General features: G+C 59.8%; 51 protein-coding genes and 2 pseudogenes (1 of these 53 cut by a window edge). 26 read left to right on the top strand and 27 right to left on the bottom strand.

Annotation, left to right across the window (positions count from 1 at the left end):
- The 3 genes and pseudogenes from AC1DWM_RS16125 to AC1DWM_RS16115 form a co-directional block, all read right to left on the bottom strand.
- A protein-coding gene (locus AC1DWM_RS16125) for a protein-disulfide reductase DsbD (protein WP_477795630.1) crosses the window boundary here: on the bottom strand, positions 1-1,027 show its 5' portion. Its footprint begins 719 nt before the window's first position; the window shows 1,027 of its 1,746 coding nt (coding positions 1-1,027); it begins with the start codon at positions 1,025-1,027; its stop codon lies off the left edge, out of view.
- A 163-nt stretch (positions 1,028-1,190) separates the two neighbouring features.
- Positions 1,191-1,697: pseudogene (locus tag AC1DWM_RS16120) on the bottom strand (methyl-accepting chemotaxis protein); the annotation flags it as partial.
- A gap of 1,492 nt (positions 1,698-3,189) precedes the next feature.
- Positions 3,190-4,860 carry a response regulator gene (locus tag AC1DWM_RS16115; RefSeq protein WP_223515195.1) on the bottom strand — a complete coding sequence of 557 codons (1,671 nt, stop codon included), beginning with the start codon at positions 4,858-4,860 and terminating at the stop codon, positions 3,190-3,192.
- A gap of 324 nt (positions 4,861-5,184) precedes the next feature.
- Between AC1DWM_RS16115 and AC1DWM_RS16110 the strand changes: the two genes are divergently transcribed.
- From AC1DWM_RS16110 to AC1DWM_RS16065, 10 genes are all read left to right on the top strand, one after another.
- The gene (locus AC1DWM_RS16110; protein ID WP_477795629.1) at positions 5,185-6,336 is read left to right on the top strand and encodes a DUF2515 family protein; all 1,152 of its coding nucleotides are present in this window, start codon (positions 5,185-5,187) and stop codon (positions 6,334-6,336) included.
- Positions 6,333-7,061, top strand: a complete 729-nt coding sequence (locus AC1DWM_RS16105) for a hypothetical protein (protein WP_477795628.1) — start codon at positions 6,333-6,335, stop codon at positions 7,059-7,061. Before AC1DWM_RS16110 ends, AC1DWM_RS16105 begins: the two co-directional genes overlap by 4 nt.
- On the top strand, positions 7,040-7,546 hold the full coding sequence (locus AC1DWM_RS16100) for an Hcp family type VI secretion system effector (RefSeq protein ID WP_477795627.1): 507 nt from the start codon (positions 7,040-7,042) through the stop codon (positions 7,544-7,546). Before AC1DWM_RS16105 ends, AC1DWM_RS16100 begins: the two co-directional genes overlap by 22 nt.
- Positions 7,543-8,019 (top strand): hypothetical protein, encoded by a 477-nt coding sequence (locus AC1DWM_RS16095; protein WP_477795626.1) that lies wholly within the window; start codon positions 7,543-7,545, stop codon positions 8,017-8,019. Before AC1DWM_RS16100 ends, AC1DWM_RS16095 begins: the two co-directional genes overlap by 4 nt.
- A 152-nt stretch (positions 8,020-8,171) precedes the next feature.
- Entirely contained in the window at positions 8,172-9,239 is a 1,068-nt protein-coding gene (locus tag AC1DWM_RS16090) for a DUF2333 family protein (RefSeq protein WP_223515198.1), read from the top strand.
- Between the two features lie 3 nt (positions 9,240-9,242).
- Positions 9,243-9,800, top strand: coding sequence for an NUDIX hydrolase (locus AC1DWM_RS16085; protein ID WP_477795625.1), 558 nt, complete (start codon positions 9,243-9,245; stop codon positions 9,798-9,800).
- A gap of 177 nt (positions 9,801-9,977) precedes the next feature.
- Complete coding sequence (locus tag AC1DWM_RS16080; RefSeq protein ID WP_007947660.1) at positions 9,978-10,349, top strand: translation initiation factor Sui1; 372 nt, start codon at positions 9,978-9,980, stop codon at positions 10,347-10,349.
- A gap of 219 nt (positions 10,350-10,568) precedes the next feature.
- Positions 10,569-12,482: an arginine decarboxylase gene (gene speA / locus AC1DWM_RS16075; protein ID WP_223515205.1), complete on the top strand. Its 1,914-nt coding sequence runs from the start codon at positions 10,569-10,571 to the stop codon at positions 12,480-12,482.
- A 233-nt stretch (positions 12,483-12,715) separates the two neighbouring features.
- The gene (locus AC1DWM_RS16070; RefSeq protein WP_477795624.1) at positions 12,716-14,038 is read left to right on the top strand and encodes a contractile injection system protein, VgrG/Pvc8 family; all 1,323 of its coding nucleotides are present in this window, start codon (positions 12,716-12,718) and stop codon (positions 14,036-14,038) included.
- Positions 14,035-14,832: a DUF4123 domain-containing protein gene (locus AC1DWM_RS16065; protein ID WP_477795623.1), complete on the top strand. Its 798-nt coding sequence runs from the start codon at positions 14,035-14,037 to the stop codon at positions 14,830-14,832. Before AC1DWM_RS16070 ends, AC1DWM_RS16065 begins: the two co-directional genes overlap by 4 nt.
- 25 nt (positions 14,833-14,857) lie before the next feature.
- Here AC1DWM_RS16065 and AC1DWM_RS16060 read toward each other — a convergent pair whose 3' ends face one another.
- A complete protein-coding gene (locus tag AC1DWM_RS16060) occupies positions 14,858-16,198 on the bottom strand; it encodes an MATE family efflux transporter (RefSeq protein ID WP_477795622.1) in 1,341 nt (446 codons plus the stop codon).
- A gap of 102 nt (positions 16,199-16,300) precedes the next feature.
- On the bottom strand, positions 16,301-16,594 hold the full coding sequence (locus AC1DWM_RS16055; RefSeq protein ID WP_477795621.1) for a hypothetical protein: 294 nt from the start codon (positions 16,592-16,594) through the stop codon (positions 16,301-16,303).
- Positions 16,595-16,738: 144 nt separating this feature from the next.
- Between AC1DWM_RS16055 and AC1DWM_RS16050 the strand changes: the two genes are divergently transcribed.
- From AC1DWM_RS16050 to AC1DWM_RS16035, 4 genes are read left to right on the top strand one after another with little or no spacing between them, the layout of a single operon-like run.
- The gene (locus tag AC1DWM_RS16050) at positions 16,739-17,041 is read left to right on the top strand and encodes a MazG-like family protein (RefSeq protein ID WP_223515233.1); all 303 of its coding nucleotides are present in this window, start codon (positions 16,739-16,741) and stop codon (positions 17,039-17,041) included.
- Complete coding sequence (locus AC1DWM_RS16045) at positions 17,041-17,790, top strand: methyltransferase domain-containing protein (protein WP_223515236.1); 750 nt, start codon at positions 17,041-17,043, stop codon at positions 17,788-17,790. Before AC1DWM_RS16050 ends, AC1DWM_RS16045 begins: the two co-directional genes overlap by 1 nt.
- A gap of 12 nt (positions 17,791-17,802) precedes the next feature.
- Positions 17,803-18,417 (top strand): DUF4136 domain-containing protein, encoded by a 615-nt coding sequence (locus tag AC1DWM_RS16040; protein ID WP_223515238.1) that lies wholly within the window; start codon positions 17,803-17,805, stop codon positions 18,415-18,417.
- A 53-nt stretch (positions 18,418-18,470) separates the two neighbouring features.
- Positions 18,471-19,037, top strand: coding sequence for a DUF4136 domain-containing protein (locus AC1DWM_RS16035; protein ID WP_223515240.1), 567 nt, complete (start codon positions 18,471-18,473; stop codon positions 19,035-19,037).
- Positions 19,038-19,173: 136 nt separating this feature from the next.
- Here AC1DWM_RS16035 and AC1DWM_RS16030 read toward each other — a convergent pair whose 3' ends face one another.
- On the bottom strand, positions 19,174-20,028 hold the full coding sequence (locus AC1DWM_RS16030; protein WP_477795620.1) for a MaoC family dehydratase: 855 nt from the start codon (positions 20,026-20,028) through the stop codon (positions 19,174-19,176).
- A gap of 2 nt (positions 20,029-20,030) precedes the next feature.
- Positions 20,031-21,383 (bottom strand): 3-oxoacyl-ACP reductase, encoded by a 1,353-nt coding sequence (locus AC1DWM_RS16025; protein ID WP_223515246.1) that lies wholly within the window; start codon positions 21,381-21,383, stop codon positions 20,031-20,033.
- Between the two features lie 302 nt (positions 21,384-21,685).
- On the opposite strand from AC1DWM_RS16025, the gene AC1DWM_RS16020 reads away from it, so the two are divergent.
- Together AC1DWM_RS16020 and AC1DWM_RS16015 are read left to right on the top strand one after the other, a co-directional pair.
- On the top strand, positions 21,686-22,963 hold the full coding sequence (locus AC1DWM_RS16020; protein ID WP_452624807.1) for an acetyl-CoA C-acetyltransferase: 1,278 nt from the start codon (positions 21,686-21,688) through the stop codon (positions 22,961-22,963).
- 176 nt (positions 22,964-23,139) lie between these two features.
- On the top strand, positions 23,140-23,931 hold the full coding sequence (locus tag AC1DWM_RS16015) for an AraC family transcriptional regulator (protein ID WP_477795619.1): 792 nt from the start codon (positions 23,140-23,142) through the stop codon (positions 23,929-23,931).
- A gap of 128 nt (positions 23,932-24,059) precedes the next feature.
- On the opposite strand, the gene AC1DWM_RS16010 is transcribed toward AC1DWM_RS16015, so the two are convergent.
- Together AC1DWM_RS16010 and AC1DWM_RS16005 are read right to left on the bottom strand one after the other, a co-directional pair.
- Positions 24,060-24,788, bottom strand: coding sequence for a methyl-accepting chemotaxis protein (locus AC1DWM_RS16010; protein WP_477795664.1), 729 nt, complete (start codon positions 24,786-24,788; stop codon positions 24,060-24,062).
- 129 nt (positions 24,789-24,917) lie between these two features.
- Positions 24,918-26,006, bottom strand: a pseudogene (locus AC1DWM_RS16005) (cache domain-containing protein); the annotation flags it as partial.
- Positions 26,007-26,451: 445 nt separating this feature from the next.
- Here AC1DWM_RS16005 and AC1DWM_RS16000 point away from each other — a divergent pair.
- Entirely contained in the window at positions 26,452-27,345 is an 894-nt protein-coding gene (locus tag AC1DWM_RS16000) for a PA4780 family RIO1-like protein kinase (RefSeq protein ID WP_046032972.1), read from the top strand.
- Between the two features lie 228 nt (positions 27,346-27,573).
- Positions 27,574-28,791: an MFS transporter gene (locus tag AC1DWM_RS15995; protein ID WP_477795618.1), complete on the top strand. Its 1,218-nt coding sequence runs from the start codon at positions 27,574-27,576 to the stop codon at positions 28,789-28,791.
- Here the strand turns inward: AC1DWM_RS15995 and cueR are convergent.
- The 3 genes from cueR to AC1DWM_RS15980 form a co-directional block, all read right to left on the bottom strand.
- Complete coding sequence (gene cueR, locus AC1DWM_RS15990) at positions 28,745-29,158, bottom strand: Cu(I)-responsive transcriptional regulator (protein ID WP_223520969.1); 414 nt, start codon at positions 29,156-29,158, stop codon at positions 28,745-28,747. The two genes, AC1DWM_RS15995 and cueR, sit on opposite strands and share 47 nt — an antisense overlap.
- Positions 29,155-31,548 carry a heavy metal translocating P-type ATPase gene (locus tag AC1DWM_RS15985; RefSeq protein ID WP_477795617.1) on the bottom strand — a complete coding sequence of 798 codons (2,394 nt, stop codon included), beginning with the start codon at positions 31,546-31,548 and terminating at the stop codon, positions 29,155-29,157. The genes cueR and AC1DWM_RS15985 overlap by 4 nt, the downstream gene beginning before the upstream one ends.
- Before the next feature lie 180 nt (positions 31,549-31,728).
- Complete coding sequence (locus tag AC1DWM_RS15980) at positions 31,729-32,112, bottom strand: hypothetical protein (protein ID WP_477795616.1); 384 nt, start codon at positions 32,110-32,112, stop codon at positions 31,729-31,731.
- Between the two features lie 147 nt (positions 32,113-32,259).
- Here AC1DWM_RS15980 and AC1DWM_RS15975 point away from each other — a divergent pair, with 147 nt between their 5' ends.
- Positions 32,260-32,457, top strand: a complete 198-nt coding sequence (locus tag AC1DWM_RS15975; RefSeq protein ID WP_223520963.1) for a heavy-metal-associated domain-containing protein — start codon at positions 32,260-32,262, stop codon at positions 32,455-32,457.
- Between the two features lie 199 nt (positions 32,458-32,656).
- Positions 32,657-33,853, top strand: a complete 1,197-nt coding sequence (locus AC1DWM_RS15970; protein ID WP_223520961.1) for a multidrug effflux MFS transporter — start codon at positions 32,657-32,659, stop codon at positions 33,851-33,853.
- Positions 33,854-33,861: 8 nt separating this feature from the next.
- Here the strand turns inward: AC1DWM_RS15970 and AC1DWM_RS15965 are convergent, their stop codons facing one another.
- The 3 genes from AC1DWM_RS15965 to AC1DWM_RS15955 form a co-directional block, all read right to left on the bottom strand.
- Positions 33,862-34,032, bottom strand: coding sequence for a hypothetical protein (locus tag AC1DWM_RS15965; protein ID WP_007947681.1), 171 nt, complete (start codon positions 34,030-34,032; stop codon positions 33,862-33,864).
- A 150-nt stretch (positions 34,033-34,182) separates the two neighbouring features.
- Positions 34,183-35,196: a zinc-binding alcohol dehydrogenase family protein gene (locus AC1DWM_RS15960; protein WP_477795615.1), complete on the bottom strand. Its 1,014-nt coding sequence runs from the start codon at positions 35,194-35,196 to the stop codon at positions 34,183-34,185.
- Between the two features lie 240 nt (positions 35,197-35,436).
- Positions 35,437-35,730 (bottom strand): putative quinol monooxygenase, encoded by a 294-nt coding sequence (locus AC1DWM_RS15955; RefSeq protein WP_477795614.1) that lies wholly within the window; start codon positions 35,728-35,730, stop codon positions 35,437-35,439.
- A gap of 118 nt (positions 35,731-35,848) precedes the next feature.
- Between AC1DWM_RS15955 and AC1DWM_RS15950 the strand changes: the two genes are divergently transcribed.
- Together AC1DWM_RS15950 and AC1DWM_RS15945 are read left to right on the top strand one after the other, a co-directional pair.
- On the top strand, positions 35,849-36,778 hold the full coding sequence (locus AC1DWM_RS15950; RefSeq protein WP_223520956.1) for a LysR family transcriptional regulator: 930 nt from the start codon (positions 35,849-35,851) through the stop codon (positions 36,776-36,778).
- Positions 36,779-37,094: 316 nt separating this feature from the next.
- Entirely contained in the window at positions 37,095-37,829 is a 735-nt protein-coding gene (locus tag AC1DWM_RS15945) for an ArsR/SmtB family transcription factor (RefSeq protein WP_223520954.1), read from the top strand.
- Positions 37,830-37,962: 133 nt separating this feature from the next.
- Here AC1DWM_RS15945 and AC1DWM_RS15940 read toward each other — a convergent pair whose 3' ends face one another.
- From AC1DWM_RS15940 to AC1DWM_RS15930, 3 genes are all read right to left on the bottom strand, one after another.
- Positions 37,963-38,916: an adenosine deaminase gene (locus AC1DWM_RS15940; protein WP_223520952.1), complete on the bottom strand. Its 954-nt coding sequence runs from the start codon at positions 38,914-38,916 to the stop codon at positions 37,963-37,965.
- Between the two features lie 82 nt (positions 38,917-38,998).
- The gene (locus tag AC1DWM_RS15935; protein WP_477795613.1) at positions 38,999-39,964 is read right to left on the bottom strand and encodes a 2-oxoglutarate and iron-dependent oxygenase domain-containing protein; all 966 of its coding nucleotides are present in this window, start codon (positions 39,962-39,964) and stop codon (positions 38,999-39,001) included.
- 149 nt (positions 39,965-40,113) lie between these two features.
- Positions 40,114-41,196 carry a BMP family ABC transporter substrate-binding protein gene (locus tag AC1DWM_RS15930; RefSeq protein WP_477795612.1) on the bottom strand — a complete coding sequence of 361 codons (1,083 nt, stop codon included), beginning with the start codon at positions 41,194-41,196 and terminating at the stop codon, positions 40,114-40,116.
- A gap of 323 nt (positions 41,197-41,519) precedes the next feature.
- Here AC1DWM_RS15930 and AC1DWM_RS15925 point away from each other — a divergent pair, with 323 nt between their 5' ends.
- Positions 41,520-42,608, top strand: a complete 1,089-nt coding sequence (locus AC1DWM_RS15925) for a calcium:cation antiporter (RefSeq protein WP_223520947.1) — start codon at positions 41,520-41,522, stop codon at positions 42,606-42,608.
- Between the two features lie 96 nt (positions 42,609-42,704).
- Here AC1DWM_RS15925 and AC1DWM_RS15920 read toward each other — a convergent pair whose 3' ends face one another.
- The 3 genes from AC1DWM_RS15920 to AC1DWM_RS15910 all read right to left on the bottom strand — a co-directional run bounded on the left by AC1DWM_RS15920 (position 42,705) and on the right by AC1DWM_RS15910 (position 45,585).
- On the bottom strand, positions 42,705-44,063 hold the full coding sequence (locus AC1DWM_RS15920) for an 8-oxoguanine deaminase (protein ID WP_477795611.1): 1,359 nt from the start codon (positions 44,061-44,063) through the stop codon (positions 42,705-42,707).
- A 459-nt stretch (positions 44,064-44,522) separates the two neighbouring features.
- Positions 44,523-45,209 carry an SDR family oxidoreductase gene (locus AC1DWM_RS15915; protein ID WP_477795610.1) on the bottom strand — a complete coding sequence of 229 codons (687 nt, stop codon included), beginning with the start codon at positions 45,207-45,209 and terminating at the stop codon, positions 44,523-44,525.
- A gap of 25 nt (positions 45,210-45,234) precedes the next feature.
- Positions 45,235-45,585 (bottom strand): MerR family transcriptional regulator, encoded by a 351-nt coding sequence (locus AC1DWM_RS15910; RefSeq protein WP_007945909.1) that lies wholly within the window; start codon positions 45,583-45,585, stop codon positions 45,235-45,237.
- Between the two features lie 82 nt (positions 45,586-45,667).
- Here AC1DWM_RS15910 and AC1DWM_RS15905 point away from each other — a divergent pair, with 82 nt between their 5' ends.
- Positions 45,668-46,108: a hypothetical protein gene (locus AC1DWM_RS15905; protein ID WP_477795609.1), complete on the top strand. Its 441-nt coding sequence runs from the start codon at positions 45,668-45,670 to the stop codon at positions 46,106-46,108.
- A gap of 65 nt (positions 46,109-46,173) precedes the next feature.
- Here the strand turns inward: AC1DWM_RS15905 and AC1DWM_RS15900 are convergent, their stop codons facing one another.
- The 6 genes from AC1DWM_RS15900 to AC1DWM_RS15875 all read right to left on the bottom strand — a co-directional run bounded on the left by AC1DWM_RS15900 (position 46,174) and on the right by AC1DWM_RS15875 (position 52,677).
- The gene (locus tag AC1DWM_RS15900; protein ID WP_477795608.1) at positions 46,174-47,100 is read right to left on the bottom strand and encodes an ABC transporter permease; all 927 of its coding nucleotides are present in this window, start codon (positions 47,098-47,100) and stop codon (positions 46,174-46,176) included.
- A complete protein-coding gene (locus AC1DWM_RS15895; protein ID WP_477795607.1) occupies positions 47,100-48,206 on the bottom strand; it encodes an ABC transporter permease in 1,107 nt (368 codons plus the stop codon). The genes AC1DWM_RS15900 and AC1DWM_RS15895 overlap by 1 nt, the downstream gene beginning before the upstream one ends.
- Positions 48,207-48,217: 11 nt before the next feature.
- Positions 48,218-49,783, bottom strand: coding sequence for an ABC transporter ATP-binding protein (locus tag AC1DWM_RS15890; protein ID WP_477795606.1), 1,566 nt, complete (start codon positions 49,781-49,783; stop codon positions 48,218-48,220).
- Between the two features lie 532 nt (positions 49,784-50,315).
- Positions 50,316-50,897 (bottom strand): IMPACT family protein, encoded by a 582-nt coding sequence (locus AC1DWM_RS15885; protein WP_477795605.1) that lies wholly within the window; start codon positions 50,895-50,897, stop codon positions 50,316-50,318.
- Positions 50,898-50,904: 7 nt separating this feature from the next.
- Positions 50,905-51,555 carry a TetR/AcrR family transcriptional regulator gene (locus AC1DWM_RS15880; RefSeq protein WP_477795604.1) on the bottom strand — a complete coding sequence of 217 codons (651 nt, stop codon included), beginning with the start codon at positions 51,553-51,555 and terminating at the stop codon, positions 50,905-50,907.
- A gap of 201 nt (positions 51,556-51,756) precedes the next feature.
- Positions 51,757-52,677 carry a LysR family transcriptional regulator gene (locus AC1DWM_RS15875; protein WP_223521422.1) on the bottom strand — a complete coding sequence of 307 codons (921 nt, stop codon included), beginning with the start codon at positions 52,675-52,677 and terminating at the stop codon, positions 51,757-51,759.
- A 124-nt stretch (positions 52,678-52,801) separates the two neighbouring features.
- Here AC1DWM_RS15875 and aptA point away from each other — a divergent pair, with 124 nt between their 5' ends.
- Together aptA and AC1DWM_RS15865 are read left to right on the top strand one after the other, a co-directional pair.
- The gene (aptA, locus tag AC1DWM_RS15870; protein WP_223521420.1) at positions 52,802-54,151 is read left to right on the top strand and encodes an omega-aminotransferase AptA; all 1,350 of its coding nucleotides are present in this window, start codon (positions 52,802-52,804) and stop codon (positions 54,149-54,151) included.
- 63 nt (positions 54,152-54,214) lie between these two features.
- Positions 54,215-55,708: a CoA-acylating methylmalonate-semialdehyde dehydrogenase gene (locus AC1DWM_RS15865; RefSeq protein ID WP_477795603.1), complete on the top strand. Its 1,494-nt coding sequence runs from the start codon at positions 54,215-54,217 to the stop codon at positions 55,706-55,708.
- The last annotated feature ends 336 nt before the right edge of the window (positions 55,709-56,044 follow it).

Here is a 56,044-nt window from a genome sequence, read left to right as displayed (position 1 = left end):
CCACCAGCAACAGCGGCGCGCCCATGCCGAGGCCTAGCATGAACAGTTTCAGTCCACCGCCCAGCGCATCGCCGCTGGCACTGATGTACAGCAGCGCGCCGGCCAGGGGCGCGGAAACGCAGGGCGAAACCAACAGGCTGGACACCACGCCCAACACCGCGGCGCCCCACAGTGAACCTCCTTCAGTGCGGCCGGCGATGCGATCCAGGCGACTGCTGATGGCCTGCGGCAGCTTGAGTTCGAATACGCCGAACATCGCCAGCGCAAACAGCGCAAAAAACATCGCAAACGGCACCAGTACCCAGGCCGATTGCAGGCGTGCCTGAAGGTTGAGCTGCGCGCCGAACATCCCCATCAGCGCACCGAGCAGGGCGAAGCAGGCGGCCATCGGCAGCACGTAGGCCAAAGACAGATTGAAGCCGCGCCAACCACCGACCTGCCCACGCAGCACCACACCGGACAGGATGGGCAGCATCGGCAGCACGCAAGGGGTGAACGTCAGGCCCAAGCCGGCGAGGAGGAACAGTGCAAGCTCGCGCCAGCCAACGCTTTGCGCTGAGGTCGGGGTGCCGATGCCTTCAATGCTCAGGCGCTCGGTTTCCGGTGGATAGCACAGGCCTTTGTCGGCGCAGCCCTGATACGTCACGGCCAGTGTGAAGGCACGTTGATCGGTGCGCGGTATTTCTACGTCAACAACGCCGTGATAAACCTCGACATCGCCGAAGTACTCATCGTGCTTCTGCTCGCCCTTGGGCAGTATTGCTGCGCCCAGACTTATATCGGCCGGGTCAGCCCGAAATTGGAAACGATGGCGATAGAGGTAATACCCTTCGGTCGCGACGAAACGCAGCTTGATCAACTGCGGCGTGCTGTCTATCAGGCTCAATTGAAAGGCTTCGCGCACCGGCAGAAAGTCAGCGCTGTTGTTGATCACGCCCAGAGTGGAACTGGGCCGGGTGTCCGGCAACCCGGCGGCGGTGGCCGGCAGGGCGAGCACTAAAAGCAGCAGGCAGAGCAAACGGCGCATGACAATCTCGCGTATCGGAATTGGGGGCATGATAGCGGACAGCGGGCGGGTGTGCAGGGTGGGGCGTTGTGCGGTGATTGTTCTGGCGCTATCGCGAGAAGACTCGCTCCCACAGGGGAAAGCGTACCCTTGTGGGAGCGAGCCTGCTCGCGATAGCGATCTATCAGACGCGAAAGGCCTGAACGGCCGTACGCAGCCGCCCGCCCAGCACCAAAAGGTTCTCCCCTTGCTCACGCCCTTCACCAATGCGCAGCAAGTTATCCCCACCCAATTGGTGAATTCGCTCGCTGTGGTCACGAATCTCGCTGACCGCGCCGCTCTGCTGGGCGGTGACATCGGCAATGCGCACGGCAGTGTCGGAAATGGTCTGGATAGCCCCGACGATTCTATCCAGCGCCCCGTCGGCCGCTTGCGCCTGATTGGCCGTGGCTTCGGCATGTTCAACCTGCGCGCGCATGCCCTCCACCGATTGACGCGCGGCGGTTTGCAGGCCGGCAATCAGCGTCTGAATTTCTGCGGTGGCCCCTGCTGTGCGTTGCGCCAGCGAGCGAACCTCTTCCGCCACCACCGCAAACCCTCGACCCATTTCGCCGGCGCGAGCTGCCTCGATGGCGGCGTTCAGGGCCAGCAGGTTGGTCTGGTCGGCAATCGAGCGGATCACCGTCAGCACGCCGCCGATGGTCGCCGATTCTTCGGCAAGGTGTTCGATCATCTGCGCGTTACCCTGCACTTCACCCACTAACGCATGCAGGCCGGTAAGGCTCAGGCCGATGACTTTCTGGCCGTGCGCAACTGCCAGGCCGGCATGACGACTGGCGTCGGCTGCCTGGCTGGCATCGCCGGCGACCTGTTGAATCGTCGCCTCCAGTTCACCGAGCGAATCGCGGATCAGTGCGGTGTCGCCTGCCTGATGTTCGGCACCGCTGTGCAGGTCATTACTCAAATCGGCCAGGGTTCGGCTGCTGCCGGCGACTTGCTCGGCGTTGAGACGAATGGTCCCGACCAGATCCACCAGATAAGCGCGCAAGCGATTGAGCGACGCTTGAATGTCGTGCAATTCGCGGTTGGTATTGCCCAGTTCGATGTCCCGGCTGAAGTCGCCTTCTGCCCACGTAGACAGGGCCGGCGCCAGGTTGGTCAGGGTTCGGGCCAGGCGTCGTTGCAGGGTATCGATGAGTAAGGCGATCAGCAGGATCAGCCCGATCATCACACCCTGCATCAACCGTACTTCGCCCTGGATCTGGCCGTGCTGGGCGCGGACCACGGGCTCGAGTCCGGCAATCGCTTGCTGCACTGCGGCGATTTTCAGGTGCGTGGCGGCGCTCAGATCGGTGCGCTTCTGGATCTGATCGCGGGTGCGCGACAGTTCGGCCGGGTAGCGCGAGAGCAGGCTGTTGAGTTCACGCTTGAGGCCGACCCCCGCGTCTTCGGCGGCAGCTTTCTCGGTGTTCTCCAGGCCCATCATCGACGCGAAATCATCGGTGTTCGATTCACTCTTGGCGGTGACGCCGAGCAGCGGCAAGCTGCCCAGCAGTTCCGCCTGAGTGCGGATGTTGGCCACTTCGCGTTCGACGTCGGCGGCCAATTCGCTGCGGCCACTGCTCACCAGTTTGTCCCGTGCCAGAGACAGCCTGCCCAAGTGTTGCGAGGCGGCGAGCAGCGGCGTCAGGTAGGCCGCGTTCGCACTGGCGTATTGGCTGAGTTGGTCGAGGCTGGCGCCGAGTTCGCGTTCGGCTTGCAGCAGCAGCGCTTGCGGGTCGCCCGCGAGTTTGCCAGCGGCCAACAGATCGGTTTTGCTGAACTCATCCAGGTTCGACAGGCTCGGGCGCAAGGTGTCGGCGAGCGCCGGTGGCAGCTCACCGAGCTCCTTTTGCAAGACGTCAATGGCCTGGCTGGCGCTGCTGAGGCGCAGTGCATCGCCACTGGCGAGGTAGTCCTCGATGTTGCGCGCGACCTCATTCTGAAACTGCCGGGACAGGCCTAGATAACGCTCCATCAAAAGATAAGGGCGCTCCAGGGCCTTTTGCGACCACCACAGTGTGGCGCCAAGGGCTACACACACGGCGACTAAAAGGAGGGTGTTGAGATTGGTCAGCAACTTCAGGCGCATAGCGTGTCTACCAAGGGCAGAATGGTAAGCGCCTGAATTTATTGCGTTTGTGTTACAGCGTTATGACCGAATCGGTGGATTTCGATAAAAAAGTGGCACTTTGCCGTGATGTTCGCGCCGCCTGAACACGGTTGCGTCCGGCATCCTTGGCGCGGTACAGCGCCTCGTCCGCCTGACTGGCCATCATCAGGCCGTCGGAGTGTTCGCACAGCTCCACCACGCCGGCACTGAATGTGCACCGAAGGTCTTGAGGCTGGGCGGGATAGTGAATTTCGGCAAAGCGCTGACGAATTTCATTCAGCACTGAGTAAGCCGATTGGAGGTCGGTGTCCGGCATGACGATCGCGAACTCTTCGCCGCCATAGCGGCCGATGAAGTCGGTCTTGCGCAAGCGTTGCTTCAAGAACAGCGCCAGGCTCTTGATTACCCGGTCGCCCATGGGGTGGCCGTGGCTGTCATTGACGCGTTTGAAGTGGTCGATGTCGAGCATCGCAAAGCACAGCGGCTTGCTCTCGCGGCGGGAGCGGAAACTGCAGTCTTCAAGCAATTGCAAAATGTGCGTGTGGTTATACAGGCCGGTAAGGCTGTCGCGGACCATCCGGGCTTTCAGATTTCGTGCCCGTGCCGCGCGGTTGCGCACGGTGGTGATCAGGTGGCGCGGCTTGATCGGCTTGGTCAGGAAGTCGTCGCCGCCTTCGCTCATGGCGTCGAGTTGCTTGTCCAGATCGTCTTCGGCCGACAGGTAAATGATCGGCACGCTGACATAACGGTCGTTGTGACGGATCACCTTGGCCAGTTCAGTACCGGTGCAGGTCGGCATGTACATGTCGAGGATGATCAGGTCAGGTTGAAAGTCCGAGAGTTCGGCCATGGCCTGAATCGGATCGATCAACGTGCGCGTGACGATCCCGGCGCTGTTCAACAGGCGTTCGGTGTGCAGGGCCTGGGCGCGGGAGTCGTCGATGATCAGCACTTTATAAGGTTCGTACTGAGCGACACAGGTCAGGACTTCGATTTTCTCCAGCAGACTCGAAGCTTCCAGGGTGCCGGTGAGAAACTCCTGGCCACCGGCACGCACGGCGGCGAGGCGGGTCGGGGTGTCGGTTTCGTGCAGGCTGAAGAACAACAGCGGCAATTGATGATCAAGGCCTTCCTGGGCTTCGGCGGCCAGTCTCAAGCCGATGCCGGCACCACTGAAGTCCACGTCCATGACGATCGCCGCGGGCAAGCGCTCGACCATCGAAGAACGGAACGCCGCAACGCTGTCGAGGGCTTGAGCGCTGAGCCCAAAAAACTCCAGCTGCTTGGCCAGACGCTCGGCGCGGTCGTAATCCTGCAGCATCACGTAGATCGGCTTGCGCAGTGGCGGCAGGAAGGTTTGTTCAAGTTGATCGCCATGGCGCAGGCCGGTGCGTGACAAGCGTTGCATCAAGCGATTGAGATCGGTGATCAGCCCGCTGCTCAGGCGTCCGCGATTGGCGTCGACAGCCTCCAGCGACTGACCGATGTGGCGCGCCAGTTGCGTATGTTCCGGTTGCTCGAAACGCTCGGCAAACCGCAGCAGGCGCAGGTTGGCCTCGCTCAGCTCCGATAAGTCGGCGGTGGACCACTCACTGCGTTGCAGGCGCTGCCAGATCTCAAGAATTTGACGTGCCTGATGAATCACCCGCTGGGCAAAGTGGTGCTTGAGGCGCTCACGGCTGGGGTCTTCTGGCTCGGTCATATCCTGACTACTAGTTAGGGTAAATGCTGAGATCGACTGGTGGCTCTATGCTAGCACCTCTTTTCAGTGGGATGAGAGTCGTGCGGCAATTATCTGTAATGCAGCGTCATTCAGTTTGTGACCGGTCGGTCTTGTTTGGGGGGCTGCGTTATGCCGGCCCCCGCATTCAGGCGGTTTCAGGAGATTTCCTTTTCGCTTCAGGGCCACTTCCTTCGCTGCGGCGAGCCTCGTCTGTCAGGGAATTCTGATTTTGCGTCGGCATGATTCGCCCGGGATTTTCGGCTGTTAGGGTTCAGGGATTCCCTTGGTAGCCAACCGAAACTCATGACTCAGTGTTTTGAACAACATTCCAGCGATGACCAGCGCCTGAATCACAACAGCACCCCCGTTGCTGACTGTGAGTGTAAAGAGGAGCGGCTTTATGGCAGCAAGACCTTGGTCACTGACGTGCCGATCCTCACGTGCTCCTGCCTTTGGCGTACGTATCAGCGCGAGGCGGAGGAGATCGTCGCCCCGAAGGGCGTATTGATTGCCGACCCGGTGGCGCGCAATCGAGCGATCAACGCGGCCTATGCCCGGCTGTGGTTGCATGACCCAAGGTTTCAGTGGGCCGGTCTGGCGGCGTTTGCCTCCAAGCAGGTGGGTTGTGGGTTGCTGCATGCAACGGACAGTGTTGAACGTATTCGTGAGGAGTGGGAGGCACGGCAGCGTTTGCAAGACGGCCGCCGTGAGTCCGGGCTTTTGACTCCGGGCAGGATGTCGGAACAGGCGGATGCCTTGCGTGACTATAAAGAAGCGGATGCGCGCAATCCTGTGCCCTCAGTGGATATCCGTTTTGCCGGGGAAGACTTGTCCTTGGTACAGCAGCAGTTCCTGCATGTGCACGACATGATGGCGCTGGGGAATACCACGCTGTTTCTGGATGTTTTTCCATTGCATGAGTTTTATGCGAAGCGTGGATTGGTGGAATTGAAGAAGTGCCTGAAGGCCCGCGAGGGCATCTCTGGACATCCGAAATTTCCAGTGCTTTGGCCGGTGGACCAGAGAAAGCTCCCTTTCGGGCTGAGTTACATTGAGGTTTTGCAAGCCTTTGAGGCTATAGAGGCAGGTGATATAGCTACTAGCGTGGAACGTTTGGCTTGGCATGAGCAGAGCAACATTCTCCAGCCCACGATTTACAAGGATCGCCAATTGGTGGCGTTGCTGCGTGGCAACCATGTTTCCTACGTGACAGGTTTTCCATCCGGCGTGGCCCGGGCAATCGAGTTGACGCTCACCAGCCAGTGCCAGCGCGTAGAGGATGGTCGCACCATTGGCTTTGATAGCAACCCGCTGGCGGACTTGTCGGACATCAATCAACGAATGCCATTTGTGCTGCAGGCCGCGGCTCGCTTTGACGAGATGTTACAGGACGACAACCGGTCGGCAATGGAGCAATCCATTCGGGAAATCGCCGTGGGGGGCGGGCAGTCATGATCCTATCGTGGCGAGCGGTTCGCGGCTGGCGGCAGGCATTGATGATTATTTTGAGTGTGCTGGCCGTGATTTGGGCAATCGGACTACTTTCGGACGAACCAGAAATTGCTCTGGAAATGGGCGGTACTTATGAAGACATGCACAAGCGCTCGTCCGCTTCGTTTAGCCCCTTGATACGCGGTCATATCTGGCTCGGTCTTCCCAAGACCGATGCGCGATTGCGATTCATCGACCCGCAGTACGAATTCGTTACGCCTCAGGCGCGTTTTTTTACCATCACCTTTGACGACAACGTGAGTACAAGTATCCGCATGTCCCCTCAAGTCGAGCCGCTGCTGCTCGATGACGCCCTGAAGGTAGCTCTGAGTTTGCAAGATCAGTGGCGCGCGGGCGGATGGAGGGTGGCCGGCAGAAAACACTATCCACCCTTTGCCGATACGCCTGAATGGCGAGCGCAATTGCGAGATGTGAATAAAGGAGGAACGGTCTACTGGAAGGCTGGCAAAAAATACCAAGTCATGATGCACATGCATCGATTCAAGTACGACAAGCGCCCAACTGAAGAGCGCTATCTGATCACCCTCTCGATCGGCAAGCCGTGGACGCCTTTCGAGGAAGATGGAGATGAAGAAGCTCTTATCGAATTGGATCAATCCAATCCGGTCACCCCCTTATTTCCCACAAAAACCAAAGGAACCCCGTCATGCCAACCCCTGCATTCATGACCCTCAAAGGCGAACGACAAGGCCTGATCAGCGCGGGCGCCTTCACCGAGGCGTCAGTGGGTAACGTCTACCAACTGGGTCGTGAGGACCAGATCATGATTCAGGCACTGAGCCATGGCATTTTCGTGCCCAAAGGCTCGGGAGCGGGGCGCCGGATGCACAAGCCCTTGATCATCACCAAGACCATCGACAAATCGTCGCCCCTGATCAATATCGCCTTGTGTTCCGGCGAGTTGCTCAGCAAGTGCCGCGTCGAGTGGTATCGCACCTCGGCTCAGGGAATGCAGGAGCATTTCTACACGATGGAGCTTGATGACGCGGTGATCATCGGCGCCGAGGTGCTGTTGCCCCACTGCCAAGACGCGGGCACTGCGCACATCACCCAGTTGGAGAAGGTTCACTTCAGCTACCGACGCATTTACTGGAGACATGAAATCAGTCGAACCATGGGCTCCGACGAGTGGAACACCGAGACGTTGGCATGAGGCTGGTCCATGACTTTCATCTGACCGCGTGGGAGCGCCAGCATGCTTGTCCCGGCGAGGAAGCGATGGATCATGTGCGCCAGGCGTTGAACGATCGGCAACCCATTGAAGGCCTGAGCGAGTTGCGCGCCGGTTTGCTGATCGATATCGACAGCGAAGTGCTCGACCGGATTGAGCGGGGCGAGTGGTGGTTGGTCAGGGCTGAAGCCGACTACGGTGACTGGCCGATTGCGGAGCAGGCCTTTGACTGCAAGGTCATGGGGTTGATGAACAATCCGCCGCCCCAGCCCTCTCGAACACCCAGGATTTTCCGCCTGATCGACAGCGTCACGGGTGAGCCGCTGGTGCAGCGCAGCTACATCGCGACCGTGGACGGGGAGACTGTCCAGCGCACAACAGACGGCGAAGGCATCGCCCATCTTTTCATGCCGGCCGAGGTGCAGCAGGTTTCAATGATGGTCAGGGGCTATTAAAGCGGGCATGCACGCTTGAGTTCATTGGCAAGGGAGGCTGGTTTTTCTACGCCAAATTTCGGGATAGGTCCAACGACGGGTGCCGGCCAAAGGCTCGTTGTTGTATGGTTGTGGTCGAACCGATGAACTCAAGTGATTGAAAGGATATCGCCATGCTGGACTGGAAGAACCGCGCGGGCAGCGCACCTGAACGTGCCGCTGAACCTAAATCGGCCACCCGCAGTTACTTTGGCGGCCTGCTGTTCAGTCGGGCGCTGGCCACGCTGATCGGCCTTTATCTGCTGGTTACGATTGCCCTGGGTTGGTATTGGAGTGCAGAACCTGCGCTGTTCCCGGTCCAGCAAAATGCCCAGATCGCTGCCGAAAAAGAAGGCAAGCAGATGGTCATCGGCTACACCACGGTGGAAACCCTCAAGACCGTCGCCGGGACGTTGCTGAGCAAACCGGGTGGCTATATTTCCAACGACCGTTTCCCGCCGGGCCTATGGATGGACAACATGCCGAGCTGGGAATATGGCGTGCTGGTCCAGGTCCGCGACCTGAGCCGTGCGCTGCGTAAAGACTTCGCCCGCTCACAGTCGCAGTCGGCCGAAGACGCCGATCTGGCCAAGGCTGAACCGCGTTTCAACTTCGACAACAAAAGCTGGGTGCTGCCTTCCAGTGAGTCCGAGTATCAGGAAGGCATCAATTCCCTGAGCCGCTATCAGGCACGTCTGTCCGATCCGAACCAGAAAAGCGCGCTGTTCTATGCCCGCGCCGACAACCTGAACAACTGGCTGGGTGACGTGGGCACCCGACTGGGTTCGCTGTCACAACGCCTGTCGGCCAGTGTCGGCCGGGTCAAACTCAACACCTCGCTGAAAACCGAAGTCCTCGCGCCGGGCCAAGTGCCACAGGTCGACGAAGAAATCATCGAGACCCCGTGGATGCAGATCGACAACGTGTTCTACGAAGCCCGTGGTCAGGCCTGGGCACTGTCCCATCTGTTGCGCGCCATCGAAGTCGACTTCGCCGATGTATTGGCCAAGAAAAACGCCACGGTCAGCGTGCGTCAGATCATTCGTGAGCTGGAAGCCTCGCAAGAGCCGGTCTGGAGTCCGATGATCCTCAATGGCAGCGGCTTCGGCGTGCTGGCTAACCACTCGCTGGTCATGGCCAATTACATTTCCCGAGCCAACGCCGCAGTGATCGATCTGCGTCAATTGCTCAATCAAGGCTGATTTATGGTCGACGACGCCAAAGAGGCCGCCCATCGCGCGGCCTCGGATGCCGAACAGATCGCCTGGGTCGACGAACAGGACAACCTGCTCGGCGCCCTGGTCCGTTCCGATTTGCGTGAGCGCGGGCTGATCGGGCGCGGCACCTACATCATGCTGTTCAACTCGGCTGGTGAACTGTGCGTACACCGGCGAACCCTGAGCAAAGCCATTTATCCGGGGTATTGGGATGTGGCGGCGGGAGGCATGGTGCTCGCCAGCGAAACCTACACCGAGTCGGCCGCCCGCGAACTCGAAGAAGAGCTGGGTGTGAGCGGTGTGGAACTGACCGCCCATGATCACTTCTTCTTTGAAGACACCGGCAACCGGCTCTGGTGTTCGGCGTTTTCGGCGGTGTGGGACGGGCCATTGATCCTGCAGCCGGAAGAGGTGCTCGAAGCACGTTTTATCCCCATCGATCAGGTCATGCTGGAAATCCAGCAAAAGCCTTATTGCCCGGACTCTCTGGCCGCATTGAAGCGCTATCTGCGCGCTCAACAGGATGACGTCGCAAAAGAGCTATAAATTGGCGCCGATTGGCTCTTAGCAAGTCGGCTTTTTGCCGTTACACTGCGCGACCTTTTCAAACTGAACCAGCGTGCCCGGTTCAGTAGCGCTGCCCCTGCCTGAGTGGGGCTTCGCGGTCGATGGCCACTTCCCAAGTTGCCGCGACCAGTCTTTGTCCTCCCAAGAGGATTGCCGGTGGCCAAAAAAGCCGCATCCTTCGCCGCCCTTGGTGGCTTGGTATTTTCCACCGACGCAGGTCGTCATTGCCCGGAATGCAGTAAACCGGTGGACGCCTGTATCTGCAAACAGACCGTTATCCCGGCCGGCGACGGCATCGCTCGCGTGCGTCGCGAAAGCAAAGGTCGTGGCGGCAAGACGGTGACCACCATCACCGGCGTGCCGTTGGCCGAAGACGCGCTCAAGGACCTGGCCACCACGTTGAAGAAACGTTGCGGCACAGGCGGGGCGTTGAAAGACGGGATCATCGAAATCCAGGGCGATCATGTCGAGCTACTCTTGGGTGAGCTGATCAAACTCGGTTTCAAAGCGAAGAAGTCCGGCGGCTAGCAGCCTCTGTGAAAACCACCCTCGGCTTGATCCAGTCCTGACAACAGGTCTGGCGTCGTCTACATGGTTTTCACAGAGCCTGTTCTGACCGGTTTCTAAACTCAAACCTGAATGTGAGGTCTATCGCCCTTGCATGCAGGCTAATCGTCATTTTCATTCTTTAGACTGCGCCGGCCTGAACCCAGGCGACGCTCTATGACTTCTTTATAGGGGACTTCAATGTCCGTACGACGCACACGCAAAGACGATGGCAGCCAATGGACAGTTGCGGACAGCCGCAGTGTTTACGGGATTCGCCATTGGGGGGCCGGGTATTTCGCGATCAACGACGCCGGTCGCGTCGAAGTTCGTCCGAACGGTCCGACCAGTTCGCCTATTGATCTGTTCGAGCAAGTCGACCAACTGCGCAAAAGCGGTTTGTCCTTGCCATTGCTGGTGCGTTTCCCGGATATCTTGCAAGACCGCGTGCGTCAGCTGACTGGCGCCTTCGATGCGAACATCGAGCGTCTGGAATACCAGAGCAAGTACACCGCGCTGTACCCGATCAAGGTTAACCAGCAAGAAGCAGTGATTGAAAACATCATCGCCACTCAGGACGTTTCCATCGGTCTGGAAGCCGGCTCCAAGCCTGAGCTGCTGGCCGTGTTGGCCCTGGCGCCGAAGGGCGGCACCATCGTCTGCAACGGTTACAAGGACCGCGAGTTCATTCGTCTGGCGCTGATGGGCCAGAAGCTGGGTCACAACGTCTTTATCGTGATCGAGAAAGAATCCGAAGTCGGCCTGGTGATCGAAGAAGCGGCGTCGCTGAAGGTCAAGCCTCAAGTCGGCTTGCGCGTGCGTCTGTCGTCCCTGGCCTCGTCCAAGTGGGCGGACACCGGTGGCGAGAAATCCAAATTCGGTCTGTCGGCGGCGCAATTGCTGTCGGTGGTCGAGCGTTTCCGCGCGGCCGGCCTGGATCAGGGCATTCGCCTGCTGCACTTCCACATGGGCTCGCAAATCGCCAACCTGGCGGACTACCAGCACGGTTTCAAGGAAGCGATTCGTTACTACGGCGAACTGCGCAACCTCGGCCTGCCGGTGGATCACATCGATGTCGGCGGCGGTTTGGGCGTGGACTACGATGGTACGCATTCGCGTAACGCCAGTTCGATCAACTACGACATGGACGATTACGCCGGTGTCGTGGTCGGGATGCTCAAAGAGTTCTGCGACGCGCAGAACCTGCCGCACCCGAACATTTTCTCCGAAAGCGGCCGCTCCCTGACCGCTCACCACGCCATGCTGGTGGTGCAAGTCACCGACGTCGAGAAACACAACGACGACGTGCCGAAGATCGACAACAAGGAAGAGCTGCCGGAAACCGTGCAATGGCTGGTTGACCTGCTGGGCCCGACCGACATCGAGATGGTCACCGAAACGTACTGGCGCGCGACGCACTACATGAGCGACGTGGCTTCCCAGTACGCCGATGGCAAGCTGACCCTGGCTCAAAAAGCCCTGGCCGAGCAATGCTACTTCGCCGTGTGCCGTCGCCTGCACAACTCGTTGAAAGCCCGTCAGCGTTCGCACCGTCAGGTGCTCGACGAACTCAACGACAAACTGGCCGACAAGTACATCTGCAACTTCTCGGTGTTCCAGAGCCTGCCGGACACCTGGGCCATCGGCCAGGTCCTGCCGATCCTGCCGCTGCACCGTCTCGACGAAGAGCCGCTGCGCCGTGCAGTGCTGCAAGACCTGACCTGCGACTCCGACGGCAAGATCAAGCAATACGTCGACGAGCAGAGCATCGAAACCAGCCTGCCGGTACACGCGCTGAACGACGGTGAAGACTACCTGCTGGGGATCTTTCTGGTGGGCGCCTACCAGGAAATTCTTGGCGACATGCACAACCTGTTCGGTGACACCGACTCGGTGAACATCTACCAGAACGCTGACGGCAGCGTGTACCACGCCGGTATCGAAACCCACGACACCATCGAGGACATGCTGCGCTACGTGCACTTGTCGCCGGAAGAGTTGATGACCCACTACCGCGACAAGTGCGCCAGTGCCCGCATCACCGCTGCCGAGCGCACCCAGTTCCTCGACGCGCTGCGCCTGGGCCTGACCCGTTCGTCTTACCTGTCTTCGTAAGGTAAGGCACGGCTCTCATCAGGTTGTCTGAAAATGTTCCGCACGTTGCGGAAATTTCAGAGGGCCTGGTGAGACGCGTCTTTGTTTTCCAGCGAAATGACTCACATCCACGTCTATCCATGCGATGTGGTCTTCTTTTCGCGTAGGCCGTTTCCTAAGTTGTATTTCGGCACTCTACTCGGCCAACTCTCTCGGAGAGAATCCCCGGCCGCCCCTCCTGTAGAGAATCGCCGATGTTCGATCCAGTCAACGAGCCGTCATTTCGTCTGGATATAGCGGGTCTGCCCGATCCCTTTGAGGTCTTGGCCTTTACTGGCAGTGAAGCGATCAGCGAACCCTTTGAGTTCAACGTGGATGTGCTGATCGATGATCCGACGCTGGACTTGGCAAGCCTGTTGTACCGTCCGTGCTTTTTGCATTTCGGGCCAGCGGGGAGTGGTATTCACGGGCAGTTGCATGAACTCGTCCAGACCGGACATGGCACAACATACAGACTTTGTCGTGTAAGCCTGAGGCCGAAACTCGCGTGCCTGGCGCTGCGGTCCAGCCGGCGAATGTTCAGTGACCGTTCGGTGCCGGACATCCTCGCCCAAGTGCTCAAGGAGCATGGCATTGCGGGCAAGGATCGGCGTTTCGAGTTGACCGGCGATTACCTTCCTCGGGATTTCTGCACGCAGCACCAGGAGTCGGATCTGCAATTTTTCCAGCGACTGTGTGCGCAAGAAAGACTTCATTATTACTTCGAGCACCGCTGGGGCGGTCACTGTCTGGTCATAGGTGACGGGCAGGGGCACGATCGGTGCGGCGCAGAGATGATCTTTGCGTCCGACACCGGGCAACCTGGCGTGCATCAGTTCACGCTCCATGGTCGCGCGCAGGCTGCCGAAGGCCATACGAATCTTGCGACACTGCGCAGTGGCCAGCGCGTTCCGATGACGGGTCATCCGTGTGCCGACTGGAATCGTCCTTGGTTGCTGACCCATGTCGAGCATCAGGGGGAGCAGCTGCCGGAGTTTACGTACGGCAACCAGATCCGCGCGGTGGCGGCCGCGTCGCCTTATGTGCCGGCGGGTTTGGCCACTGCTCCCAGGATGCACAGCCTGCAGCGGGCCTGGGTGGTCGAGGTCGCTGAGCCTCAACCCGAGGCGTCCCGGCCCGTCGCCGTGCAATTTGACTGGCTCTATCAGGGCGAAGGCGCGGCATCCAGCCACTGCTGGTTGTCGATAGCACCTGAATTGCGTGGCACGCTCGACCTGCCTTTGAGTGAAGGAATTGAGGTGCTGGTGAGCTTTGTCGAAGGTGATCCCGATCAACCGCTGATCACTGGGTTTCTTCCCGGTGCGCCCGATATCCAGGCGCCAGGCTCGCCCGAGCTTCAACCGGCTGCGGTGGCAGACGACAATGTGTCGGTCGAGGGATTGTTGCGCTTGTTGCACTCCAGCGAGCCGTTGGTGTTGCTGTGCCTGCTGCCCGGCGGGGGCAGTTTTACTCATTGCACGCAAAACCTTTGCATTTGCCGGGCCGCGACGCAGCTTGGCCAGAGCGGTGCGGCATGATTGCCGTCCTGGCTCCCGAAGCAACCTCGCCATGGTTGTTGCTCGATGTACCGGGTGAACCTGGGGCCGGTGCAGCACTGCGGCAGCAGTTTGCCCATGCCCGACAATTCTGGTTATTTGAGAACACCGAATGGCATCCGCTGAGGGAGAGCGGGCCGGTGTTGGTCGACCTCAACGGATGCCCTGAGCTGGCCGAGCAGTGCCACCGCGAACCCCATCTCTGGAGCGGGCTGTGGCTGGTCAGTGAGGCGTCGCCGTCGCAGTTGCTCGAACATTTGCGTCGCATGCTCACCGTCACTGTTGGCCTGCATCAACGCGCCTTGTTGAGTTACTACAATCCCCACACGGCCAGTTACTTTTTCGATGCGTGCGATGCCCAGGAGTTAAGTCGCTGGCTCGGTCCGATCAGCCAGCTGCGCTGGTTCGGCGGAACCTGGGCTGACCGGGCTATCGGCTGTCAGGGCTGGCAGCAGTTGTTCAATCCGGGGCTGGCGGTCAAACCGCTAGGCATTGAGGAAGACCTCAGTGCGCGTCAGCGTGACGCTTTGCAAACCTGCCTGCTTGAACAACACGCCTGGCGCTGGAGCCAATCCACCGCGAGCGATTACACCCGCCTGTGGTCCCATCTGCTGGAGGGATTGGCGCTGGGTTTCAGCGAGCGGCCGGTCCTCGATGGCTGGTTATGGCTACGCTTGCAGTACCCCGGCGCTATACCCGAGCAGCCTATACCGGGAATCACTCAACAGGAACGTCTCGATAGCCTGCGCAACCAGTGGCAAAACGATCAGTCCTGAACCTGCGCAAGACCCTGACCTCCCATCATCCAGCGAACCAGCCGTCGTTCTTGCGCAAGTACCAGGCGAACGCGCCGAGGGTCAGGCTGCGCAACACCATGAACAGCAAAAACGTGATCCACAACCCATGGTTGCCCTGGCCCTGCAGTGCCCAGGCGAAGGGCAGCAGGAGAACCACGGTCAGCAGCATGCCGTTGCGCATTTCCCGGGCACGAGTGGCGCCGATAAACAGCCCGTCGAGCAGGTAGCTCCACACTGCAATCAGCGGCAACGAAGCGAGGTAGGGCAGGTAGATGAACGCGGTGTCGCGCACGCTCTGGATGTCAGTCTGCATTTCGATAAACAGGTGCCCGACGAACGCAAACAACACGGCGAAACCCAGGCTCGCCAGCAATGACCAGCCGCAGGCGACCACCAGTGAGCGCCGCAACGCCACTCGATCACGCGCGCCGATGGCATGCCCGCACAAGGCTTCCACGGCATGCGCCAAACCGTCCAGTGCGTGTGCCGTCAACAGCAGGCCGTTAAGTAGAAGTGCGTTAGCGGCAACGGTGGCATCACCGAGTCGCGCGCCCTGCACGGTGATCAGGAAAAACACTGATTGCAGCGCCAGGCTTCGGATGAAAATGTCGCGATTGACCGCCAGCAATGGGCGCCAACTCTGCCACAACGCCAACGCGGCCCAGACGATATGCCCTGGGTAGGCACGCAAGGCATTGCGCGTCAGCAGCAGGCCAATCAGCGCACCGGTCCATTCGGCAATCACCGACGCCCGGGCCGCACCGACCACGCCCCATTCCAGCCCCAGGACGAACCACAGGTTCAGCGCGATGTTCACCAGATTGGTGCTCAGCAGAATCGCCAGCGGTGCCCGCGCGTTTTGGGTGCCGAGGAACCAGCCGACCAGTGCATAACTGGCCAGCGCCGCCGGTAGACCGAACAACCGCGTGTGGAAAAAATCGCGGGTCAGTTGATCCAGCTCGGCCGAAGGTTGCATGAAGTGCAACGCGACATTGCTCAAGGGAACGCCCATGGCACCGAGGACAATCGCCAGGCCCATGGCCAACAACAAACCTTGCAGCAAAATCTGCCGCAACCCCGCGCCATCCCCACGTCCGGCGGCCTGCGCCGCGAAACCGGTGGAGCCCATGCGCAGAAAACCCATGGCCCAGGCCAGGAACGTATACAAACTGGCCCCGACCGCGACGGCGCCCAACTGATGGGCGTGGGGCAGGTGGCCGATGACCGTACTGTCGACCAGCGCCACCAGCGGTACGGAAATGTTCGACAGAATCATTGGCGCTGCCAGCGCCCAGACCCGACGATGGGTCGGGCGGTCACGCCAGTCGGCAATCAGGTTGGACATGCAGGCTCCTTGGCGAAGCCGGCATTGTAGCGGGAGGCGAGCGCATAGCCAGTGTGGGAGCGAGCCGCCCGGAGCCGGCTCGCTCCCACTGGGTTTTAGGTGTTAGTGAATAATCCAGCTCAACAACCACAGCCCCAGCATCAACCAGATGATCCCCATGATGACCGACGCATTCATGAATGCCCGAATCGCCGACCACAACAGCATCAAGCCCAGAATCAGCGCGATGATGCTGATGATCGAAGCATCCATCCCCAACGCCATGGACAAGCCTTCGACAAAGTTGCCGCCGGCATTGCTCAGTAGATTGAACAAGCCACTGAGGCCGTCAACGATAAAGCGGATGACTGAGCCGAGCGCCTGGCCGAGCCATTCGAAAAAACCTTCTACCTGCATGTCGTTATCGTCCTGATGAAAGTGGTTGAGCCTTGGGCCATTGATCGCATTGGCGAGTTCCCTGCAAGCATAGTGGTTTTGCGGCGCGTGCCGCTTGCCTTCACACATCATCCCCCCGAAGCTATACGCCTTCAGGAGAGCCCGATGAACCTTGTTGAACTGACCGAACGCCTGCACGCCATCCGTGATCGCAACGACTGGCGGCAATTTCACAGCCCGAAAAACCTGGCCATGGCCGCCAGTGTGGAAATGTCCGAACTGGTGGAGATTTTCCAGTGGCTGACCGAAGACCAGTCGCGTCAGCTGCCGGCCGACAAGCTTGCCCACGCCGGGCAGGAAATCGGCGATATCGTGCTCTATTTATTGCTGCTGTGCAGCGAGTTGGGGTTGGACATGAATGAAGTCGTGCGCAGCAAACTCGCGGACAGCGAAAAGAGGTTCAGCTGATGAGCGATCGTCATTTCGATCAACTGGCGACACGCTTCGCCGAAAAAATCTACGGCGGGGCCAAAGGCGCGATCCGGCTGGCGGTGCTTCAGGCCGATCTGGCTGAAACCCTGCCGGACCGGCCGCTGCGTGTACTCGACATCGGCGCCGGTCTGGGCCACATGTCGTTGTGGCTGGCCCAGCGTGGTCATGACGTTACGCTGGCCGAGCCCGCCGAGCCGATGCTCGAAGGCGCCCGCCAACGCTTTGCCGAGGCCGGGCAGAACGCGACATTCATTCAGGCGCCGTGGCAGGAACTGCTCGGTCAGCTCACCGAACCCTACGATCTGGTGCTGTGCCATGCCGTGCTGGAATGGCTGGCCGAACCGCATGCGATTTTGCCGGTTTTGCATCAACTGACGAAAAAAGACGGTTGGTTATCCCTGGCCTTCTACAACCGCGATGCGCTGATTTACCGCAACCTGCTCAAGGGCCACTTTCGCAAGATGCGCAAGAACGACATGGCCGGCGAGAAGCAGAGCCTGACCCCGCAACAGCCACTGGATCCGCGCGAGCTGGCGGCGCAACTTGAAGGCTTGTGGCAGGTCGAAACCCAGAGTGGCGTGCGGGTTTTTCACGACTACATGCCTGTGGAATTCCAGGCCCGCGCCGAGCTGGTGGACTTGCTGGAAATGGAGCTGGCGCACCGTCGTCACCCAAGTTTTGCCGGGCTTGGGCGCTATCTGCACTGGATCTGTCGGCCGATCTGAGCGGAGCACTCAATGAAAAGGCGTTCAGGGTTACTGCTGATCTGTCTCGGGCTGGCGGCTTGTGAAGGCAGTAACCCGTATGTGGCATCGTCCAATCCGATACCGCCGGCGCCACCAGGCGCCGCCACCACCTTCGATCACAGCGCCTACCCGGCGCCACCGCGTGACTACGGGCGTTATCGCAGCTGGGCGTGGCTCGACGGTCATCTGCCACCGGGCACCACTTGGGCAGACTCGGCGCAGGTGGCCGAAGTGGTCAGCAATGCGCTCGATCAGCGCGGCTTGCGGCCGATGCGCGATAACCGTCCGGCCGACCTGTTTGTCAGTGCCAACCTGCACCTGGAAACCCGCATGCGGCAGGTGCAGGACGACTACGGTTATTACGGCGCCGGCTATGGCGGATACAACCACTACGGCAGCGGTTACGGCATGTACGGCAGCGTGCCGATCCTGCGCACCTATCAGGAACAGGTCGTGGTGGTGCAGGTGGACATGTTCGATGCGGGCACCGGTCAGCCGGTGTGGAGCGCCAGCGCTGAAACCAGCGATAAGGGCAGCCAGAGCGAGCAAGTCGATGCCATTCGCAAGGCTGTAGAAAAGGCAATGTCGGCGTATCCTCCTAGTTAGCTTCTGTAGATAAGAAGCATTCCGCACGTTTTGCCTGCAACTGGAGAACCATCATGTTCCGCCGTTTCGCTGTACTGGCTGTGGCCGCGTTGCTCAGTGCCTGCGCCGCCAACCAGGTCAATCATGACTTCGATGCCAGCCGCGATTTTGCCGCCTACCGCAGCTGGAGCTGGAAAGAACCCGCCCTGCAATATCGCCCCGATGATCCACGGATCAAGAGTGACCTGACTGAACAACGCATCCGCCAGTCCGTTGCCGATCAACTGGACCAGCGAGGCTTGCGTCCGGCCGCCGCCGGCACCAAGGGCGACTTGAACATACAAACTTATCTGATCGTCGAAGAGCGCCAGCAACAAGTCACCACCAATTATGGCGGCGGTTGGGGCAACCCCTGGAACGGTTACTGGGGCGCGCCGATGTACAACGAAACCCGAAACGTCAGCTATAAGGTGGCGACCATCCAGATCGACATGCTCGACGGCAAGGACGGCAAACTGGTGTGGCGCGGTAGCGACGAACAGCTGCTCAGCGGCTCGCCGAACCCGACGGATCGTAGCAATGCGATACATGAAACCGTTGTACGCATCCTGGCCAACTACCCACCTAAATTGGCCCACTAACCCCACATTGGCTCGCTCTCACATTTGATTTGCGCATCAACACAAATCCCCTGTGGGAGTGACGGTGCGACGATTCGACCTGCTCGCGATAGCAATCTCAAGCACTCCAAAGATTCCACTGTCAGCCATCAGGCCATCAGGCCACCGGCCGCCAATGCCCGACCACGTGCTCAAGATCCCCGGCACCCACCAACTGAAAGTCCCCATTGGATCCCGCCGCGCTCGCCAGCAATGTCACTTCACTGGGCAACCGCACCGGTTTGCGAAACTGCACGGCAATTTCGATGTTCGCCGTTGGCAGGTGATCGGCCAGCGCCGCCAGCGTGCGCGCCTTGTTCCACAACCCATGGGCAATGGCCGTCGGGAAACCGAAGAGTCTGGCGCTGGCGGCGCTCAGGTGAATCGGGTTGTAGTCGCCGGACACCTTGGCGTACTGGCGGCCAATGTCTGTCGGCGCTTTCCAGAGGGTGACTTCCATCATCTCCAGAGTGGATGCCAGCACGTCCTCGACGGGTTCCCCGTCCAGTTTGACGCCCCGGCACAGCATCTGGCTTCGCGCTTCCCAGAGCGTCCCCAATTGATCGTCCAGCGTGGTTACCAGATCGAACGTCGCACCCTTGGCATGGGGTTGAAGATTCTGCACCTGCACGCTGACGCGTACCCGGTGCACGCCGCCCATGGGCCGCAGAACTCGGATGCGGTTGCTCAGGTGAATCAACCCCAGCAGGGGAAAAGGGAATTCTTTGGCGGTGAGCAATTGCATTTGCAAGGCAAACGCGAGGATGTGCGGATAGGTTGGCGGCAGCAGTCCGTTGTCGGCAAACCCGCAGACCTTGCGATACGCCGCCAGGCGCTTGGGATCGACCTCGACCCAGCAGTGCAAACCCGTGTCGGGCAACGTGGTGCCGGTGATTTTGCGCCGCGTCGCTGCTCGCACATACAACGCCGACAGGCTCGGTTCGCGGTTGAGTGTGTGCCAATCGGTGATCATCGCTAGGCCCCCAAGACGCTTTGTCCACAGACCCGCAGCGCTTGCCCGGTAAACGCGCCGGTGCCCGGTTGCGCCAGCCAGGCCACGGCTTCGGCGACGTCTTGCGGTAAGCCGCCCTGGCCGAGTGAACTCATGCGTCGGCCCGCTTCACGCAAGCCGAACGGAATGTGCGCGGTCATCTGCGTTTCAATAAACCCCGGCGCCACCGCGTTGATGCTGATCCCGCGCTGATCCAGCAACGGCGCCCAGGCTTGTGCCAGCCCGATCAGCCCGGCCTTGCTCGCGGCGTAGTTGGTTTGCCCGCGATTGCCGGCGATGCCGCTGATGGATGCAAGCAAAATCACCCGTCCGTTGTCGTGCAGGGTGCCGCTGTCGAGCAGAGCCTTGGTCAGCACTTGCGGGGCATTGAGGTTGACCGCGAGTACCGCGTCCCAGAATTCCGGGGTCATGTTGGCCAGGGTTTTGTCGCGTGTGATCCCTGCGTTGTGCACCACGATATCGACGCCGTCGGGCAGTTGTTCGACCAACTGTGTGGCGGCGTCTTCGGCGCAAATGTCCAGGGTGATGCTGCGCCCGCCGAGGCGCGCGGCGAGGGCGTCGAGATCGGTTTTGGCCGATGGCACGTCGAGCAGAATCACCTCGGCGCCGTCACGGGCCAGCGTCTCGGCGATCGAGGCGCCAATGCCACGTGCTGCGCCGGTCACCAGCGCCTTGCGTCCTGCCAGTGGCCGCGTCCAGTCCTGAACTGGCGTGGCGCACGCCTTCAACCGAATCACTTGCCCGGATACAAACGCACTTTTAGGCGAGAGGAAAAACCTCAGCGGTCCCTCCAACTGATCTTCCGCACCGTCGCCGACATAGATCAACTGCAAGGTGCCACCGCTGCGCAGTTCCTTGGCCAGCGAACGGCTGAAACCTTCCAGTGCGCGCTGGGCGCTGGCGGCGAAGGGGTCGCTCAAGGTTTCCGGGGCACGGCCCAGAATCACCAGGTGCGCGCTGTGATCGAGGTTTTTCATCAGCGGCTGGAAGAACTCGCGCAGCTGTTTGAGCTGCCCGGTTTGCTCCAGGTTACTGGCATCGAACACCACGGCTTTGAGTTTCGGACCGTGGCCGGGAATCCAAGCGGTGGCCAATGAAGGTTCGGTGCCGTAGCTGTAAATCGCGTCGGTCAGGCGATTGGCGAACGCACTGACTTTCTCGGCCAACGGGCCACCGCCAATCAACAGCGCCCCTTCGACAGGCCGCAGCCGGCCTGCCTGCCAGCGCTCCAGGCGGACCGGCGACGGCAAACCCATGGCCCCGACCAGGCGATGGCCGATGGACGAATTGGCGAAGTCGATATAACGGTCAGACATGGAACGTGCTCCGGCAGCTGGGGTTCAAAGTGTGGACCACGATTGGCAATCAGTCGTTCGATCCACGAGATAAGGCCTACGCTTGAACATTGCAGAGTAGTTCGTAGCGGGAATGTCAGGGCGACCGCAACCCAGAATTGGAATACAGAACCTGAAATGGAATGCAGACCCCTGTGGGAGCGAGCCTGCTCGCGATGGCGGTGTGTCAGCCAACATTGATGCGACTGACATACCGCCATCGCGAGCAGGCTCGCTCCCACAGTGGACCGCGTTCAGATTTTATTTTTCACAAGGAGCTTTTCATGACTCAGCTGCGCCGCGTCGCGATTATCGGCGGTAACCGTATTCCTTTCGCCCGTTCCAACGGGGCGTATGCCACCGCCAGTAACCAGGCGATGCTCACCGCAGCGCTCGAAGGCTTGATCGAACGCTACAACCTGCACGGCCTGCGCATGGGCGAAGTGGTCGCGGGGGCGGTGCTCAAATTGTCGCGGGACATGAACCTGACGCGCGAGTGCGTGCTCGGGTCGCGGCTGTCGCCCGAAACGCCGGCCTATGACATCCAGCAGGCGTGCGGCACCGGGCTGGAAGCGGCGTTGCTGGTGGCGAACAAGATCGCCCTGGGGCAGATCGATTGCGGCATTGCCGGCGGTGTCGATACCACCTCGGATGCGCCGATCAGTGTCAGTGAGGGCCTGCGCAGGATCTTGCTGCAAGCCAATCGCGCCAAGACCACCGGGGACAAACTGAAAACGTTCCTGCAATTGCGGCCCCGACACCTGATCCCGGAATTTCCGCGCAACGGCGAACCCCGCACCGGTTTGTCCATGGGCGAACATTGCGAGCTGATGGCGCAGACCTGGAACATCCCCCGCGAAGCTCAGGATCAACTGGCGCTGGAAAGCCATCGCCATCTGGCCGCGTCCTACGCCGAAGGCTGGCACAACGACCTGATGACGCCATTCCTCGGCCTGACCCGCGACAACAACCTGCGCCCGGACCTGACCCTGGAGCAGCTCGCCAAGCTGAAACCGGCCTTCGAGAAAAGCGCCAAGGGCACGATGACGGCGGGCAACTCCACGCCACTCACCGACGGTGCGTCGCTGGTGTTGCTGGGCAGTGAAGAATGGGCCAAGGAGCGTGGCCTGCCGATCCTCGCGTACCTGCGTGACGGCGAAGCGGCAGCGGTGGATTTCGTCAATGGTGCCGAAGGCCTGTTGATGGCGCCGGTGTACGCGGTGCCGCGATTGCTGGCGCGCAATGGCCTGACCTTGCAGGACTTCGACTACTACGAAATCCACGAAGCCTTCGCCGCGCAGGTGCTCTGCACATTGAAGGCGTGGGAAGACCCTGACTATTGCAAAACCCGTCTCGGACTTGATGCGCCGCTGGGCTCCATTGACCGCAGCCGTCTTAACGTCAAAGGCAGTTCACTGGCGGCCGGACATCCGTTTGCGGCGACTGGCGGACGTATTGTCGCCAACCTGGCGAAGTTGCTGGACGCGGCGGGCAAGGGCCGGGGTTTGATCTCGATCTGCGCCGCCGGCGGTCAAGGCGTCACCGCCATAATCGAGCGCTGAAGAAACACCGTAACCTGTAGGAGTGAGCCTGCTCGCGAACATTAACGTGTCTGATACACCGCTATCGCGAGCAGGCTCACTCCTACAAGGATTCTCTGCATCAAATGGATTTGTATGGATCCGTGACTTAGCCTAACGTCGGCCTGATCAGTCACCTTGCGACATAAGGCAATTCAATGTCGACTAACGGACACCTTTCCCTCGAGCGGATCATTCCGACGTTGTCAGCGTTACCGCGTCCACTATTCGCCCGGGTAGAAAGCCTGAACGCTGGATCCTGGACGCCGCCGCACCGCCACGATTGGGTACAGTTTTCCTACGCCATCAGCGGCGTCCTCGGCGTGCACACTGCCGAGGGCAGTTTCTTTGCGCCGCCGCAGTGGGGCATCTGGATTCCGGCGGACCTGGAGCATCAGGTCGTGACCTCGATGCGTGCCGAAATGCGCAGCCTGTATGTGCGTCGCGAAGATTGTGAGTGGGCGGACGGGCGCTGCCGGGTACTGGAAGTCACACCGCTGGCGCGGGAGCTGATCAAGAGTTTTTGCTTGCTGCCAGTGGAATATCCGCAGGGCGACAGCCAGGAAGCGCGGTTGGTGAGTGTGTTGCTGGATCAGTTGGCGAACTTGCCCGAGGTGGGGTTTTCCCTGCCGTTGCCACGGCATGAGCGGCTGCTGGGATTGTGCAACGAGTTGATTGAACGTCCCGAGCAGAACGTGACATTGCAGCTATGGGCGGAGCGCTTGGGTACGTCGGAAAAGACCCTGATGCGCCTGTTTCAGCGCGAGACCGGGTTGAGCTTTCGCGGTTGGCGACAGCGGATGCGGTTGTTGTCTTCGTTGAGTCTTCTGGAGGAGGGCGACAGCGTGACCAATGCCGCGCTGGCGTGTGGCTATGACTCGACGTCGGCGTTTATTGCTGCGTTCAAAAGCCTGTTCGGGTTTACCCCCGGCGAACTCTTCAAGCAATAACACCACCTGACCCTTGTGGGAGCGAGCCTGCTCGCGAAGAGGCCGTCACATTCAATATCTATGTTGAATGTAAGTCCGCTTTCGCGAGCAGGCTCGCTCCCACAGTGGATGTGCGGTGTTTCTGAAGGTCAGGTTCTAAAGCGTCGAACCAACCCGTCCAGTTCGCTCGAAAGCCCGGCCAGGCTTTGTGAATCCAGGCGCGCCGAGTTGGCCAGTTCCGCGACCAATTGCGCATCTCCATGGATCTGGCTGATGTGCCGGTTGATGTCTTCGGCCACGGAATGCTGTTCTTCTGCCGCCGTCGCAATTTGCGTGTTCATATCGCGGATCACGTCCACCGACTCGCGAATCAACCCAAAGCTGTTGCGTGCTTCGCCGATTCGGCTCACCGACTGCTGCGACACTTCCAGGCTCGCATGCATCTGTTGAGTCACCTGGCTGGTGCGCTTGGCAAGGTTGCCGAGAAGACCGTCTATCTCTGCCGTGGAGTCAGCGGTGCGTTTGGCCAGTGCCCGCACTTCGTCGGCCACGACCGCAAACCCGCGCCCTTGCTCACCGGCCCGTGCCGCTTCAATGGCCGCGTTCAGCGCCAGCAGGTTGGTCTGCTCGGCGATCGAGCGAATGGTCCCCAGAATCGACTGGATGTCGTTGCTGTCGCGCTCGAGTTGCTGCATCGATTGCGCCGACTGTTCGATTTCCTGGCTCAAGCGATCAACGCTGCTCACCGCCGCATCAATTTGCTGTTGACCTTCACGAGCCTGACGCTGGCCGTTATCGGCAGAGTCCGCCGCCTGGCTGCAAGAACGCGCGACTTCGTTGGCGGTGGCGACCATTTCGTGGAACGCCGTGGACACCATGTCCACCGCTTCACGCTGGCGCCCGGCGGCTTCGGCCATATCGCTGGAGACCTGGGTCGAGCTCTTGGAGGTGGCTAGGATGTTGGTCGCAGCGCCTCCGATGCTTTGAATCAGGTTTCGAATCGCCGTCAAGAACTGGTTGAACCAACTGGCCAATTGCGCGGTTTCGTCGCTGCCACGGATTTCCAGGTTCTTGGTCAGATCGCCTTCGCCTTGAGCGATGCCTTCCAGACCGCTGGCCACGCTGCGGATCGGGCGCACGATGACGCTGGCGAAACTCGCGCCGAGGATGGCGAAGAACATGGCCAGCACGGCCGCGATGAGTGCGATCAGCCAGGTCAGTTGGGTGGCCGAGCTCATCACGTCGTTTTGCTTGATCAGGCCGATGAAGGTCCAGCCCAGTTGCTCAGACGGCCAGACGTTGGCCATGTAGCGTTCGCCGTTCAGCTCGACTTCCACCAGGCCTTTGCCAGCCTTGGCCAATTGCGCGTAACCCTCACCGAGGCTGCTTAGTGGCTTGAAGTTGTGCTCCGGTTGTTTCGGGTCCACCAGGACCATGCCGGTGTTTTCCAGCAGCATCAGGTAGCCGGTTTCACCGAGCTTGATCTGTTTGACGATTTCGGTGAGCCCCTTGAGCGTCACGTCGATGCTGACCACGCCGCCATTGCTGCCCAACTGGTTGTCAATGGTGCGCACGGTACTGACATAAGTCGCGTCGTCCTGGGCCCAGTAGTAGGCCTCGGTGCGGAACGGCTTTCCCGGTTTGGCTTGGGCCGCTTTGTACCAAGGACGCTGGCGCGGGTCGTAATTGCTCAGCTTTGCATCGTCCGGCCAGGACACATAGCCACCGGCCGCAGTGCCGAGAATGGCATAGGCGTAGGAGGGGTGACTTTTGCCCAGGTCCTGGAGGAGGCTGAAGACTTTTTTATCCATCTCGCCTTGCGGAATGCTCTCGGCGTTGGCGCTCATGTAGGTCTTGAGGCTGTCGTCGGAGTTCTTGATCAGGGGCTGGTTGGCCAGGTAGTCGACGTTTTGGCTGATGCCGTCGAAAAACAGTTGCATGGCATTGCTGACCTGACGAATTTCGCGGCCGCTGCCGTCGACGAAACTCTCTTTGGCATCACTGCGCAAATTCAGCACAACGAGGGTGGCGACCAGCACCACGGGCAAGCTGGCGATGATTGCAAACGCCCAGGTCAACTTCTGTTTGATGTTCATCCACGCTCCAGATTTTCTTGTAGGCCCACGCAGTGCTGATGACTCGCGGAATATTGGCAGCTGAAAACGTTGTTTTTCATCTCGGGTCCGTGAGTGCGCCGTCGTTTTCTCTAGGAAAGTTTGTCGGACAATTGCCTTTGTCTTTGAGGACTTCGGCCGCAGGAGGGGGAAATTGAGCCGGGATTGGAAAAATCCTACTGAAAGGTATGAATAAAGATTTCAGTTTCTGTCGTAAATACCCTCAGAACCTTTCGCCTACGTGTGTCGTTGTCTCAGCTATGATCTCGGGCGGTCATTGACGACCGGCGGCGGATGAGTGATTAATCCGCCACATTGCGTGCATCGCGACGTTCATAGGTCGGCAACCCCTCCCCCGAACGACTGGATTGCCGTATAACGAATGACTTTCGCGTGTTTGGTAATAAAGGACCCACAATAAAAGCTGATGAAGACTCCAAAACGCATTGAACCCCTGATCGAGGACGGTCTGGTTGACGAGGTGCTGCGCCCACTCATGAGTGGTAAAGAAGCAGCTGTTTATGTGGTGCGCTGCGGCAACGAGTTACGTTGCGCGAAGGTCTACAAGGAGGCGAATAAACGCAGTTTCCGTCAGGCGGCCGAGTATCAGGAAGGCCGCAAGGTGCGCAACAGCCGACAGGCTCGTGCGATGGCCAAGGGCTCCAAGTTTGGCAAGAAAGAAACCGAAGACGCGTGGCAGAACGCCGAAGTGGCGGCTTTGTTCCGTCTGGCCGGTGCCGGTGTCCGGGTACCCAAGCCGTATGACTTCCTCGAAGGCGTACTGCTCATGGAACTGGTGGCCGATGAATACGGCGATGCCGCGCCGCGTCTGAACGACGTGGTGCTGGAGCCGGACCAGGCGCGCGAATATCACGCGTTCCTGATTTCGCAGATCGTGCTGATGTTGTGTACCGGTCTGGTTCACGGTGACTTGTCCGAGTTCAATGTGCTGTTGACCCCGGACGGTCCGGTCATCATCGACTTGCCTCAGGCAGTGGATGCGGCGGGTAACAACCACGCGTTCAACATGCTGGAGCGCGACGTGGGCAACATGGCGTCTTACTTCGGGCGATTTGCGCCGGAGTTGAAAAAGACCAAATACGCCAAGGAAATGTGGGCGTTGTACGAAGCCGGCACCTTGCACCCGGCCAGTGTCTTGACCGGGGAATTCGACGAGCCGGAAGAGTTGGCCGACGTCGGCGGGATCATGCGCGAAATCGAGGCTGCGCGGTTGGACGAAGAGCGTAAGCAAGCGATCCGCGCTGCTGACGACGCGCCACCAAGCAAAGCCGAAGAGCCGCCTCCGCCCTGGATGCAGTGATGTGCTAAACAAAAAACCGGCTTCGGCCGGGTTTTTTGTAGAGGCCGGCCCTGAATTGTCCAAACACTGATGACTACTGTAGGAGTGAGCCTGCTCGCGATAGCGGACTGCCAGGCGACGATGATGTTGAATGTGATGGCCTCCTCGCGAGCAGGCTCACTCCTACACTGGATTTCCGATGTAGCTGAGTTTTGAGTTTCCCGGACTTCCCACACTCAAGGATTGAATGTGAATACCTCCACCCGCAACGCCCGACTGATCATCGCCGCCCGTCTGATTTCTGACTTTGGCGCTTTCCTCAACATGGTCGCCCTGGCCACTTACGTTTATCTGCTCAGCAACAGTGCCATGAGTGTCGGCATCTTCCTCGCCAGTCGCGTCGGCGGAGGGATTTTCGCCAGTCTGATCGGCACCACGTTCTACCGCCGCTGGGTCGGATGTATGCCGCTGATCGTCTTCGACCTGTTGCGAGCAGGATTGCTCGGCTTGCTGCTGGTGCTGCCGGTTGATCAACAGGCGCTGCTGCTCCCCGTCATCGCGTTCGGTCTGGGCTTTGGTAACTCGATGTTTGCCATTGGCCTGAACAGTCAGCTGCCGCACTTGATCGATGGCGAACACCTGCTCAAGACCAATGCCTGGATCACCTCTGCTTCATCGGCCGCGATGGTCGGTGGCAGTCTGGTTGCCGGAGTGCTGGTGGCGGCATTTGGTTTTGAGATGGTGTTTGCGCTAAACGTGGTGACGTATCTGTTGGCCGCGTTGCTCATCTTGCCGCTGCGCTTTTCCATGCTGGCGGCCCGAGACGAATTCCCCCGCGATCAGGGCGAATGGTCGGCCCTGCGCCAAGGGTTGCGTAGCGCACCGGTGGTGGCCGCGATGCTCGCCGTTACCATGGCCGACACCCTTGGCAGTGCCGCGCACAACGTGGGTTTGCCAATAGTTTCCAAGCTACTGACCCCCGAGTCGGCCAGCACCACGCTGGGCCTGATGCTGGCGGTCTGGGCTAGCGGAAAATTGATCGGTGCGCGAATCGCCAGTCGCCTGAAAGGCTCGGACAACGTCAATCTGGAGCGGCGATTTTTCTTCGGGGTGCTGCTGATGTCCTGCGGCTTCATCCTGATGTTTCAGCAGCAGACCCTTTACGGATTGCTGCTGTTCTCGTTGCCGGCCGGGTTGGGCGACGGTTTCTCGGAAGTCGGCCTGATGTCACGTCTGCAACGTGAGCCGGATAACCTGCGGCTACCCATTTTCAGCTTCCTCACCCTGCTGCAAATGACCGGCTTCGGCGTCGGCATGTTGATCGCCGCGCCGTTTTACTCGTGGTGGACACCGGGCTCCGTGGTGCTGCTGTTCCACGGCATTCCCCTCACCGCGTTGCTGGTGGTGAAGGGCCTGGCAATCAGGAGCGAACAGGTTCGGCGCAGCAGCCCGACGCCAGGTTCTTGAGGATCGGGCAGTCGGGGCGATGGTCGCCCTGGCAGTGCTCGACCAGGTCTTGCAGGGTGTCGCGCAGTTGGCCGAGTTCGCGGATCTTCTGGTTCAGTTCGTCGATGTGCTGACGGGCCAGAGCCTTCACATCAGCGCTGGCGCGTTGGCGGTCCTGCCAGAGGGTCAGCAGTTTGCCGACCTCTTCCAGTGAAAACCCCAGGTCCCGGGAACGCTTGATGAAGGCCAGTGTATGCAGGTCATCGTCGCCATAAACGCGGTAGCCGCTGTCGGTGCGATGGGCGGCCTTGAGCAGACCGATGGACTCGTAGTAACGGATCATCTTCGCGCTCAGGCCGCTTTGGCGGGCTGCTTGACCGATGTTCATCGATTGTCCTCCAGGTCCTTGGGCTTCCAGGTTTTCAACAGTAACGCATTGCTCACCACACTGACGCTCGACAACGCCATGGCCGCACCGGCCAGCACCGGGTTGAGGAAGCCGAACGCGGCCAGCGGAATGCCGATCAGGTTATAGACGAAGGCCCAGAACAGGTTCTGCCGGATCTTCGCGTAGGTCTTGCGGCTGATCTCCAGCGCCGCCGGTACCAGTCGTGGATCGCCACGCATCAGGGTGATCCCGGCCGCGTGCATCGCCACGTCGGTGCCGCCGCCCATGGCGATGCCGATGTCCGCCGCAGCCAGGGCCGGGGCGTCGTTGATGCCGTCGCCGACCATCGCCACCACGCCGGTCTTTTTCAGGTCGGCAACGGTGGCGGCTTTGTCGGCGGGCAGCACTTCGGCATGCACATCGGTGATGCCCAGCGCCTCGGCGACGACTTTGGCGCTGCCACGGTTGTCACCGGTCAGCAGGTGGCTGCTGATGTTCCGCGCGCTGAGCTGTTGCACGGCTTGCAGGGCGCCGGGCTTGAGGGTGTCGCCAAAGGCGAAGAGGCCGAGCACTTTCGATTCGGGGCTTTGCTCGATCAGCCAGGACAGCGTCCGGCCTTCGGTTTCCCAGGCTGTTGCCGAGTCGGCCAACGACCCCGCATTTAAACCACTTTCTTCCAATAGACGACGATTGCCTAATGCCAGTCGAAGACCCTCAAGCGTGCCGGCAATGCCACGCCCTGTCAGCGATTGACTGTCGCTGACATCGGCCACGGTCAATCCGCGCTCGGTGCAAGCGTCCAGCACCGCCTTGGCCAGCGGATGTTCGCTACCCCGCTGCAGCGCGCCGGCGATTTGCAGCAGGGCGGCTTCGTCACCGTCGATTGCCGTCAAATGAGCAATGCGCGGTGCGCCCGACGTCAGCGTGCCAGTCTTGTCGAACACCACTGCACTGACTTCATGGGCGCGTTCCAGCGCTTCGGCGTCTTTGATCAGAATCCCGTAACGTGCCGCCACGCCAGTCCCGGCCATAATGGCTGTCGGAGTCGCCAGCCCCAAGGCGCACGGGCAAGCAATCACCAACACGGCGACGGCATTGATCAAGGCGGTTTCAATCGGTGCACCGTACAACCACCAACCGATGAAGGTCGCAAACGCGATCAACAGGACAGTGGGCACGAAGACCTGGCTGACTTTATCCACCAGTTTCTGGATCGGTGCTTTGGCAGCCTGGGCATCTTCAACCAGACGAATGATTCGTGCCAACACGGTTTCCGCGCCCAAGGCCTGGGTGCGAACCAACAATCGGCCTTCACCGTTGATCGCGCCCCCGGTGACCTTGTCCCCCGGTTGCTTGGGCACCGGCAGGCTTTCACCGCTGATCAGCGCTTCGTCGGCGTGGCTTTGGCCTTCGACCACTTCGCCGTCCACCGGGAAGCGTTCGCCGGGTTTGACCATGACCAGATCATTGAGACGCAATGCGCTGATGGCGACGTCTTGTTCGCGACCATCGATCACCTGAATTGCTCGCTCCGGACGCAGGGCTTCCAGGGCTCGAATGGCACTGGCGGTCTGGCGTTTGGCGCGGCTTTCCAGGTACTTGCCCAGCAGTACCAACGCAATCACGACTGCCGAAGCCTCGAAATACAGGTGCGGCATGTGCCCGGCGGCGGTGGCCCATTCGTAAACACTCAGGCCGTAACCGGCGCTGGTGCCCAGGGCGACCAGCAAATCCATGTTCCCGGCCCCGGCGCGCACGGCTTTCCAGGCGGCGACATAAAAGCGCGCACCGAAGATGAATTGCACCGGCGTTGCCAACAAAAATTGCACCCAGGCAGGAAGCATCCAGTGCACGCCGAACGGTTGCAGCAGCATCGGCAGCACCAGCGGCAAAGCGAGAATAAGGGCCATGATCAACGCCCAGCGCTCACGATGCAGGCGCTGTTGTTGAGTGTCGGTTAGCGGGTGTTCGACTTCCCAGACGCTGGCGGAGTAACCCGCTTTGGTCACGGCAGCGATCAAGCTTTGCGGATCGATGTGGCCGAGCAGTTCGAGGTGGGCGCGTTCGTTGGCCAGGTTGACGCTGACGCTCTTGACCCCCGGCACCTTGGCCAGCGCACGCTCGACCCGGCCGACGCACGAAGCGCAGGTCATGCCGTCGATGCTCAGTTCCAGATTGTGCCGGGGCACGCTGTAACCGGCCTGCTCAACAGCGTCCATCAACGCGTTCAAGCTGTCCCTGGGCGCCTGGACGCGGGCCTGTTCGGTGGCCAGGTTGACGCTGACGGCTGAGGCGCCGATGACTTTGCTCAAGGCTCGCTCGACACGCCCGGCGCAACTGGCGCAGGTCATGCCAGCAATCGGCAGATCGAACGTGGTGGATTCGGACATCGGTCGCACTCCCTGTAGTAGATGCCTACAGGATCAACCTTGCCATGCTGGCAAGGTCAAGCACCAATCTAAAACTGTAGGAGTGAGACCGGCTTGCCGGCGATAGCGGAGTGTCATTCAATATCTGTTTAGCTGACACACCGCTTTCGCGAGCAGGCTCGCTCCCACATTGGTTTTGCGTCAGTAGTCGAGGACGGCGGGCTTGAGGTACATCCCTTCCTGCGACATCGCAATCCGGTACTTCAACACATCCCCTGCCTTGAGCACGATGTTCTGCGCGCCCGGTACGAGCATGCCCGGGTTGCAACCCGGCACTTGGCCCGGCAACAGTTTGAGGCGCAAGGACACATTGCCCGGCGGCAGGTTGAACGACGTGCTTTGTTCCTGGAACAGTCGTGCAGCCAGTTCATCCTGGATGTACACACCGATCTCGCAGGAGGTTGAAACTTCCAGGCGCTCGCGGGAAATGATCAGTACGCCATAGTTCTCCCCGGCGGCGTGAACCGAAGGTATCGCGGCAAAGAGGCTGAGGAAGCCAAACAGGCTGAGAGCTGACCAGCGCATGGCTGAATCTCCTGAATTCGAGTCATTGATGCCCGCAGCTTGGCCGAGCGTGACGCCGATTGCCAGCCCGGCAGTTTGATCAAGAACTTGACCTTGCCATGGTGGCAAGCTCGAGACTGCCCGCAACCTCATGAAAGGAGCCACACCATGCAAGTGTTCAACGTTCAAGGCATGTCCTGCGGTCACTGTGTCAAAGCCATTACTCAGGCGCTGCAAGCCAAAGATCCGGCGGCCAGCGTGCGGGTCGATCTGGCCGCCAGGGAAGTCGGGGTTGAAAGCGCGTTGACAGTCGAGCAAGTGATCGCCGCGATCACCGAAGAAGGCTACGAAGCCAAAATCGCCTGACCCCGCACAATCCCCCTGTGCGGAGTGTCATTCAAAATTGCTGTCGACTGACACACCGCTATCGCGAGCAGGCTCACTCCTACATGGATTCTGCATTCACTCGGTGAGTTTTTAATAGTTAGCGAGCTATCGGAATGTTCAAGACGTTCATGCACGGCTAGACTGTTGGCCTGACGACTCATGTCCAACTGGATGCCTGATGAACTTCCGTACCATTTTGATTCTTGGCGCCCTGAGCGCTTTCGGTCCGCTGGCGATCGATTTCTATCTGCCGGCCTTCCCGGCGATGGCGCTCGCCTTTGGCACTGATGAAAAACACGTGCAACTGACACTGGCGGCGTATTTCCTCGGTTTGTCGATTGGTCAACTGTTCTACGGCCCGGTTGCCGATCGTTTCGGGCGGCGTATTCCGTTGCTGACCGGCGTCGGTTTATTCACCCTTGCTTCGCTGGCCTGCGCGTATGCGCCAAACCTTGAATGGTTGATCGGCGCACGTTTTGTCCAAGCGTTAGGCGGTTGCGCGGGGATGGTGATTTCCCGTGCGGTGGTCAGCGATAAATGCGATGCCGTGGGTTCTGCGAAGGTCTATTCGCAACTCATGCTGGTCATGGGGCTGGCGCCGATTCTCGCGCCGATGCTCGGCGGCTTGTTGGTCAACACCACGGGTTGGCAGTCGATTTTTCTGGCGTTGACCGGTTTCAGTGCCTTGGCCGCATTGGCCGTGTCGCTCGGGTTGCCGGAAAGTCTGCCCGCGCATGTACCGCGTCAGCCGTTGTCGGGCGCTTTCAGGCAGTACGGTCGCCTGTTGTCGGATCGGGTCTATCTCGGCCACGCCCTGACGGGTGGCATCGCCATCGCCGGGATGTTTGCCTACATCGCCGGCTCACCGTTCGTGTTCATCAAGCTCTACGGTGTACCGGCCGAGCACTTCGGCTGGCTGTTCGGCACCAATGCGGCGGGGTTCATTCTGGTGGCGCAAGTCAACGCACGATTGCTCGCCAAGCGTGGCCCGGCGTTCTTGCTGGCACGTGCCGTGTGGGTTTACCTGGCCGCAGGCCTGACACTGCTCGCCGTCAGTGCGCTACGCCCCGAGCAACTATGGCCGTTGCTGATTCCGCTGTTTATTTGTATCTCCAGTCTCGGCTGCATCCTCCCCAACGCGTCAGCATGTGCCATGAACGGGCAGGGCGCTCGCGCCGGCAGTGCATCGGCGATGCTCGGCTGCCTGCAATTCACCGTCGCGGCCGGTGCCGCTTCGCTGGTCGGTGTTTTACACGATGGCAGCGCCATGCCGATGGCGATGGTCATCAGCTTGTGCGGAGTGTTGGTGGTGAGCATGGCGATGCTCACCCGGCGCTTGCAAACTGCCCGGACGTTGGCGCAAGCCCGGGTCTGAGGGCGGGCTCAGCCAGCAGCGCGCTGCTGGTGACCGGGAATTTGATGGGGGGCGTACAGACGTGCTTCGAGGGTTCGGGTAAAGGCCAGTGCTTCGGCTTCGCTGCGGAATGTCACGGCAAGTTGGTCCAGACGGACTTGCCATTGTGATTTAGCCACTTCTTTTATCAGGATCTTCATTGCTGATCTCTCCTCTCGTAAACGCTGCTACGTAAAGAATATTCCGCAGAGGATTCGATTGTAGACCCGAATTCGATCGCTATTATGACGGAGGTCAACTCTCGGACTGACGGTGTCGTCCCCGTCAGGACGACACTGTTTCATCTTGTTTCAGAACCCTTCCAGCACAATTTTGCCCTTGGCTTTGCCACTCTCCAGTAGCGTATGCGCACGGCGCAGGTTGGCCGCGTTGATGGTGCCGAAGTGCTCGCCGACCGTGGTTTTCAGTGTGCCGGCGTCGATCAGCCCGGCGATGCGGTTGAGCAAATGGTGTTGCTCAATCATGTCTGCGGTTTCGAACAGCGAGCGGGTGTACATGAACTCCCAGTGCAGTGACAGGCTCTTGCGTTTGAGCTTGGTCACGTCCAGCGACTTGGGATCATCGATCAACGCCAGTTTGCCTTGCGGTGCCAGCGCCTCGACCAATTGGTCCAGGTGATGATCGGTTTGGGTCAGGCTGGCGACATGGGTCACGTAATCCACACCGGCACGCTTGAGCTCCTCGCTCAGCGGTTGGCTGTGATCGATCACCAGGTCGGCGCCCAGTTCACGTACCCAACTCTGGGTTTGCGGACGGGAGGCGGTGCCGATGACGTTCAGCCCGGTGAGCTGACTGGCCAATTGCGTGAGGATTGAACCCACACCACCGGCCGCGCCGACGATCAGCAGGCGCTGGCCTTCATCGGTGTTGCCTTCGCGCACTTGCAGGCGTTCAAAGAGCAACTCCCAGGCGGTAATAGCGGTCAGCGGCAGCGCGGCGGCTTCGGCGAAACCGAGGGTTTTGGGCATGTGGCCAACGATCCGCTCATCCACCACATGGCGTTCGCTGTTACCCCCTGCGCGGGCGATGGAGCCTGCGTAAAAGACCTTGTCGCCGACCTTGAACAAGGTCACTTCGCTACCGACGGCCTTGACCACACCGGCCACGTCCCAACCCAGCACTTTGGCCACGCCCTCTTCAGGCTGGACGTTCTGGCGAACCTTGGTGTCCACCGGGTTGACCGAGATGGCTTTGACGTCCACCAACAGGTCGCGCGGACCGGCAACCGGTTCTGGCAGCTCGATGTCTTGCAGGGATTGTTCGTCGCTGATCGGTAACGAACTGTAGTAAGCAATGGCTTTCATCTAAGGAACTCCGAAAGGTAATAAAAGAAGAGGTCAGGGCTAATGCCGATCAGTCAAGAAAACCACCCAATCCGTAGCAGCTGGCGAAGCCTGCGTCCGGCTGCGTAGCAGTCGTAAATCCTGTACGCGCGGATTTCCTGAAACACCGCATCGTCTGATTTCACGACTGCTACGCAGCCGGACGCAGGCTTCGCCAGCTGCTACAGAGTGCGGCTTGGCTCAACGGATCGGCATTAGGAGTCAGGCCACGGTACGCAGGCGCTTGAGGTCGAAATGTTCGAGAAAGTCGCCGGCCTTGGCCCGGAAATTCTGGATGTGGGCGCTGGCGTCATGCGCTTGCAGGGCTTCGTCGCTGCTCCACTGCTCGATCATGTAAAAGGCCTGCGGGTTGGCGAGGTCCTGGTGCAGATCGTATTGGCGGCAACCGGCCTCGGCGCGGGTCGGTTCGACCAAGGCACGCAGGTGCTGTTCAAGAGCGTCTTGCTGGCCGGCTTTGGCGATGAGGGTGGCAATGGCGGTAAAAGGCTGGGACATGGACGACTCCGGGAGCGTGATGAATTTGATGGGGCAGATGATTGGCTATTTCGCAGCAAGATAAAACCCGCTAAAAGAGCAGTCTCTTTCAATATTTTTTTGATAATCGAGGCTGAAGATGCTGCGTTTCGATGACTTGCAGCTGTTCGTCCGGGCTGCGGACCTGGGGAGCCTGTCGGCGGCGGCGCGGGTGATGGACATGTCGGCTGCGGTGGCCAGTGCGGCCTTGAAGCGCATCGAACAGCAACTCGGCGCGCGTTTGCTCGCACGCTCCACCCGCAGCCTGCGCCTGACGGCCGAAGGCGAGGGCTTTCTGGAATATGCCCGGGCAGCCCTGAGCAATCTGGATGAAGGGCGCCGATTGCTGGCCAGTGGTCAGGATCAGGTCAGCGGGATTCTGCAGCTTTCGGCACCGTCGGACTTTGGCCGCAACCTGTTGCTGCCGTGGCTGGACGAGTTTCAGCGTGAGCATCCGAAACTGACCGTCCGGCTTCTGCTGGGTGACCGCATTGCCGACCTGTTCCGCCAACCGGTCGACATCGCCCTGCGCTATGGCGAACCGGAAGACTCAAGCCTGGTAGCGCTGCCCATCGCCCCGCAGAACCACCGGGTACTGTGCGCCGCGCCGAGTTACCTCGCCAGACAGGGCGAGCCACGGCAGCTGGAACAACTGGCTCAGCACAATTGTTTATTGTTCATGCTCGGCGGCCGGGTCCACGATCACTGGAGCTTCCATGACGGCAAGCGCGAAGTCGGCCTGACCGTCAGCGGAGACCGATTCAGTGACGATGCCGATGTGGTGCGGTTGTGGGCCGTTGCAGGCGCAGGGATCGCTTACAAGTCCTGGCTCGATGTTGCCGCCGATGTGCTCGCCGGGCGGCTGAAAGTGCTGATGCCAGAACTGCTCTGTGAGCGCGCACCTCTGAATTTGCTGTGCGCCCATCGCGCACAATTGAGTAAGCCTGTGAACCTGTTACGGGAAATGCTTGCCAGCCGATGCGCTCATTTAAGCAGCCAATTTCCGACGATATCGGGCATCGATCATTAGTCGCAGGTAAATAGCGAAATTTCTGTCAGCAACTATCAGCACCCACGGTTTCTCAAGGGCAGGATCCGGCGGTCAACCCGCTTATACTAGCGCCCGCCTCATGTACGCACCGTCGATCTCGCGATGGCGAGTCCGCGTTCCAGTCGGCATGGCCCTCGCTCAATCACCCGACCTTCGCCCTGGCTGCGAAGCCTTGGCATAGGGGCGTGGAGGGCTTTGCCCGACTTATGGCGGTTTCCGCGGCTTGGCCGACAACACATTACTGGTCAAGATGTCTCTGAGCAGCAGACGAAACGATTCAACAGGGAGTGAATACATGGAACATGCACCTTGCATCAGCCAGATCGCCACGTTGCTGGCTGACCCAAAGCGCAGCGCAATGATGTGGGCCTTGATGGACGGCACGGCGCGGCAAACCGAAGAGCTGGCATTGTTGGCCGGCCTGTCACCCTCTTCGGCCAGCGCACACCTGGGACGATTGTCCGCAGGCGGTCTGTTGAGAGTTGAAATCCGTGGGCGAAAGCGATTTTTCCGCTTGGCGGCCCCCGAAGTCGGCGCGGCTATCGAAGCATTGGCCAGTGCGACCCTGGCCAGTACACCCCGAGAGGTCCCGGATGTTTTCAAGCGCCCCAACCCCATCGCCAAACCTCAGACGGCGCCTTCGTCACTGCTGCGAGCCAGACTGTGCGACGACCATCTGGGGGGCACCCTGGCCGCCGACCTTTACCAGCGGTTGCTGGATGCAGGCTGGATCGAACAGATTGATCAGCGGGTCATGATTACCCACAAGGGTTCCACCCAATTGGCGACACGAGGCGTGTTCATCCAGGCGCTGGCACATCGCAACAGCCGGGTGGCCTGTGCCTGTCCCGACTGGAGCGAAAGACGCCCGCACATGGGCGGCTCACTGGGCGCGGCGCTGTTGCAACTGTTCATGCAGTCAGGCTGGTTGAGCCTGCCCAACGAATCCCGCGCCTTGCAGATCACTGCCGCTGGGCAGCGTGAAATCCATCGCTTCGCCAAGGAAACCGAGCTGGAAATGGCGCTTTAGGGATGAAGCAACATCCAATTGACAATGTGGGAGCGAGCCTGCTCGCGATGACGGAGTGTCAGTCGACATTGATAGTGTCTGACACACAGCTATCGCGAGCAGGCTTGCTCCCACAGTGGGGATGCGGTGTGGCTTATGGCTTGACCAATCTGGCATCCAGGCTGTTTTGCGCCAGGCGCTTGGCCTGATCCTGGGTCATGCCCAAATCGGTGTACAGCGCATGGAAGTTCTCGGTCACATACCCGCCGAAGTACGCCGGGTCATCGGAGTTCACGGTCACTTTCACGCCACGCTCCAGCATGTCGAGGATGTTGTGCTGGGACATGTGATCGAACACGCAGAGTTTGGTGTTCGACAATGGGCACACGGTCAGCGGGATCTGCTCGTCGATGATCCGCTGCATCAAGCGCTCGTCTTCGATGGCGCGCACGCCATGGTCGATGCGCTGGATTTTCAGCAGGTCGAGGGCTTCCCAAATGTATTCGGGCGGGCCTTCTTCACCGGCGTGAGCGACGGTCAGGAAGCCTTCGTGACGAGCACGGTCAAACACTCGCTGGAACTTGCTCGGCGGGTGTCCCATTTCCGAACTGTCCAGGCCCACGGCGACAAACGCATCGCGGAACGGCAGCGCCTGATCGAGGGTTTTCTGTGCTTCTTCTTCGCTCAAGTGGCGCAGGAAGCTCAGAATCAAACCGCTGGTAATGCCCAGTTGCTGCTCGCCGTCTTTCAGCGCGGCGGCGATGCCATTGAGCACCACTTCGAAGGGTACGCCACGGTCAGTGTGGGTTTGCGGATCAAAGAACGGTTCAGTGTGAATCACGTTCTGTGCCTTGCAACGCAGCAGGTACGCCCAGGTCAGGTCGTAGAAGTCCTGCGAAGTGCGCAACACGTCAGCGCCCTGGTAATACAGGTCGAGAAATTCTTGCAGGTTGTTGAAGGCGTACGCTTTACGCAGGGTTTCGACGTCGCTCCACGGCAGGGCGATCTTGTTGCGTTCAGCCAGGGCGAACAGCAGCTCAGGCTCCAGCGAGCCTTCGAGGTGCAAATGCAGTTCTGCCTTGGGCAGGGCGTTCAGCCAGTCGTACATGGTCTTTTCTCATCAGGTGCAGATGGCGAGCATTCTACAGATGCCCGTGGAAACATTTAGCAAAACCTGACCAGCCGGTTGATCACACCGTTTCCGGTTCCCGTCGATAGGCGTAGGTATCGGCGAAGCGCGAGAGCAGGAACTCGGCGCAGGTGGTGGCCGGGTATTTCGCAGGGTGCAGGTCATCCTGACAACCGGGCAGGCATTCGATGGGCGTATCCGGGTGTGGCTCGGCGAAGAACGGCATCGAATAACGGTCCACGCCCAACGGGCTGATTACCCGGTGTGGCGTCGACAGATACCGGTCGTTGCTCCAGCGCGCCATCATGTCACCGAGGTTGACCACAAACGTGCCGTCGATCGGCGGTGCGTCGATCCATTCGCCCTTCACGTTGCGAACTTGCAGGCCACCGGCAGCGTCCTGGTACAACAGGGTGATGCAGCCGTAATCGGTGTGAGCGCCGGCGCCTTGTTGTTCGGCGGAACTGGCGGTGAGGCGTGGTGGGTAATGGATCATCCGTAGCACGCTGACCGGCTCGTTGAAGCGTTTATCGAAAAAATCGCGTTCGATGCCCAGTGCCAGCGTCATCGCGCGCAACAGGGTTTGGGCGAGGGCCTGCATGTCGACGTAGTGCTGTTCCATCAGCGCTTCCCAGCCAGGCAGCGAGGGATGGCGGTTAGGGCCGCGCAAAGGTTTTTCCGCCAGAACTTCCGGGTGATCGGCCGGCAGGTGCAGGCCCATGTCGAAGGTTTCCTTCAGATCGCTGGGTTTGCTCGGGTCGAGTTGCTCGGTGGCGATGGCGCCGTAACCGCGATGATGTCGACTCTGGGTGATGTCGATCTTGAGTTTTTCTGGGGTGGGTTGGGCGAAGAAGTGTTGGGCGTGATCGAGCAGGGCGTCGATGCGTTCCGCGCAAATCGGGTGACCCTTGATGTAGAAGAAACCCCATTCGCGGCAGGCGTGATCGATTTGGCTGGCGACGGATTGCCAGGCGGTTTGGTCATCGCTGTAGAGCGGGCTGATGTCGATGATCGGGAGTTGGTTCATGCACAATTCTCAAGAACGCTGAAAATTCATTGTAGGAGTGAGCCTGCTCGCGATGAGGCCGTCACATTCAACATCCATGTTGACTGATAGTCCGCTATCGCCGGCAAGCCGGTCTCACTCCTACAGGGTTTTGTGTTGGTTTTGGGGAGCTACTTCGGAATATCGGCCTTCATGCCTTCAACGTAGTAGTTCATCGACGCCAGTTCCACATTGCTGGCCGTCGCGCCCAGCGCAATTTTCTCGACACCTGCCTGATCCTTGATCGGCCCGGTGAATGGGTGGAACGCGCCGCTCTTGATGTCCGCAATGATCTGCTCGGCTTCGGCTTTCACCGACGCTGGAACCAGTTCACTGATCGGCAGTTCAACCGTACCTTCCCTCAACCCGCCCCAGTAATCCTGTGATTTCCATGTGTGTTCGAGCTCGCTTTGGGTCGCTTGAATATAGTGTGGACCCCAGTCGTTGACGATGGAGGTCAATACCGCTTTCGGCCCGAAGTGCGCCATGTCCGACGCGTAGCCGACGGCATACACGCCACGACGTTCTGCCGCCTGGATTGGCGCCGGGCTGTCGGTGTGCTGGAACACCACGTCCACGCCCTGATCGATCAGCGCGTTGGCGGCGTCGGCTTCCTTGCCCGGATCGAACCACGAGTTGACCCACACCACCTTGATCTCGGTGCCGGGGTTGTACTTGTTCAGGGCCAGTTGAATGGCGTTGATGTCGCGGATCACTTCCGGGATCGGGAAGGAGGCGACGTAGCCGATCTTTTTGGTCTTGGTCATCTTCGCCGCGAGGAAGCCGCCGACGTAGCGACCTTCATAGGTGCGCGCCAAATAGGTGCCGAGGTTCTTGTCCTGCTTGTAGCCAGTGGCGTGTTCGAAGGTGACTTTGGGAAATTGCTTCGCCACTTTCAGGGTCGGGTTCATGTAGCCGAACGACGTGGTGAAGATCAGGTCGTAGTTGTCCTTGGCCATGTTGCGGATCACCCGCTCGGCGTCGGCGCCTTCGGCGACGTTCTCCACATAGTTGGTGGTGATCCGGTCGCCGAATTTTTCAGCCAACGCCTTACGCCCCTGTTCATGCTGATACGTCCAGCCGTGGTCACCGATCGGACCGATGTAGACGAAGCCGACTTTCAGCGGGCCGGCGGCGCTGGCGGTCAGGCTGGCGCTCAGACCGATGGCTGCGGCGACGGCGATTAGCAGCTTCTTCAGCGGACGTTTATGCATGAATTCGAACTCCATGTTGTTGTGAGGTTGGCAGGGGTAATGCAAATTGCTGACCAAAAAGACAACAAAAGTCGAAATCGCGTAACGGCCATCGCGGGCAAGCCTTGCTCCTACAGGTTAGTGTCGGTCGCGGGATTGGGGGCACCACAAATACTGTAGGAGCAAGGCTTGCCCGCGATGAGGCCCGCAAGGCCGATAAAAGTGCATGACCTGACGCGGCTGCCATCCCCTGGTGCGCTAAGGTGTAACTAAACGTTAGCGCCACACCGCAGTCAGTAGCTCATCCCTCTGCTTTTTAGCTCCACTGCGCAAAAAGGCCCGCAATGCTCACACTCCTCAAGCAAGAAACTTTTCTGCTGCTGGCCGTCCTCGCTGCCGTCGTCGCATACCCGCTGGAGCACTGGATGCTCCACAGCGGCCAACCCGTCGCGCTGGCCGCCGGCCTGGTGCTGATCGCCTTCATCGTCGCCGCCTCCATGCGCGTCGCTCATCATGCCGAGTTGCTGGCGGAAAAAGTCGGCGATCCTTACGGCACGATGATCCTGACGTTGGCGGCGGTGCTGGTGGAAGTGGTGATCCTGGCGATCATGATGAGCAACGAAGCCTCGTCTACCCTGGTGCGCGATACGATTTACTCGGCGGTGATGCTCGACATCAACGGCATCCTCGGCCTGGCCGCGTTGATGGGCGGGCTCAAGCACGGCGAGCAGTCCTACAACGATGATTCGGCGCGCACCTACAGCGTGATGATTCTCACCGCCATGGGTGTGTCGATGGTGGTGCCGGAGTTCATTCCCGAGGCCAACTGGAAGATTTATTCGGGCTTCACCATCGGGGCGATGGTCGTGCTCTACGCGTTGTTCCTGCGGATGCAGGTCGGGCCGCACAGCTACTTTTTCAGCTACAGCTACCCGGAAAAACGCCGCAAGAAAGTTCCGGAGGAGGAACCTGAATCGGTCAATCTGGCACTGAGTATTGGCACATTGGTATTTGGCGTGGTGGTGATCGGCGCATTGGCCGAGGTGATGTCCAAAACCCTCGATCTGGGGCTGGAAGGGACGGGCGCACCGCCGGTGATTACGGCCATTCTGGTGGCGGCCATCTCCGCCGCGCCGGAGATTCTGACCGCATTGCGTGCAGCATTGGCCAATCGCATGCAGTCGGTGGTCAACATCGCCTTGGGCGCGTCACTGTCAACGGTGATCCTGACGGTGCCGGTGATGGAAGCGATGGCGCTCTACACCGGCCAGCCGTTTCAAATGGCGATGACCCCGGTGCAGACGGTGATGATCTTCCTGACTCTGATCGTCAGCGCGATCAACCTCAACGATGGCGAAACCAACGCCATCGAAGGCATGACCCACTTTGTGCTGTTCGCGACATTCATCATGTTGTCGTTATTGGGGCTTTGAAAGCATCGCGGGCAAGCCATGCTCCTACGGTACAGCGTCGTTCTCACGACGCATGCAAACCTGTAGGAGCAAGACTTGCCCGCGATAGGCGTTCGATCAGGTGCCGGCGATCAGCTGCCGAGCTGCTTGGCTGTGATCGGCAATCAGGCCTTTGAGGTCCAGCCCCTCAACCTGTCCATCAATCACTCTCCACTTGCCGCCAACCATCACCCGATCCGCACGATCCGCGCCGCACAGCAGCAACGCCGACACCGGATCATGGCTGCCGGAGAAGCGCAGCTCATCCAGTTTGAACAGCGCCAGATCCGCCTGCTTGCCGACCGCCAGTTCGCCGATATCGGTACGGCCCAGCAAGCTCGCCGAGCCCTTGGTCGCCCAACCCAACACCAGTTCCGGGGTGATTTTCTCAGCGCCATAACGCAAGCGCTGAATGTAAAGCGCCTGACGGGTTTCGAGCATCATGTTCGACGCATCGTTGGACGCCGAACCGTCCACACCCAGCCCGAGCAACGCGCCCGCCGCCGTGAGGTCCAGCGTTGGGCAGATGCCGGAAGCGAGGCGCATGTTGGAGCTTGGGCAATGGCAAATACCGGTGCCGGCGGCACCGAGGCGGGCGATTTCGTCCGGGTTGAAGTGGATGCCGTGAGCCAGCCACGTACGCGGGCCGAGCCAGCCGACGCTGTCCAGATAATCCACAGTGCGCAGGCCGAAGCGTTGCAGGCAGAAGTCTTCTTCGTCGAGAGTTTCGGCCAGGTGGGTGTGCAGGCGCACGTCGAGTTTGTTGGCCAGTTCAGCACTGGCGGACATGATTTCCGGCGTCACCGAGAATGGCGAGCACGGCGCCAGGGCGATCTGGATTTGCGCACCGTCACCGCGTTCGTGGTATTCGGCGATCAAGCGCTGGCTGTCGTCGAGAATGACTTCGCCTTCCTGCACGGTTTGCTGCGGTGGCAGGCCGCCGTCCTTTTCGCCGAGGCTCATGGAACCGCGAGTCAGCATGGCGCGCATGCCCAGTTCGCGGACGCTTTCGACTTGTACGTCGATCGCATTTTCCAGGCCTTCGGGGAACAGGTAGTGGTGATCGGCGGCAGTGGTGCAACCGGACAGCAGCAACTCAGCCAGCGCGACTTTGGTGGCGAGGGCGAGTTTTTCCGGGGTGAGGCGGGCCCAGACCGGGTACAGGGTTTTCAGCCACGGGAACAACGGCTGATTGACCACCGGCGCCCAGGCGCGGGTCAGGGTTTGATAGAAATGGTGATGGGTGTTGATCAGCCCGGGCAGGATCACATGCTCGCGGGCATCGAAGACTTGTCCACAGGGCGCGGAAGGTTGCTGTCCGGCGCCGAGCACTTCGACGATCACACCGTTTTGCACAACCAGACCGCCACGGGCATCGAGGCCATTGGCAGTGAAGATCGCGAGGGGATTTTTTAACCAGGTACGGGATGCAGGCATGTTGGCCGGCTCCTCTGAAAGTTGGGTTCAGGGTTGCCAGCTCAGTGATTACCCTGTCTGCTGATCCAGGATCGCCGCGGGGGCGAGGTGCGGAGTTTCTGACAAAACGCTGTTCTGGGCAAGCCCGACCCGACCAGACAACACAAATCCCTGTAGGAGCCGGGCTTGCCCTAATGCCAGTCAGTTAAGCCATAACGCGATCCGTAGCAGCTGGCGAAGCCTGCGTCCGGCTGCGCAGCAGTCGTAAAACCTGAGTTTTCGGTCTTCCTGAAACACCGCATCGTCTGATTTCACGACTGCTACGCAGCCGGACGCAGGCTTCGCCAGCTGCTACAAAAATTGCGTTACCGCAGAAATTGCTTAACTGATCGGCATTAGGGCCTGCCCGCGATGCAGGCACCTCGGTTTGTCAGCGAGACCGAGTTGATGCAATCGCGGGCAAGCCCGGCTCCTACATGTTTACCAGGGAATGGTTTCACCTCTGTAATTCACAAAATGATGCCCACCCATACCGGTGTAGGCGTTCACCTGATCCACCAAACCACGGGTACTGGTGTCCACATCAATGTCCGCACCTTCGCCACCCATGTCGGTTTTCACCCAGCCCGGATGTAACGACAGCACGGTGAGTTTTTGCTCGCCCAATTGCGTCACGAAGCTGTTGGTCATTGAATTCAGCGCCGCTTTACTGGCCTTGTACAGCGCCAGTTCCGGCGCGTCCGGCATGGTCACGCTGCCGAGTACCGAACTCATGAACGCCAGCACGCCGCTGTCCGGGCGGATCTGCCCGATGAAACGCTGGGCCAGGTTAATGGGTGCCACGGCGTTGGTGAAGAACAACTGGCCGACTTCGGCCAGCGTCGCGCCGCCCGGAGTTTGAATGTCCGGGCCCTTGACCCCGGCATTCACGAACAACAGATCGAACATTTCACCTTTGAGCTGTTGGCTAAGGGCAATCATCGCTGGCTGATCGTCCATGTCGAGTTTCTCGATCCGCACATTGCCCAAGGCCCGTAGAGCTTCGGCGTTTTGCGGGTTACGCACGGTGGCGGTGACTTGCCAGCCGTCGGCCAGGAGGGTTTTCACCAGGCCGAGGCCCAGCCCCCGGGAGGCTCCGATGATGAGTGCAGTTTTTGCCTTGGACATGAGTAGCTTCCTTGAAAAAAGAGAATCACGGATTTAAAGGACAACGCTGCCCGAGTCGTTGCTGCAATTCACTACGCAACGCGCCCAATTCAGCCATGCGGGTTTCGATCAGTTTGAGTTTGTCTTGCAGCAATTGCGTGACGGCGCTGTCTGGATCGGGTGACTGCCAGATTGCCGCGACGCTGTTGCCGATTTCGCCGAGGGTAAAACCCAGTCGCTGAGCGGTTTTGATGTACTGCACCAGTTGCACCATGTCCGCCGGGTAGTCGCGATAACCATTGGCGCTGCGTTGCGCCGCGATCAATCCGCGCTGCTCATAAAAGCGCAGCGTATCGCGGCTGACCGCGCTGGCCTGGGCTAATTCACCGATGCGCATAGTGGTGTCTCAAGAGGGCTTGACCCTGGAGCATACTCCAGGCATTAGCCTTGTTGCTCCTCGAATCTATGGAGCAAGGCCAATGTGGACTTCAACGCAATATCGTCGGTTGGTGCGGGGCAGCGCCTGGTATGACTTGATCGTGACGGCGGCGTTTGTCACGCCGTGGAGTTTTGCGGGTTTGCATGGGGTGTTGACGGGGCTGAGTCAGGCGTTCGATTTGCCAGGCGAGCTACCGGCGTTCGAGCCGATGCACATGCTGATGGCGAATCTGTTGGGTTCGATTGTATGCGTTTGGGCGGTGCTGCGGATTCGTGATCCGCAGCAGGTGTTTGGGCGGTATGACGCGGTGGGGCGGTTTCTGTTTTCGGCTTGGCAGCTTTATGCCTTGCTCCATGGCGCCAGTTCGCTGTTAGTGGTTTTCCTCGTCTTTGAGTTGGCGTGGGGCGTTGTTCAGGTGTTGCCTGTTCGGCAGTCATCGCGAGCAGGCTCACTCCTACAGGGGGGCGGTGTGAACCCATAGTCCAAGGTGCAACCGGTCCATTGTAGGAGTGAGCCTGCTCGCGATGAGGCCGGTGCAGGCGAACGCTAATGCCCAGCCTGCCACGGCTGCCCCAACGACACCGGCGCATACAACCGCGTCCGCAGCGCATCCCGCGACAGCAGCACCAACACCACAATCGTCGCGACATACGGCAGCATCGCCAGCAGACTCGACGGAATCGCCAGCCCCAAGCCCTGCGCCACCAAATGCAGGATGCTGGCGAGTCCGAACAGATACGCCCCCAGCAGCAAGCGCCACACCCGCCAACTGGCAAATACCACCAGCGCCAAGGCAATCCAGCCACGCCCGGCGCTCATGTTCTCGGCCCACATCGGCGTGTACGCCAGTGACAGATACGCCCCGGCCAACCCGGCCAACGCGCCGCCAAACAACACCGCCAGCGTACGCACGCCCATTACCGGCAAACCCATCGCGCTGGCCGCATCCGGGTTTTCCCCGACGGCCTGAATGATCAGCCCGACGCGGCTTTTCAGAATCACCCAAGCCACCAACGCAAACAGCACGAACGACAGGTAAACCAGCAGATCCTGCGCAAACAGCATCCGCCCGATCAGCGGGATTTCGCTCAAGTAGGGAATCGCCACCGGCTCAAAACCGGCCAGCGGTTTACCCACCCACGCCGCACCGACAAACGTCGACAGGCCCACACCGAAGATCGTCAGCGCCAGCCCGGTGGCCACCTGATTGGCGTTGAACACCAGCGCCACCAAGGCAAACAGCGACGACAACAGCATCCCGGCGAGCATTGCCAGCAACACGCCGAGCCACAGGTTGCCGCTGTTCAGCGCGACGATAAAACCGATCACCGCGCCAAACAGCATCATCCCTTCCTGACCCAGGTTGAGTACGCCGCTTTTCTCGCAGATCAATTCACCCAGCGCCACCAACAACAACGGCGTGCCGCAGCGGACCATTGCGTAGAAAATATTGCTCAGCAGGTCGAGATCCATCACAGCGCTCCTGCATGTACGGCGGTGGCAGGTGCGCGACGGGCCCAGCGCATATTCAAACGAGGTCGGTAGAGAATCAGCACGTCGCTGGCCAGCAAGAAAAACAGCATCATTCCCTGGAACAATTGGGTGATGGCTTGCGGCAGGTTCATGCTCATCTGCGCGCTTTCACCGCCGATGTACAGCAGCGCCATCAACAGGCTGGAAAACAGAATGCCGATGGGGTTGAGTCGTCCGAGAAATGCCACGGTAATCGCCGCATAGCCGTAGCCGGGCGAGACTTGCGGCACCAATTGGCCGATAGGCCCGGTCACCTCGCACACGCCGGCCAGGCCAGCCAACCCGCCGCTGATCAACAGCGCCAGCCAGATCAAACGCTTCTCGCGGAACCCAACGAACCCCGCCGCGCGCTTGTCCAGCCCCAGCACTTTGATCTGAAAACCGACAAAGCTTTTCTGCAACAAAACCCAGACAGCGACCAACGCCAGCAAGGCGAAATACACACCGGCGTGAACCCGGCCGTCCTCCATCAATAACGGCAAACGGCTCAAATCACTGAACATCGCCGACTCCGGGAAATTGAACCCGGCTGGATCTTTCAACGGCCCATGGACACAGAACAGCAGCAAGTTCAGGGCGATGTAATTGAGCATGATGCTGGTGAGGATTTCGTTGGCATTGAACCGTGTGCGCAACCATGCTGTCAGCCCGGCCCACGCCGCACCGGCCAGGGTGCCGACCAGCAGGATCAGCACCAGTGCCCAGCGACTTTGCAGGTCGATGATGTTCACGGCCAAGGCACTGCCGGCCAGCGCGCCGAGCAGCAATTGACCTTCGGCACCGATGTTCCAGATCCGCGCCTGATACGCCACCGCCAGCCCTAGCGCGCAGAGCAAAATCGGTAACGCTTTGACCAACAATTCCGAGACGCCATACCAGTCGCTGACCGGCGCGATCAACAAGGTGTGCAAGGTGAGCAATGGATCGTGGCCCAATCCGATAAACAGCAATGAGCCACAGCCCAGCGTCAGCACTGCCGCGAGCAATGGCGAGCACCAGAGCATCAGGCGCGATTGCTGGCCACGGGGTTCGAGAGAAAGCAGCATGTGAAACTCCGTTAAACCGTTGCGGGGGCGAGTGATTGAGGGGCGTCGAACTGGCCGGCCATCCAGCCGCCGACGTCGATCAGGCGCGTGTCGACGGTGGACCTGAGTGGCGACAGACGACCGCTGCACAAGGCGCCGAGTCGGTCGCTGATCTGGAACAATTCGTCGAGGTCTTCGGAGATCACCAGGATTGCGGCGCCGGCATCGCGCAAGGCAATGAGCGCGCGGTGAATGGTCGCGGCGGCACCGACGTCCACGCCCCAGGTCGGGTGCGCGGCGATCAGCAATTTGGGTTGCTGGAGGATTTCCCGGCCGAGGATGAATTTCTGCAAGTTGCCGCCGGACAGGCTGCGAGCCGGCGTTTGAGCATCGGGCGTCTTGACCCCGAAGCGTCGGATAATCTCTTCGGCCAACGCTTCGACCTTGCGGCGCTGAATCAATCCGTTGCTGACCAGCCCTTGTTGAAAGGCGGTGAGCAGCGTGTTATCCGCCAGACTCAACTCCGGCACCGCGCCGTGACCCAGGCGTTCTGCAGGAACGAAGGCCAGGCCGAGTTTGCGTCGCGCATCGGGTCGCAAATGAGCGACCGATTGCCCTCCGAAACTGATCCTTGCGCCGTCATTGCGGGTCAGTCGTTCTTCGCCGCTCAGTAAGGCGAGCAACTCATCCTGACCGTTACCCGCGACACCGGCGATGCCGACGATTTCACCGCTGCGTACCTCAAGATCAACGTCCTTCAGTGAGCAGCCGAACGGATCTGGATTGGGCCAGGACAACCGGTTAACGGTGAGAAACGCAGCACCGCCCACCACCTTCGGATAGCCCGTAATCGTCTCGGCCGCTTCACCGACCATCAGCCGCGCCAGTTGCCGGTCCGAACATTTGGCTGGCAAGCAATGCCCGGCCACTCGCCCGCCGCGCAACACGGTGGCGCTGTGGCACAGTGCCCGGACTTCACCGAGCTTGTGGCTGATAAACAAAATGCTGCAGCCCTCGGCCGCAAGTCGGTGCAAGGTGACGAACAGTTCATCGGCCTCTTGCGGGGTCAGCACCGAGGTCGGTTCATCGAGAATCAGCAGGCGGATGTCTTGCATCAGGCAACGAACGATTTCCACTCGTTGCCGCTCGCCAATCGACAGGCTGTGGACAAGTCGCTCCGGCTCCAGCGCCATGCCATAACGTCGGGACACTTCACGAATCTTCGGTTCAAGCTGTTTCGGTGTGCCGGCCGTGGCACCCATCGCCAGGGCAATGTTCTGCGCCACGCTCAATGTTTCGAACAGCGAGAAATGCTGGAACACCATGCCAATCCCAAGGCCACGGGCCTGGGCCGGGTTGCGCATTCTCACGCGTTGCCCTTGCCAGATCATCTCCCCGGAATCGGCGTGGGTGACGCCATAGATAATCTTCATCAGCGTACTTTTGCCGGCGCCGTTTTCCCCGAGTAGGGCGTGGATTTCGCCAGGCGCAATCGTCAGGTCGATGGCATCGTTGGCCAGGCATCCGGGGTAGCGTTTACTGATCTTGCGCAATTGCAGGCGGGGCGTTTGATCGGGGATCGGCACGGGGTTGGGCATGACGGACTCGGGTCGATGGGCATGATGCCTGTGGATAAAGCAATTTCCTGGCCATGTAGTCAGGAAAGCTGCTAATCCGCGCAGGTACAGTCCTCGGGGACAATGGGTTGCGACCCATCAACGGCGAATCAGGCACCACTTGAGGGCAGAACTGTTGATCAGGCTCCTGTTTTGCTCGAGTTGAATTGGTTGAAAAATGAGCAGCTGTCTGCAAGCCATACCGGATAGGGAGTCGCGACAGTCATGAACGGGTTATCCACAGATTGCTCCACAGTATTTGTGCGCAAGCTCAAAGGTCGGGCATAAGCACTGTGCGGCTATCTTCTAAAGGTGATAACCCGCGCTAACTATTTGTTTTTACGTGAATTTAGTGTTGATGGTGGCAGATTGGACGAAAAGTGTACAAAGCCCGCAAACCCGCATGACAGAAGGGTTACAGGCACCTGTGCTCAGGTTATCCACAGCCGGGTGCACAGTAGATGTGGGCAAATTCCCAGCGTCGATGGAATAAGGGTGAACGTTGTTGGTGCACTCAGTGCTGCAACACAATGCGCCCACGACTCAAGTCCGCCAGCTGCGTTTGCAGGGTGCGGATCTGCGCTTTTCCAATCGCTAATTGCAGTTCGACGCCGTTGGCAGTGAAGGTTTCTTCCACGACCAAACCGCCCAGTTCCGCCACGCGAAGTTTCAGCAATGCGAGCTCACCAAAGGCGCAGGCGCAACTGACAGGCACTCGACTGATCAGCTCCACCTTTGGCGCCGCTTGCAGGCATTTGTTGGCGCCACCGCCATACGCCCGGGCGAGGCCGCCCGTACCTAGTTGAATGCCGCCGTACCAACGAATCACCAGCACCGCGACCTGGTCGCAATCCTGCGCTTCGATCGCCGCGAGAATCGGCCGGCCTGCGGTGCCGCCGGGCTCGCCATCGTCGTTGCTGCGGTACTGATCGCCCAGCTTCCACGCCCAGCAATTGTGCGAAGCATTCAAATCGCTGTGCTGTTCGATGAAGGCCTGGGCGTCAGCAGGGCTTGCGATCGGCGCGGCGAAGGTGATGAAGCGGCTTTTGCGAATTTCTTCGCGGTACTCGCAAAAGTCGCTGAGGGTAAAAGGCATAAGCGTCTTAAATAGCAGGAGACAGGCCGCAGCCCTTGAGGATGATGCGGATCAGGTTGTTGCCGGCTTCTTCCATGTCCTGCTTGGTCAGCTTGGTGCGTCCGCTGACGCGGCAGATCTGGGTCGCGAAGTCGGCGTAATGCTGAGTGCTGCCCCACAACAGGAAGATCAGGTTGACCGGGTCGACCGGGTCCATCTTTCCAGCATCGATCCACGCCTGAAATACCGCTGCCCGGCCCTGGAACCAGGCGCGATAGTCCTGGTTGAAATACTCGGTCAGGCACTCGCCGCCACTGATCACTTCCATGGCGAAGACTCGCGAGGCTTGTGGCTGACGCCGTGAGAATTCCATTTTTGCACGGATATAACGGGTCAATGCCTCGGCCGGATCATCCTCGGCGGTCAGGGTGTTGAAGGTGCTGTCCCACAATTCGATGATGTTGCTCAGCACCGCCACGTACAAACCCAGTTTGTTGGTGAAGTAGTAATGCAGATTCGCTTTGGGCAACCCGGCATTTTGGGCGATGGTGTTCATGCTGGTGCCTTTGAACCCGTGACGGGCGAACTCGTCTTCGGCGGCTTTGATGATGGTCTCTTCGTTTTTCTGACGAATGCGGCTGGCAGGTTTTCCGCCATGAGCAGGGACTTCAAAGGTCATAGGCACTTCCAGACAGATGGGTGGGTGCAACCAATGCGTTGATAGCGCACCCATGGGCTTCAGACAAGTCCCGGATGATAAAAGCCCTCGTACTTGTAGGAGCCGAGCTTGCTCGCGATGGCGTCAGGTCTGTCACCATCAATGATGAATGTTATGCCGCTATCGCGAGCAAGCTCGGCTCCCACAGGTTTTGCGTGTTGTTCAGCGCGTCGCGGCGAGACTTTCCAGAAAGCTTTCCAGTACCAAATGCGGGCGACGGCCCTTGCGCGTGACCGATGCAAGGCTCAGGTCATAGAAACGTGCCTGCGGTTTCAGCGCACGCAGGCGACCTTGTTGCACCCAGAGGCTGGCGTAATGATCCGGCAGGTAACCGATGTAACGGCCAGTGAGGATCAGGAACGCCATGCCTTCACGGTCCGACGCGCTGGCGGTGCAGTTGAGTGCCTGGTAATGGGCCTGGATATCTGCTGGCAAGCGGAAGGTCGGCGCGATGGCGTCCTGGCTATTGAGACGTTGGTCGTCGAGTTGTTTGTCGTCAACGTAAAACAGCGGATGGCCAACCGCGCAGTACAGCAGTGAGCGTTCACTGTAGAGCGGCTGATATTCCAGCCCCGACAACGCACTGGCCTGCGGTACTACGCCGACATGCAAGCGGCCGTCGAGCACGCCTTGTTCCACTTCGTTCGGCGCAATCATGCGGATCTGAATCTGCACGTCCGGGCCGCGCTCTTTCAGTTGTGCCAAGGCATGGGTGATGCGCATGTGGGGGAGGGTGACCAGGTTATCGGTCAGGCCGATGGTCAATTCGCCACGCAAATGTTGATGCAGGCCGTTGACCTCGGTGCGAAAACTTTCCAGCGCACTTAATAGCTGCAAGGCCGATTGGTACACCTCGCGACCTTCTTCGGTCAGGGAAAAACCGGCGCGACCGCGTTGACACAAACGCAAGCCGAGGCGCTGTTCCAGATCGCTCATTTGCTGGCTGATGGCCGAGCGCCCGATCCCCAGCACACTTTCCGCCGCAGAGAAGCCGCCACACTCGACAACGCTGCGAAAGATCCGCAGCAAGCGGATATCAAAGTCGCTGACTTGCGCCAGTGGATCGGGACGACGCGTGCTCATAGTTTAGTAATAGCCTGACTGAACGTTAGAAAAGTTGGATTTCACCGACTTTATCTCCGTGGCAATTTAGCTGCAAGAACGCTTTTGATCTCTACGCCGCTTATTGCCTTGCGAGGTTTTGCCCATGAACTTGCCTGAAAACGCCCCGTCTTCCCTGGCCAGCCAGCTCAAGCTTGATGCTCACTGGATGCCCTATACCGCCAACCGTAACTTCCAGCGCGACCCGCGTCTGATCGTGGGCGCCGAAGGTAGCTGGCTGATCGACGACAAGGGTCGCAAAGTTTATGACTCGCTGTCCGGTCTGTGGACCTGCGGCGCCGGGCACACCCGTAAGGAAATCCAGGAAGCGGTATCCAAGCAACTGGGCACCCTCGATTACTCGCCAGGCTTCCAGTACGGCCATCCGCTGTCGTTCCAACTGGCTGAGAAAATCACCGACCTGACGCCGGGCAATCTGAATCACGTGTTCTTCACCGACTCCGGTTCCGAGTGCGCTGACACGGCAGTGAAAATGGTCCGCGCTTACTGGCGTCTGAAAGGACAGGCGACCAAGACCAAAATGATCGGTCGCGCCCGTGGTTACCACGGTGTGAACATCGCCGGCACCAGCCTTGGCGGTGTGAACGGCAATCGCAAGATGTTCGGTCAGGCGATGATGGACGTCGATCACCTGCCGCACACACTGCTGGCGAGCAATGCCTATTCCCGTGGCATGCCTGAGCTGGGCGGTATCGCCCTGGCTGATGAGCTGCTGAAGTTGATCGAACTGCACGACGCGTCGAACATCGCCGCCGTATTCGTTGAGCCGCTGGCCGGTTCCGCTGGCGTACTGGTTCCGCCACAGGGTTACCTCAAGCGTCTGCGCGAGATCTGTGATCAGCACAATATCCTGCTGGTGTTCGACGAAGTGATCACCGGTTTCGGCCGTACCGGCAAAATGTTCGGTGCCGATACGTTTGGCGTGACCCCGGACCTGATGTGCATCGCCAAGCAAGTCACCAACGGTGCGATCCCGATGGGCGCAGTGATTGCCAGCTCCGAGATCTACCAGACCTTCATGAACCAGGCGACGCCTGAGTACGCGGTGGAATTCCCCCACGGCTACACCTACTCCGCGCACCCGGTGGCTTGTGCCGCTGGCCTGGCAGCACTAGACCTGCTGCAAAAGGAAAACCTGGTGCAAAGCGTGGCCGAAGTAGCACCGCACTTCGAGAACGCACTGCACGGTCTGAAAGGTTCGAAGAACATCATCGACATTCGTAACTATGGTTTGGCCGGTGCCATCCAGATCGCGCCACGTGATGGCGACGCGATCGTGCGTCCGTTCGAAGCGGGCATGGCGTTGTGGAAAGCCGGGTTCTATGTGCGCTTCGGCGGCGACACCCTGCAGTTCGGCCCAACCTTCAACAGCAAGCCGCAAGACCTTGACCGTCTGTTCGACGCGGTCGGCGAAGTGCTGAACAAGATCGACTGATTTTCTCTTCTATATAGAGGCGCCCTCAACGGGCGCCTGTGGACAACTTTTCAGGAGCGCTACATGAGCCTTATCCCGCATTTGATCAATGGCGAACTGGTGACCGAAGACGGTCGCACGGCTGACGTGTTCAACCCGTCTACCGGCCAGGCGATCCACAAGCTGCCATTGGCCAGCCGCGAAACCATTCAGAAAGCCATCGACTCGGCCAAGGCTGCATTCCCGGCCTGGCGCAACACGCCGGCGGCCAAGCGTGCCCAAGTGATGTTCCGCTTCAAGCAATTGCTGGAACAGAACGAAGCACGCATTGCTCAGTTGATCAGCGAAGAGCACGGCAAGACCCTGGAAGATGCTGCGGGTGAATTGAAGCGCGGTATCGAGAACGTCGAGTTCGCTTGTGCAGCACCGGAAATACTCAAGGGCGAATACAGCCGTAACGTCGGCCCGAACATTGATGCTTGGTCGGACTTCCAGCCGTTGGGCGTGGTGGCCGGCATTACCCCGTTCAACTTCCCGGCGATGGTGCCGCTGTGGATGTACCCGCTGGCGATCGTCTGTGGTAACTGCTTTATCCTCAAGCCGTCCGAGCGCGATCCAAGTTCCACACTGCTGATCGCTCAGCTGTTGCTGGAAGCCGGTCTGCCTAAAGGCGTGCTGAACGTCGTGCACGGTGACAAGGCTGCGGTGGACGCGCTGATCGAAGCGCCGGAAGTCAAAGCGCTCAGTTTTGTGGGTTCGACACCGATTGCCGAATACATCTACGCCGAAGGCGCCAAGCGTGGCAAACGCGTTCAGGCACTGGGCGGCGCGAAGAATCATGCGGTGCTGATGCCGGATGCGGATCTGGACAATGCTGTCAGCGCACTGATGGGCGCAGCGTACGGTTCTTGCGGCGAGCGTTGCATGGCGATCTCGGTGGCTGTGTGCGTCGGAGACCAGGTGGCGGATGCGCTGGTGGAAAAACTGGTGCCGCAGATCAAGGCGCTGAAAATCGGTGCGGGTACTACCTGTGGTCTGGACATGGGGCCGCTGGTCACCGGTCAGGCGCGCGACAAGGTTAGCGGTTATGTCGAAGACGGTGTTTCTTCCGGCGCGACCCTGGTGGTCGATGGTCGTGGTCTGAGTGTGGCCGGTCATGAGGAAGGTTTCTTCCTGGGTGGCTGCCTGTTCGATAACGTCACGCCAGAGATGCGCATCTATAAAGAAGAAATCTTCGGGCCAGTGTTGTGCGTCGTTCGGGTGAACAGCCTGGAAGAGGCGATGCAGTTGATCAACGATCACGAATATGGCAACGGCACCTGCATCTTCACCCGTGACGGTGAAGCGGCGCGGCTGTTCTGCGATGAGATCGAAGTGGGCATGGTCGGCGTTAACGTACCGCTGCCGGTGCCGGTGGCTTATCACAGCTTCGGTGGCTGGAAGCGTTCGCTGTTCGGCGACCTGCATGCATATGGCCCGGATGGTGTGCGTTTCTACACCCGCCGCAAAGCCATCACCCAGCGCTGGCCACAACGTGCGAGCCATGAAGCTTCGCAATTCGCATTCCCTAGCTTGTAAGTAGAAGGGAAGAAGGCCGGTCCCTTGGGCCGGCCTTCGTGTTTCTGGGCTTTTTTGACCTATATGACACAATTGTGAAACTAAAGGTTGACGGCAGATTCTGGATGTCTATAATTCGCCCCACTTCCGGCGCAGTCGAAACGGAAAACTCCTTGGTAAACAAAGAGTTACGCAGTTTTCGGCAGCAAGCGGCTTCGGTTCATCGAAGCCCGAAAGGAGTTGAAAAAGAGGTGTTGACAGCAGCGTGTAACGCTGTAGAATTCGCCTCCCGCTGACGAGAGATCGAAAGCGCAAGTGGTTGAAGTTACAAAGGAAACTTTGAAAACTTCTGAAAAT

The organism is Pseudomonas sp. P4_C8, from assembly GCF_056401975.1.
This window is presented reverse-complemented; position numbering and strand designations above follow the sequence as displayed.

Excerpts from the sequence above, each read along its gene's own strand:
- AC1DWM_RS16115 (WP_223515195.1), bottom strand. The coding sequence starts at position 4,860 with ATGACCGAGCCAGAAGACCCCAGCCGTGAGCGCCTCAAGCACCACTTT.
- AC1DWM_RS16110 (WP_477795629.1), top strand. The coding sequence starts at position 5,185 with ATGACTCAGTGTTTTGAACAACATTCCAGCGATGACCAGCGCCTGAAT.
- AC1DWM_RS16105 (WP_477795628.1), top strand. The coding sequence starts at position 6,333 with ATGATCCTATCGTGGCGAGCGGTTCGCGGCTGGCGGCAGGCATTGATG.
- AC1DWM_RS16100 (WP_477795627.1), top strand. The coding sequence starts at position 7,040 with ATGCCAACCCCTGCATTCATGACCCTCAAAGGCGAACGACAAGGCCTG.
- AC1DWM_RS16095 (WP_477795626.1), top strand. The coding sequence starts at position 7,543 with ATGAGGCTGGTCCATGACTTTCATCTGACCGCGTGGGAGCGCCAGCAT.
- AC1DWM_RS16090 (WP_223515198.1), top strand. The coding sequence starts at position 8,172 with ATGCTGGACTGGAAGAACCGCGCGGGCAGCGCACCTGAACGTGCCGCT.
- AC1DWM_RS16085 (WP_477795625.1), top strand. The coding sequence starts at position 9,243 with ATGGTCGACGACGCCAAAGAGGCCGCCCATCGCGCGGCCTCGGATGCC.
- speA (WP_223515205.1), top strand. The coding sequence starts at position 10,569 with ATGTCCGTACGACGCACACGCAAAGACGATGGCAGCCAATGGACAGTT.
- AC1DWM_RS16070 (WP_477795624.1), top strand. The coding sequence starts at position 12,716 with ATGTTCGATCCAGTCAACGAGCCGTCATTTCGTCTGGATATAGCGGGT.
- AC1DWM_RS16065 (WP_477795623.1), top strand. The coding sequence starts at position 14,035 with ATGATTGCCGTCCTGGCTCCCGAAGCAACCTCGCCATGGTTGTTGCTC.
- AC1DWM_RS16060 (WP_477795622.1), bottom strand. The coding sequence starts at position 16,198 with ATGTCCAACCTGATTGCCGACTGGCGTGACCGCCCGACCCATCGTCGG.
- AC1DWM_RS16055 (WP_477795621.1), bottom strand. The coding sequence starts at position 16,594 with ATGCAGGTAGAAGGTTTTTTCGAATGGCTCGGCCAGGCGCTCGGCTCA.
- AC1DWM_RS16050 (WP_223515233.1), top strand. The coding sequence starts at position 16,739 with ATGAACCTTGTTGAACTGACCGAACGCCTGCACGCCATCCGTGATCGC.
- AC1DWM_RS16045 (WP_223515236.1), top strand. The coding sequence starts at position 17,041 with ATGAGCGATCGTCATTTCGATCAACTGGCGACACGCTTCGCCGAAAAA.
- AC1DWM_RS16040 (WP_223515238.1), top strand. The coding sequence starts at position 17,803 with ATGAAAAGGCGTTCAGGGTTACTGCTGATCTGTCTCGGGCTGGCGGCT.
- AC1DWM_RS16035 (WP_223515240.1), top strand. The coding sequence starts at position 18,471 with ATGTTCCGCCGTTTCGCTGTACTGGCTGTGGCCGCGTTGCTCAGTGCC.
- AC1DWM_RS16030 (WP_477795620.1), bottom strand. The coding sequence starts at position 20,028 with ATGATCACCGATTGGCACACACTCAACCGCGAACCGAGCCTGTCGGCG.
- AC1DWM_RS16025 (WP_223515246.1), bottom strand. The coding sequence starts at position 21,383 with ATGTCTGACCGTTATATCGACTTCGCCAATTCGTCCATCGGCCATCGC.
- AC1DWM_RS16020 (WP_452624807.1), top strand. The coding sequence starts at position 21,686 with ATGACTCAGCTGCGCCGCGTCGCGATTATCGGCGGTAACCGTATTCCT.
- AC1DWM_RS16015 (WP_477795619.1), top strand. The coding sequence starts at position 23,140 with ATGTCGACTAACGGACACCTTTCCCTCGAGCGGATCATTCCGACGTTG.
- AC1DWM_RS16010 (WP_477795664.1), bottom strand. The coding sequence starts at position 24,788 with ATGGTGTCCACGGCGTTCCACGAAATGGTCGCCACCGCCAACGAAGTC.
- AC1DWM_RS16000 (WP_046032972.1), top strand. The coding sequence starts at position 26,452 with ATGAAGACTCCAAAACGCATTGAACCCCTGATCGAGGACGGTCTGGTT.
- cueR (WP_223520969.1), bottom strand. The coding sequence starts at position 29,158 with ATGAACATCGGTCAAGCAGCCCGCCAAAGCGGCCTGAGCGCGAAGATG.
- AC1DWM_RS15985 (WP_477795617.1), bottom strand. The coding sequence starts at position 31,548 with ATGTCCGAATCCACCACGTTCGATCTGCCGATTGCTGGCATGACCTGC.
- AC1DWM_RS15980 (WP_477795616.1), bottom strand. The coding sequence starts at position 32,112 with ATGCGCTGGTCAGCTCTCAGCCTGTTTGGCTTCCTCAGCCTCTTTGCC.
- AC1DWM_RS15975 (WP_223520963.1), top strand. The coding sequence starts at position 32,260 with ATGCAAGTGTTCAACGTTCAAGGCATGTCCTGCGGTCACTGTGTCAAA.
- AC1DWM_RS15970 (WP_223520961.1), top strand. The coding sequence starts at position 32,657 with ATGAACTTCCGTACCATTTTGATTCTTGGCGCCCTGAGCGCTTTCGGT.
- AC1DWM_RS15965 (WP_007947681.1), bottom strand. The coding sequence starts at position 34,032 with ATGAAGATCCTGATAAAAGAAGTGGCTAAATCACAATGGCAAGTCCGT.
- AC1DWM_RS15960 (WP_477795615.1), bottom strand. The coding sequence starts at position 35,196 with ATGAAAGCCATTGCTTACTACAGTTCGTTACCGATCAGCGACGAACAA.
- AC1DWM_RS15955 (WP_477795614.1), bottom strand. The coding sequence starts at position 35,730 with ATGTCCCAGCCTTTTACCGCCATTGCCACCCTCATCGCCAAAGCCGGC.
- AC1DWM_RS15950 (WP_223520956.1), top strand. The coding sequence starts at position 35,849 with ATGCTGCGTTTCGATGACTTGCAGCTGTTCGTCCGGGCTGCGGACCTG.
- AC1DWM_RS15945 (WP_223520954.1), top strand. The coding sequence starts at position 37,095 with ATGGAACATGCACCTTGCATCAGCCAGATCGCCACGTTGCTGGCTGAC.
- AC1DWM_RS15940 (WP_223520952.1), bottom strand. The coding sequence starts at position 38,916 with ATGTACGACTGGCTGAACGCCCTGCCCAAGGCAGAACTGCATTTGCAC.
- AC1DWM_RS15935 (WP_477795613.1), bottom strand. The coding sequence starts at position 39,964 with ATGAACCAACTCCCGATCATCGACATCAGCCCGCTCTACAGCGATGAC.
- AC1DWM_RS15930 (WP_477795612.1), bottom strand. The coding sequence starts at position 41,196 with ATGCATAAACGTCCGCTGAAGAAGCTGCTAATCGCCGTCGCCGCAGCC.
- AC1DWM_RS15925 (WP_223520947.1), top strand. The coding sequence starts at position 41,520 with ATGCTCACACTCCTCAAGCAAGAAACTTTTCTGCTGCTGGCCGTCCTC.
- AC1DWM_RS15920 (WP_477795611.1), bottom strand. The coding sequence starts at position 44,063 with ATGCCTGCATCCCGTACCTGGTTAAAAAATCCCCTCGCGATCTTCACT.
- AC1DWM_RS15915 (WP_477795610.1), bottom strand. The coding sequence starts at position 45,209 with ATGTCCAAGGCAAAAACTGCACTCATCATCGGAGCCTCCCGGGGGCTG.
- AC1DWM_RS15910 (WP_007945909.1), bottom strand. The coding sequence starts at position 45,585 with ATGCGCATCGGTGAATTAGCCCAGGCCAGCGCGGTCAGCCGCGATACG.
- AC1DWM_RS15905 (WP_477795609.1), top strand. The coding sequence starts at position 45,668 with ATGTGGACTTCAACGCAATATCGTCGGTTGGTGCGGGGCAGCGCCTGG.
- AC1DWM_RS15900 (WP_477795608.1), bottom strand. The coding sequence starts at position 47,100 with ATGGATCTCGACCTGCTGAGCAATATTTTCTACGCAATGGTCCGCTGC.
- AC1DWM_RS15895 (WP_477795607.1), bottom strand. The coding sequence starts at position 48,206 with ATGCTGCTTTCTCTCGAACCCCGTGGCCAGCAATCGCGCCTGATGCTC.
- AC1DWM_RS15890 (WP_477795606.1), bottom strand. The coding sequence starts at position 49,783 with ATGCCCAACCCCGTGCCGATCCCCGATCAAACGCCCCGCCTGCAATTG.
- AC1DWM_RS15885 (WP_477795605.1), bottom strand. The coding sequence starts at position 50,897 with ATGCCTTTTACCCTCAGCGACTTTTGCGAGTACCGCGAAGAAATTCGC.
- AC1DWM_RS15880 (WP_477795604.1), bottom strand. The coding sequence starts at position 51,555 with ATGACCTTTGAAGTCCCTGCTCATGGCGGAAAACCTGCCAGCCGCATT.
- AC1DWM_RS15875 (WP_223521422.1), bottom strand. The coding sequence starts at position 52,677 with ATGAGCACGCGTCGTCCCGATCCACTGGCGCAAGTCAGCGACTTTGAT.
- aptA (WP_223521420.1), top strand. The coding sequence starts at position 52,802 with ATGAACTTGCCTGAAAACGCCCCGTCTTCCCTGGCCAGCCAGCTCAAG.
- AC1DWM_RS15865 (WP_477795603.1), top strand. The coding sequence starts at position 54,215 with ATGAGCCTTATCCCGCATTTGATCAATGGCGAACTGGTGACCGAAGAC.